Source organism: Thermaurantiacus sp., from assembly GCF_053487655.1.
The window spans coordinates 1-41,803 of sequence record NZ_JBRCLD010000088.1 but is presented as its reverse complement, the minus strand read 5'-3'; the positions used below and the strand labels follow the sequence as shown (position 1 = coordinate 41,803).

At 67.3% G+C, this 41,803-nt stretch carries 40 protein-coding genes; 25 read left to right on the top strand and 15 right to left on the bottom strand.

Going from position 1 to position 41,803, the window contains the following annotated elements; translation table 11 throughout:
- Together ACWIQA_RS08935 and map are read right to left on the bottom strand one after the other, a co-directional pair.
- The coding region (locus ACWIQA_RS08935; RefSeq protein WP_448582724.1) for a JAB domain-containing protein at positions 1–591 on the bottom strand (591 nt) is incomplete at its 3' end.
- Between the two features lie 37 nt (positions 592–628).
- Positions 629–1,435, bottom strand: a complete 807-nt coding sequence (map, locus tag ACWIQA_RS08930) for a type I methionyl aminopeptidase (RefSeq protein WP_448582723.1) — start codon at positions 1,433–1,435, stop codon at positions 629–631.
- Positions 1,436–1,474: 39 nt separating this feature from the next.
- Between map and ACWIQA_RS08925 the strand changes: the two genes are divergently transcribed.
- From ACWIQA_RS08925 to ACWIQA_RS08890, 8 genes are read left to right on the top strand one after another with little or no spacing between them, the layout of a single operon-like run.
- Positions 1,475–2,251, top strand: a complete 777-nt coding sequence (locus ACWIQA_RS08925) for a competence/damage-inducible protein A (RefSeq protein WP_448582722.1) — start codon at positions 1,475–1,477, stop codon at positions 2,249–2,251.
- Positions 2,248–2,742: a hypothetical protein gene (locus tag ACWIQA_RS08920; protein ID WP_448582721.1), complete on the top strand. Its 495-nt coding sequence runs from the start codon at positions 2,248–2,250 to the stop codon at positions 2,740–2,742. The genes ACWIQA_RS08925 and ACWIQA_RS08920 overlap by 4 nt, the downstream gene beginning before the upstream one ends.
- Positions 2,739–3,434: an orotidine-5'-phosphate decarboxylase gene (gene pyrF / locus ACWIQA_RS08915; protein WP_448582720.1), complete on the top strand. Its 696-nt coding sequence runs from the start codon at positions 2,739–2,741 to the stop codon at positions 3,432–3,434. Before ACWIQA_RS08920 ends, pyrF begins: the two co-directional genes overlap by 4 nt.
- The gene (locus ACWIQA_RS08910; protein ID WP_448582719.1) at positions 3,431–4,051 is read left to right on the top strand and encodes a phosphoribosylanthranilate isomerase; all 621 of its coding nucleotides are present in this window, start codon (positions 3,431–3,433) and stop codon (positions 4,049–4,051) included. The genes pyrF and ACWIQA_RS08910 overlap by 4 nt, the downstream gene beginning before the upstream one ends.
- Positions 4,044–5,261: a tryptophan synthase subunit beta gene (gene trpB / locus ACWIQA_RS08905; RefSeq protein WP_448582718.1), complete on the top strand. Its 1,218-nt coding sequence runs from the start codon at positions 4,044–4,046 to the stop codon at positions 5,259–5,261. The genes ACWIQA_RS08910 and trpB overlap by 8 nt, the downstream gene beginning before the upstream one ends.
- The gene (gene trpA, locus ACWIQA_RS08900; protein ID WP_448582717.1) at positions 5,258–6,082 is read left to right on the top strand and encodes a tryptophan synthase subunit alpha; all 825 of its coding nucleotides are present in this window, start codon (positions 5,258–5,260) and stop codon (positions 6,080–6,082) included. Before trpB ends, trpA begins: the two co-directional genes overlap by 4 nt.
- Positions 6,079–6,930, top strand: coding sequence for an acetyl-CoA carboxylase, carboxyltransferase subunit beta (gene accD, locus ACWIQA_RS08895; RefSeq protein ID WP_448582716.1), 852 nt, complete (start codon positions 6,079–6,081; stop codon positions 6,928–6,930). Before trpA ends, accD begins: the two co-directional genes overlap by 4 nt.
- Positions 6,931–6,935: 5 nt before the next feature.
- A complete protein-coding gene (locus ACWIQA_RS08890; RefSeq protein ID WP_448582715.1) occupies positions 6,936–8,213 on the top strand; it encodes a bifunctional folylpolyglutamate synthase/dihydrofolate synthase in 1,278 nt (425 codons plus the stop codon).
- 133 nt (positions 8,214–8,346) lie between these two features.
- Here ACWIQA_RS08890 and gyrB read toward each other — a convergent pair whose 3' ends face one another.
- Entirely contained in the window at positions 8,347–10,755 is a 2,409-nt protein-coding gene (gene gyrB, locus ACWIQA_RS08885) for a DNA topoisomerase (ATP-hydrolyzing) subunit B (RefSeq protein ID WP_448582714.1), read from the bottom strand.
- 158 nt (positions 10,756–10,913) lie between these two features.
- Positions 10,914–11,999: a DNA replication/repair protein RecF gene (recF, locus tag ACWIQA_RS08880; protein WP_448582713.1), complete on the bottom strand. Its 1,086-nt coding sequence runs from the start codon at positions 11,997–11,999 to the stop codon at positions 10,914–10,916.
- Positions 12,000–12,080: 81 nt separating this feature from the next.
- Between recF and ACWIQA_RS08875 the strand changes: the two genes are divergently transcribed.
- Genes ACWIQA_RS08875 through ACWIQA_RS08865 form a run of 3 tightly spaced genes read left to right on the top strand, consistent with a single transcriptional unit; the run spans position 12,081 to position 13,872 of the window.
- Positions 12,081–12,383 carry a YggT family protein gene (locus tag ACWIQA_RS08875; RefSeq protein WP_448582712.1) on the top strand — a complete coding sequence of 101 codons (303 nt, stop codon included), beginning with the start codon at positions 12,081–12,083 and terminating at the stop codon, positions 12,381–12,383.
- Between the two features lie 14 nt (positions 12,384–12,397).
- The gene (gene folD / locus ACWIQA_RS08870) at positions 12,398–13,246 is read left to right on the top strand and encodes a bifunctional methylenetetrahydrofolate dehydrogenase/methenyltetrahydrofolate cyclohydrolase FolD (RefSeq protein WP_448582711.1); all 849 of its coding nucleotides are present in this window, start codon (positions 12,398–12,400) and stop codon (positions 13,244–13,246) included.
- Positions 13,243–13,872, top strand: coding sequence for a MarC family protein (locus tag ACWIQA_RS08865; protein ID WP_448582710.1), 630 nt, complete (start codon positions 13,243–13,245; stop codon positions 13,870–13,872). Before folD ends, ACWIQA_RS08865 begins: the two co-directional genes overlap by 4 nt.
- On the opposite strand, the gene ACWIQA_RS08860 is transcribed toward ACWIQA_RS08865, so the two are convergent.
- The 3 genes from ACWIQA_RS08860 to ACWIQA_RS08850 are packed head-to-tail and all read right to left on the bottom strand — an operon-like array spanning position 13,869 to position 15,948.
- Positions 13,869–14,549, bottom strand: a complete 681-nt coding sequence (locus ACWIQA_RS08860; protein ID WP_448582709.1) for a TPM domain-containing protein — start codon at positions 14,547–14,549, stop codon at positions 13,869–13,871. The genes ACWIQA_RS08865 and ACWIQA_RS08860 overlap by 4 nt on opposite strands.
- Positions 14,550–14,564: 15 nt before the next feature.
- Positions 14,565–15,329, bottom strand: coding sequence for a TPM domain-containing protein (locus ACWIQA_RS08855; protein ID WP_448582708.1), 765 nt, complete (start codon positions 15,327–15,329; stop codon positions 14,565–14,567).
- A 16-nt stretch (positions 15,330–15,345) separates the two neighbouring features.
- Positions 15,346–15,948 carry a LemA family protein gene (locus ACWIQA_RS08850; protein WP_448582707.1) on the bottom strand — a complete coding sequence of 201 codons (603 nt, stop codon included), beginning with the start codon at positions 15,946–15,948 and terminating at the stop codon, positions 15,346–15,348.
- Positions 15,949–16,045: 97 nt separating this feature from the next.
- On the opposite strand from ACWIQA_RS08850, the gene mscL reads away from it, so the two are divergent.
- Both mscL and ACWIQA_RS08840 read left to right on the top strand, forming a co-directional pair.
- Entirely contained in the window at positions 16,046–16,477 is a 432-nt protein-coding gene (gene mscL, locus ACWIQA_RS08845) for a large conductance mechanosensitive channel protein MscL (protein ID WP_448582706.1), read from the top strand.
- Entirely contained in the window at positions 16,474–16,944 is a 471-nt protein-coding gene (locus ACWIQA_RS08840; protein WP_448582705.1) for an META domain-containing protein, read from the top strand. The genes mscL and ACWIQA_RS08840 overlap by 4 nt, the downstream gene beginning before the upstream one ends.
- Here the strand turns inward: ACWIQA_RS08840 and ACWIQA_RS08835 are convergent.
- On the bottom strand, positions 16,941–17,420 hold the full coding sequence (locus tag ACWIQA_RS08835; RefSeq protein WP_448582704.1) for a peptidylprolyl isomerase: 480 nt from the start codon (positions 17,418–17,420) through the stop codon (positions 16,941–16,943). The genes ACWIQA_RS08840 and ACWIQA_RS08835 overlap by 4 nt on opposite strands.
- A gap of 93 nt (positions 17,421–17,513) precedes the next feature.
- On the opposite strand from ACWIQA_RS08835, the gene ACWIQA_RS08830 reads away from it, so the two are divergent.
- Positions 17,514–19,412: an autotransporter assembly complex protein TamA gene (locus tag ACWIQA_RS08830; protein ID WP_448582703.1), complete on the top strand. Its 1,899-nt coding sequence runs from the start codon at positions 17,514–17,516 to the stop codon at positions 19,410–19,412.
- Positions 19,412–23,590 carry a translocation/assembly module TamB domain-containing protein gene (locus ACWIQA_RS08825; RefSeq protein WP_448582702.1) on the top strand — a complete coding sequence of 1,393 codons (4,179 nt, stop codon included), beginning with the start codon at positions 19,412–19,414 and terminating at the stop codon, positions 23,588–23,590. Before ACWIQA_RS08830 ends, ACWIQA_RS08825 begins: the two co-directional genes overlap by 1 nt.
- Positions 23,591–23,729: 139 nt before the next feature.
- Here the strand turns inward: ACWIQA_RS08825 and ACWIQA_RS08820 are convergent, their stop codons facing one another.
- Entirely contained in the window at positions 23,730–24,143 is a 414-nt protein-coding gene (locus ACWIQA_RS08820) for a hypothetical protein (RefSeq protein WP_448582701.1), read from the bottom strand.
- Positions 24,144–24,154: 11 nt separating this feature from the next.
- Positions 24,155–24,874 (bottom strand): GntR family transcriptional regulator, encoded by a 720-nt coding sequence (locus ACWIQA_RS08815; protein WP_448582700.1) that lies wholly within the window; start codon positions 24,872–24,874, stop codon positions 24,155–24,157.
- Between the two features lie 39 nt (positions 24,875–24,913).
- Between ACWIQA_RS08815 and ACWIQA_RS08810 the strand changes: the two genes are divergently transcribed.
- The 6 genes from ACWIQA_RS08810 to ACWIQA_RS08785 are packed head-to-tail and all read left to right on the top strand — an operon-like array spanning position 24,914 to position 31,235.
- Entirely contained in the window at positions 24,914–26,182 is a 1,269-nt protein-coding gene (locus ACWIQA_RS08810) for an MmgE/PrpD family protein (protein ID WP_448582699.1), read from the top strand.
- Positions 26,179–27,402, top strand: coding sequence for an MmgE/PrpD family protein (locus ACWIQA_RS08805; RefSeq protein WP_448582698.1), 1,224 nt, complete (start codon positions 26,179–26,181; stop codon positions 27,400–27,402). Before ACWIQA_RS08810 ends, ACWIQA_RS08805 begins: the two co-directional genes overlap by 4 nt.
- Positions 27,399–28,763, top strand: coding sequence for a phenylacetate--CoA ligase family protein (locus ACWIQA_RS08800; protein WP_448582697.1), 1,365 nt, complete (start codon positions 27,399–27,401; stop codon positions 28,761–28,763). The genes ACWIQA_RS08805 and ACWIQA_RS08800 overlap by 4 nt, the downstream gene beginning before the upstream one ends.
- A complete protein-coding gene (locus ACWIQA_RS08795; protein WP_448582696.1) occupies positions 28,760–30,085 on the top strand; it encodes an amidase in 1,326 nt (441 codons plus the stop codon). Before ACWIQA_RS08800 ends, ACWIQA_RS08795 begins: the two co-directional genes overlap by 4 nt.
- Before the next feature lie 11 nt (positions 30,086–30,096).
- On the top strand, positions 30,097–30,402 hold the full coding sequence (locus ACWIQA_RS08790) for an REDY-like protein HapK (protein ID WP_448582695.1): 306 nt from the start codon (positions 30,097–30,099) through the stop codon (positions 30,400–30,402).
- The gene (locus ACWIQA_RS08785; protein WP_448582694.1) at positions 30,402–31,235 is read left to right on the top strand and encodes an SDR family NAD(P)-dependent oxidoreductase; all 834 of its coding nucleotides are present in this window, start codon (positions 30,402–30,404) and stop codon (positions 31,233–31,235) included. Before ACWIQA_RS08790 ends, ACWIQA_RS08785 begins: the two co-directional genes overlap by 1 nt.
- A 28-nt stretch (positions 31,236–31,263) precedes the next feature.
- On the opposite strand, the gene ACWIQA_RS08780 is transcribed toward ACWIQA_RS08785, so the two are convergent.
- The 3 genes from ACWIQA_RS08780 to ypfJ form a co-directional block, all read right to left on the bottom strand.
- Positions 31,264–31,743, bottom strand: a complete 480-nt coding sequence (locus tag ACWIQA_RS08780; RefSeq protein ID WP_448582693.1) for a PEPxxWA-CTERM sorting domain-containing protein — start codon at positions 31,741–31,743, stop codon at positions 31,264–31,266.
- 86 nt (positions 31,744–31,829) lie between these two features.
- Entirely contained in the window at positions 31,830–32,759 is a 930-nt protein-coding gene (locus tag ACWIQA_RS08775; protein ID WP_448582692.1) for a cupin-like domain-containing protein, read from the bottom strand.
- Positions 32,759–33,688 (bottom strand): KPN_02809 family neutral zinc metallopeptidase, encoded by a 930-nt coding sequence (gene ypfJ / locus ACWIQA_RS08770; protein ID WP_448582691.1) that lies wholly within the window; start codon positions 33,686–33,688, stop codon positions 32,759–32,761. Before ypfJ ends, ACWIQA_RS08775 begins: the two co-directional genes overlap by 1 nt.
- A gap of 90 nt (positions 33,689–33,778) precedes the next feature.
- Between ypfJ and ACWIQA_RS08765 the strand changes: the two genes are divergently transcribed.
- Positions 33,779–34,924 carry a PQQ-dependent sugar dehydrogenase gene (locus tag ACWIQA_RS08765; protein WP_448582690.1) on the top strand — a complete coding sequence of 382 codons (1,146 nt, stop codon included), beginning with the start codon at positions 33,779–33,781 and terminating at the stop codon, positions 34,922–34,924.
- A 64-nt stretch (positions 34,925–34,988) separates the two neighbouring features.
- A complete protein-coding gene (locus ACWIQA_RS08760) occupies positions 34,989–36,167 on the top strand; it encodes an ATP-binding protein (protein ID WP_448582689.1) in 1,179 nt (392 codons plus the stop codon).
- Here the strand turns inward: ACWIQA_RS08760 and ACWIQA_RS08755 are convergent.
- Both ACWIQA_RS08755 and ACWIQA_RS08750 read right to left on the bottom strand, forming a co-directional pair.
- The gene (locus tag ACWIQA_RS08755; RefSeq protein ID WP_448582688.1) at positions 36,148–37,845 is read right to left on the bottom strand and encodes an ATP-binding cassette domain-containing protein; all 1,698 of its coding nucleotides are present in this window, start codon (positions 37,843–37,845) and stop codon (positions 36,148–36,150) included. The genes ACWIQA_RS08760 and ACWIQA_RS08755 overlap by 20 nt on opposite strands.
- Positions 37,842–39,458 carry an ABC transporter ATP-binding protein/permease gene (locus ACWIQA_RS08750; RefSeq protein WP_448582687.1) on the bottom strand — a complete coding sequence of 539 codons (1,617 nt, stop codon included), beginning with the start codon at positions 39,456–39,458 and terminating at the stop codon, positions 37,842–37,844. Before ACWIQA_RS08750 ends, ACWIQA_RS08755 begins: the two co-directional genes overlap by 4 nt.
- Before the next feature lie 85 nt (positions 39,459–39,543).
- Here ACWIQA_RS08750 and ACWIQA_RS08745 point away from each other — a divergent pair, with 85 nt between their 5' ends.
- Positions 39,544–41,136, top strand: a complete 1,593-nt coding sequence (locus tag ACWIQA_RS08745) for a cytochrome ubiquinol oxidase subunit I (protein WP_448582725.1) — start codon at positions 39,544–39,546, stop codon at positions 41,134–41,136.
- Positions 41,137–41,141: 5 nt separating this feature from the next.
- Positions 41,142–41,803: cytochrome d ubiquinol oxidase subunit II (gene cydB / locus ACWIQA_RS08740; protein ID WP_448582686.1), on the top strand; the 662-nt coding region annotated here is incomplete at its 3' end.

The window sequence follows — 41,803 nt, the reverse complement described above, 5'->3', positions numbered from 1 at the left end:
GGCGCCGAGTTCGAGCGCGCGGCGGACGATTTCGCGCGGGTAGGCTGGTGCGTGGTTGACTGTTCCCTCCTGCGCTTCGTCGGCAAGCAGGTGGTTGCGGGCATTGAGGTAGAGGACCCGGAATTCCTCATGGATGAGGGCGCCCTGGCGCGCAGCAAGATAGGCGAGGACCGTCTCCATGCTGGAGAGCGGTGTGCCCGGCGCGCGCAGGTCCTCGTCCCAAGCGGCCTTGGTGCGGACGGCAGTGCGGCGCGCATCAGGCAAGGCCCGCCCACGGTGCATCCGTTGCGCAGCCGTCCCAACGAAGCGCAGCGCCACTGCCGCCGAGAGGCCGACTCCCTCCACTTGCGCAAGCTCCTCCGGCCGGGCCGAGAGCACCCCGGCAAGCCCGCCGAAGCGCGCGAGAAGCGCCTTCGCCCGCTCCTTGGTGTCCTGCCGGGGGATGGCAAGCGCAAGCAGATATTCGAGGATCTCATGGTCGAGAAAGCCGTCTGGCCCGCCCTTGAGCATCCGCTCCCGCATCCGGCCGCGGTGGCCGCCAAGGTCGTCGGCTGGGGTTGGCCGGCCCGCCGGGGCAAGGCCCAGCGGCAAGTCGCTTGCTCCGTGCCGCTGGCGGGTAGGCATCGAGTCAGCTTGGGTAGGGTGGCCGGTCGAGGCCGGCTGGGGAGAGGGTGAAGACTTCCACACCCTCCTCCGTGATTCCGACCGAATGTTCAAACTGGGCGGAAAGCGACCGGTCTCTCGTGACTGCCGTCCACCCATCCTCCAGGATCTTCGAGTCCGGCCGGCCCAAGTTCAGCATGGGCTCGATGGTGAAGAACATGCCCGGCACGAGCTCCGGCCCGGTTCCCGCCCGGCCGGCGTGGACGACATTGGGAGGCATATGGAAACGCCGCCCAAGCCCGTGGCCGCAGAAATCGCGCACGACCGAGCAGCGGTGCTTTTCGGCATGAGTCTGAATGGCTTCGCCAATGTCGCCAAGGTGGCCGCCAGGCCGTGCCGCCTTGATGCCGCGCCAGAGGCACTCAAAGGTGATATCCACAAGGCGGCGGGCCTTGAGCGAGGGTTCGCCAACGAAATACATGCGGCTGGTATCCCCGTGCCAGCCGTCGAGGACGACGGTCACATCGATGTTGACGATGTCGCCGTCGCGCAGCGCCTTGGCAGACGGGATGCCATGGCAGATGACGTGGTTCACCGAAGTGCAGAGCGAATGGGAGTAGCCGCGGTAGAAGATGGTGGCGGGCACAGCGCCGCGCTCCAGAATGAAGTCATGGGCGAGCTGGTCGAGCGCCAGGGTGGTCACACCGGGGACGACATGCGGGACGAGCATGTCGAGCACTTCGGCGGCGAGACGCCCGGCGCGGCGCATGCCAGCGAAACCCTCGGCATCGTGAATGACGATGGTGCGCTCGTCGAGGTCAGCCGCAGTCACCCCCTCGATTTAGGCGCTTGCCATTGATAGGGCAATGGCATGGCGGCGGGCGCGGAGGCAGAGGGCCAGGCGGAGCGGGTGTGGACCGCCGCCCTCATCATCATCGGCGACGAAATCCTTTCGGGCCGGACGCAGGATGCCAACCTCGCCTATCTCGCCCGCTGGCTCAACATCCAGGGCATTCGCTTGCGGGAAGCCCGAGTCGTGCCCGACGAGATGGCAGCGATCGGGGCAGCAGTCACGGCCTGCCTTGCCACCCATGACTATGTGTTCACAACCGGTGGCATCGGCCCGACCCACGATGACATCACTGTCGATGCCATCGCAGCAGCCCTTGGCCTGCCGGTGGTCTTGCATCCTGAGGCCGAGGCGGCCTTGCGGGCCTATTATGGGGACCGGCTGAACGAGACGCGCCTCAGAATGGCCCGCGTGCCAGAAGGTGCCGAGCTCATCCCCAATCCCGAGACTGGCGCGCCGGGGATCCGGCTTGATCGCCTCTTCATCCTGGCGGGTGTTCCCAAGATCACGCAGGGCATGTTGCGCGGGCTTGACGGCAAGCTTGCCGGGGGGCGGCCGGTGCTTTCCGCAGCCGTTGGGGCATGGACGGCCGAGAGCCGGGTCGCCGGAATTCTCGCTGACGTGCAGAAGGGCTTTGACAGCGTGCAGATCGGCTCCTACCCGTTCTGGCGCGAGGGCCGGACGGGGGCCAATTTCGTGCTCCGTTCGGTTGACCCGCAGGCGCTTGCGCAGGCAGTCGCACAGCTGGTGGAAGCGCTGAGGGCGGATGGTCTTGAGCCAGTGGAGGGCGAGATTTGACGAATCTGCGCTGGTTCCTGCTCCTCTTGCTGGCAGTCGGCCTCGTCCTGTTCGCGGTCGCCAACTGGCGCTTTTCCGTCATGAGCGAGGCGGGGTTCCTCTCGCCCATGACCAAGGTGCTGCCCGATGCCGAGAAGATCGGCGTGACCGTGTGGCCGAATACGACCGTCTATCTGCGGCTTCCCGTGCTCATCCTCTTGATGCTGGGGGTCGTCTACATTCCAATGTCGCTGTGGACTCGCACCCAGAAGCTTCTGCTCCGCCGCCAGATCGGCAGGCTGGAGAAGGAGGTGGGAAGCCTGCGGAGCGAGCTTGAGCGGGCGCGAGTTGAGCTGCTGCGGCCGCCGGCCATGCCAGAGACTCCCGCGCCCGAGACCCCTGCCCCCGAGACCCTTGCCCCCGAGACCCTTGCGCCCAAGGCTCCTGCGCCGGCTGCGCCGTCCGTCCCGCCCCAGGCCATTCCGCAGGCGCCGCCACCGCCAGGCACTTGAGCAACTTGCCTCCGGTCTTCCTCGCGGTCGATACGACCGAGGCAAGCCGCGCCCGCGCGCTCATCCGGGCAGCGCAGCCGCATATTGCCGGCGTAAAGCTTGGGCTCGAATGGTTCTGCGCCAACGGCCTCTCAAGCACAGGGTCCCTGATGGCGGAATGCGGCCTGCCACTCTTCCTTGATTTGAAGTTCCACGACATCCCAAATACGGTTGCAGCCGCAGTAAAGGCGGTTGCGCCACTGCAGCCTGCCCTCTTGACGGTCCATGCCGCCGGTGGGCTTGCGATGCTGGCGGCAGCGCGCGACGCAGCGCCAGCAGCAACGCAACTGGTCGCAGTGACCGTGCTGACCAGCCTTGACGCAGCCGACCTCGGGGCCACTGGTGTCACGGAAGACACGGCTGCACAAGCTGTGCGGCTGGCGGATCTTGCGCGTGCAGCCGGGCTTGATGGCGTCGTCACCTCCGCACGGGAAGTCTCTTCCTTGCGCGCGCGCTGGCCCGAGGGGCTGCTGGTGGTGCCTGGCGTGCGGCCGGCGGGCGCCGACGCCGGCGACCAGAAACGGGTGATGACGCCGCGTGAGGCCATGGCCGCCGGCGCCTCGGTGCTGGTGGTTGGGCGGCCGATCAGTGCTGCCGATGACCCGGCCCAAGCCGCCGCCTCAATTGCAGCGGAGCTTGCCGCCTGGGCGTGAAGGTCAAGATCTGCGGCGTGCGCACGCCAGAGGCCGTCGATGCCGCAGCTCGGGCCGATGCGCTCGGGTTCAACTTCGTTTCGGCAAGCCCGCGCCATGTCACGCCGGGGGAGGCGGCGGCGCTCATTGCCCGGGCGCGGCCTCTGGCGGTCGGGGTGTTCCAGGATGCGCAAGATGCACTCATCGAAGCAGCAGTTGCCGCCGGCATCCAGGCAATCCAGCTGCATGGGAGGGAGAGCCCGGCACGGCTTTCCCATCTGAAAGCCCGCTTTGGTCTTCCGGTATGGAAGGCGGCGGGGGTTCAAACTGCCGCCGACGTCCAGGCCCTGGTGCGGGACTTCGGCCATGCCGATGCGCTTGTGCTCGATGCCCGCGCGCCCGAACACGCAGGCGCGGCCGGCGGGCATGGGCTTGCCTTTGATTGGCGGATCCTCGCTGAAGCGCGGCCGCGAGGCCCCTGGATCCTGGCGGGCGGCCTTCGGGTCGAAACGGTTGCGGAGGCCGTTCGCCTGACTGGGGCGGCGTTTGTCGATGTCGCCTCCGGTGTCGAGGAGGCCCCCGGAGTGAAGTCCCTTGCGAAGATCGCCGCCTTCCTTAGAGAGGCCGGTCGTGGCTGATCGCGATCCCCGTCCCTCGCTGCGCACCGGGCCTGATGCGCGCGGCCATTTCGGCGCCTTCGGCGGCCGCTATGTGGCGGAAACGCTGATGCCGCTCCTCCTCGAGCTCGAGGCGGCCTACCGCGAGGCGAAGGCGGATGCCGCGTTCCAGGCCGAGTTCGACCATTTGCTTTCCCACTATGTCGGCCGGCCGAGCCCGCTCTATTTCGCCGAGAAGCTGACCGCCCATCTCGGTGGCGCCAAAATCTACTTGAAGCGCGATGAACTGAACCACACGGGCGCGCACAAGATCAACAATTGCCTGGGCCAGATCCTGCTTGCCAAGCGGATGGGCAAGACCCGGATTATCGCGGAGACTGGCGCTGGCCAGCATGGTGTGGCAACGGCGACGGTTGCCGCCCGCTTCGGCCTGCCCTGCGTTATCTACATGGGCGAGCGCGACATGGCCCGCCAGGCGCCCAACCTGTTCCGGATGCGCCTGCTCGGTGCAGAGGTGCGGGCAGTCACCAGCGGGTCGCGCACCTTGAAGGATGCGATGAACGAGGCGCTCAGGGACTGGGTCACCAACGTTGCCGACACTTTCTACATCATCGGGACTGCAGCCGGCCCGCACCCCTATCCGGAGCTGGTGCGCGACTTCCAGTCTGTCATCGGCACGGAAGCGCGCGCGCAGATCCTCGAAGCCGAAGGCCGGCTGCCAGACGTGTGCGTGGCAGCCGTCGGCGGGGGCTCGAATGCGATCGGTCTCTTCCATCCCTTCCTCGATGACCCCGTTGCACTCGTCGGAGTGGAGGCCGCCGGCCTTGGCCTTGCAAGCGGTGTGCATGCGGCCTCGATCGCTGGCGGGCGGCCAGGTGTGCTTCATGGCAACAAGACCTATCTCCTGCAGGATGAGGATGGGCAGATCCGCGATGCCCACTCAATTTCGGCCGGCCTCGACTATCCTGGCATCGGGCCTGAGCATGCCTGGCTGCATGCAATCGGGCGCGTGCGCTATGAGAGCGTCACCGATGCCGAAGCGCTGGAGGCGTTTGCACTGCTGGCGCGGGTGGAGGGGATCATCCCCGCGCTCGAGCCGGCCCATGCGCTCGCCTATGTGGCGCGGGTGGCGCCGGGGATGGCGGCCGACCAGATCCTCCTCATGAATCTCTGCGGCCGGGGCGACAAGGACATCTTCACCGCGGCCGAGGCGCTGGGCGTCTCGCTGTGAGCGATCGGCTGGGGAGGACCTTCGCCCGCGTTTCGCCGCGGGCAGCGCTTGTCACGTTCGTGTGCGGCGGCGATCCGACGCTTGAGCTTGCTCCTGCCATTCTCGATGCGCTGGTTGCCGGCGGGGCGGACATCGTCGAGCTTGGCATGCCCTTCTCCGACCCGATGGCCGATGGGCCGTCGATCCAGGCCGGCAATCTTCGCGCGCTCCGCGCTGGCGTGACTTTGGCAAAGCTCTTGCCAATCGCAGCGGACTTCCGCCGCCGCCATGCCGAAACACCGGTCATCCTCATGGGCTATGTGAACCCAGTGCTTGCCTATGGCGTTGCGCGCTTCGCAGCTGACGCAGCAGCAAGCGGGATCGATGGTGTCATCCTGGTCGACCTGCCACCGGAGGAGGCGGGCGAAGTGGCCCCAGCGCTCGAGGCGCACGGGCTCCACCTCATCCGGCTTGCGGCGCCGACGACCGATGCCGAGCGGCTGCCAGTGGTGCTCGATGGCGCTTCCGGCTTTCTCTACCATGTGGCAGTCGCCGGGATTACGGGGGCGAACAGCGCAGCCGAAGCCGAGATTGCAGCAGCAGTGGAGCGCCTGAAGGCCGCAACCCGGCTTCCGGTTGCTGTCGGGTTCGGAGTCCGGAGTCCAGCGCAGGCGGCCATGGTGGCAGCCCATGCTGATGCCGTGGTGGTGGGATCCGCAATCGTCGATCTCATCGGTGCGAGTGCAGAGCGGCAGTCGAACAATATTCCCGGCGAAGTCGAAGCCTTTGTCGCAACGCTTGCGGCAGCGGTGCGAAGCGCCCCCCGGCGGCTTGCTGCATGAGCTGGCTCACGCGCGGGCGGGCGCGGATTAAGCAGATCCTCGCCAAGCGCGACACGCCCGACAATTTGTGGACCAAGTGCCGCAACTGTGGCGCGATGCTCTACACACGGGAGTTCGAGGCCAATCTCTCGGTCTGCCCCGATTGCGGCCACCATGAGCGGATCGGGCCGGCGGCGCGCTTTGCGCTCCTGTTCGATGGCGGCCAGTATGAGCGCATTCAGGTGGAGATGCCAGCGGATGATCCGCTCAAGTTCCGCGACCAGAAGCGCTATCCTGACCGGCTCAAGGCAGCGCGGACGACAACGGGGGAGGCAGATGCGCTGGTGCTGGCGAAAGGCACAATCGGGCGGGTGCCGAGCATCGTTGGAGTGCAGGATTTCGCCTTCATGGGCGGCTCGATGGGGATCGGCGTGGGTGCGGCTTTCGTGAAAGGCGCAGATGTCGCGCTTGCCGAGCGGCGGCCGTTGGTGATTGTAACAGCGGCTGGGGGTGCCCGTATGCAGGAAGGCATTCTCTCGCTCATGCAGATGCCGCGCACGACGGTGATGGTTGCGCGGATGCGCGAAGCTGGCATTCCCTATGTGGTGGTGCTGACTGATCCGACCACGGGCGGAGTGACGGCGAGCTATGCCATGCTCGGCGATGTCCACATTGCCGAGCCAGGCGCGCTCATCGGCTTTGCCGGGGCGCGGGTCATCGAATCGACCATCCGGGAGAAGCTGCCAGAAGGGTTCCAGCGTGCCGAATATCTGCTCGAGCATGGCATGGTCGACATGGTGGTGCGCCGGCACGAGCTTGCCGAAACGCTCGGCCGGCTGCTCCGGCACCTGACCCGTGCGCCTGCCTGACCGAAATGGCGACCGACTTCGCCTCGTCCGACGACCCGGTGCTCGACCGGCTGCTGAAGGCAGCCGGCAGCCAGCGCATCCGCGGGGTCGATCTCTCGCTCGACCGGATCAACCGCCTGCTTGCCCGCATGGGATCCCCGCACCGGAAGCTGCCGCCGGTCTTTCACGTCGCTGGCACCAATGGCAAGGGTTCAACATGCGCCTTCCTGCGCGCGGCGCTTGAGGCGGCGGGCTTGCGAGTCCATGTCTACACTTCGCCGCATCTCGTGCGCGTGAACGAGCGGATCCGGCTTGCTGGGACCTTGGTTTCCGATGCCGAGTTTGCTGCCGCACTTGGTGATGTGCTGCGCGTGAACGCTGGCCAGCCGCTCTCCTTCTTCGAGAGCCTGACGGCTGCTGCCTTCCTGCTGTTCGCCGCAACCCCGGCAGATGCAACCGTGCTCGAAGTCGGTCTCGGCGGGCGGCTTGATGCGACCAATGTGGTGCCCGACCCGCTGGTCACCGGGATTGCCGAGCTCTCGATGGACCATGTGGCGATCCTTGGGCCGACCATCCGCCATATCGCCGCCGAGAAGGCCGGTATCGCCAAGCCTGGCGTGCCGCTTGTTACCCAGCGCTACCCGCCGGCAGTTGCCGCACGCGTTGCAGAAGTGGCAGCACTCAACGGCGGCCGGCTGATGGCGCGCGGCGAGGCGTGGGAGGCGAGGCTTGCCGGTGGGCGGCTTGCTGTCACCATGGGCGAGCACGCGCCCATCGTCCTGCCAGCGCCCAGGCTTTTTGGCACGCACCAGGCTGACAATGCCGCCCTCGCCGTTGCCATGCTGCTCGCCCAGAAAGAGCTTGCCGTCCCCACGGTTGCCCTTGCCGGCGCCATGCAATGGGCGCAGTGGCCAGCCAGGCTGCAGCGGATTGCCGAAGGTCCGCTCTTCGCCCGCCTTCCCGAAGGCACCAGCCTGTTCGTGGACGGCGGCCACAATCCCTCAGCCGGGCGGGCTCTCGCACGGTTTCTCGAGCGTGCCGAAGGGCCAGTCACCGTGATCCTCGGCATGCTCAGAACCAAGGATCATGCCGCCTTCGTGAAGGCCCTGCCGGAGGGCGCGCGGCGGATCGGCGTGCCAGTGACAGGCCATGCCCATGTCGCCCCCGAGCTGCTGGCCAGCGAGACGGCGCCCGACCTTGCGCAAGCCCTTGCCATGGTCGACCAGCCTGGCACGGTGCTCATCTGTGGCTCGCTCCATCTTGCTGGCGAATTTCTGCGCCTGAACGGCCCGCTTCCCTCGTGATCGCGCCTGCAGCTCTGCCACAGGGCAGTAGCAGGAAAGGGCGCAGGCGCCTGTCAGCATCTGCTGCCATCAGCGTCCTTCGCCTCCCGAGCTTGCGTCTGCGGCGCGCGACCAGGCAGAGCAGGCCCGCAGGCTAGATGTCGAGATTGGCAACCGACAGCGCGTTGGCCTGGATGAATTCCCGGCGGGGCTCGACCACATCGCCCATGAGCTGGCTGAAGGTCTCATCCGCCTGGGCGGCATCCCCGATTTCGACCCGAAGCAGAGTCCGCGCCGCAGGGTCGAGCGTGGTTTCCCAAAGCTGCTCGGCGTTCATTTCGCCAAGCCCCTTGTAGCGCTGCACCGTCAGGCCCTTGCGGCCAGCCTCGAGGACGGCATCGAGAAGCTCGGTCGGGCGCCGGACAGGGGTTGGGGACGGGCTGGTGGCGAGCAGCGCTGGCCCGGCCCAGACTGCGCTCTGCTCCGCAGCAAGGGTATCAAGCTTCAGCGCTTCCGCGCTCTGGAGGAAGGCGCGGTCAATGACATGGGCGTCGGTCACGCCGCGGTCGAGGCGGGAGACGAGGAAACCGCCTTCCGCTGCCGGAGCGACGGTCCAGCCCGAGCTGCCGCGGTTGAGCCAATTGGCAAGGTGCTGCGGCGCGGCCGCCGTGCCGGGGGCAAAGGCGCCAGCGAGCGCGAGCGCTTCAATGAGCGCAGCTGGGTAGCGGCGAGGCACATAGCGCATGAGCCGGCGCATGCGCCTTGCATGGTCGATGAGAAGAGCAAGGTCCGCACCAGAGATGGTCTCGCCCGTATGGAGGGTGAGTGCGAGCCCCTCGATCCCGGCGTCGGCCAAGTATTGGTCGAGCGCGGCCTCGTCCTTCAAATAGGCTTCCGAGCGGCCGCGAGTCACTTTGAACAGCGGCGGCTGGGCGATGAAGAGATGGCCGGCGCGGATGAGCTCGGGCATCTGCCGGTAGAAGAAGGTCAAAAGAAGGGTGCGGATATGGGCGCCGTCGACGTCGGCGTCGGTCATGATGACGATCTTGTGGTACCTGAGCTTCTCGAGGCTGAACTCATCGCGGCCGATGCCGGTGCCGAGCGCCTGGATGAGGGTGCCGATTTCCTTGGACGATAGCATCCGGTCGAACCGGGCGCGCTCGACGTTCAGGATCTTGCCACGCAGCGGGAGGATGGCCTGGAATTGGCGGTTGCGGCCCTGCTTGGCAGAACCGCCGGCGGAATCGCCCTCGACAATGAAGAGCTCAGACTTCGCTGGGTCCTTCTCCTGACAGTCGGCGAGCTTGCCGGGAAGCGAGGCGACGCTGAGTGCCGACTTGCGGCTGGCCTCGCGGGCCTTGCGCGCGGCCTCGCGGGCAATCGCGGCCTCGATGATCTTGGCAACGATAGCCCGCGCTTGCGGCGGATTCTCCTCCAGCCAGTCGGCCAGGCGATCGGCCATGAGCGACTCCAGGGGCTGGCGCACTTCCGAGGAGACCAGCTTGTCCTTGGTCTGCGAGCTGAACTTGGGGTCGGGGAGCTTGACAGAGACAACGGCCGTCAGGCCCTCGCGCATGTCGTCTCCGGTCAGGGAGACCTTCTCTTTCTTCAGAAGCCCCGACTTCTCGGCATAGGCGTTGAGCGTTCGCGTCAGCGCTGCGCGGAAAGCTGCCATGTGCGTGCCGCCGTCGCGCTGGGGAATGTTGTTGGTAAAGGCGAGCACCTGCTCGTAATAACTGTCGTTCCACTGCAGCGCGACGTCGATCCCGATGCCGTCGCGCTGGCCGCTGATGGCAATCGGCTCGGGCATGAGTGGAGTCTTGGTGCGGTCGAGCCATTTGACGAAGGCGACAAGGCCGCCCTCGTAGAAGAATTCGGTCGTACGATGTTCGGCGTGGCGTGCGTCGGTCAGGATCAAGCGCACACCGGAATTGAGGAAGGCGAGCTCGCGATAGCGATGCTCCAGCCGCTCATAGTCAAAGTCGATGCCGGTGCGGAAGGTCGCAAGGGAGGGCAGGAAGGTCACTTCGGTGCCGCGCCGGTCCCCCTGCGGCCCGACCGTCTTCAGCGGCTCTTCGGGCACGCCATGGCGGTAGCGCTGCACATGCTCGAAGCCGTCGCGCCAGATCCGCAAGACGAGCCAGTCGGAGAGCGCATTCACAACCGAAACGCCCACGCCGTGGAGCCCGCCGGAGACCTTGTAACTGCCGCCCTCTTCGTTTTGGAACTTGCCACCGGCGTGGAGCTGGGTCATCACCAGCTCCGCGGCCGAGACTCCTTCCTCGGGATGGATGCCAGTCGGGATGCCACGGCCGTTGTCGGCAACCGTGACCGAGCCATCCGGATTGAGGCGGATCTCGATCCGGTCGCAATAGCCAGCGAGCGCCTCGTCGATCGCATTGTCCGAGACTTCGAACACCATGTGGTGGAGGCCCGAACCGTCGTCGGTGTCGCCGATGTACATGCCCGGCCGCTTGCGGACCGCCTCGAGGCCTTTGAGGACCTGGATCTGCTCTGCGCCGTAGCTCTCTTCCCGGCCTGCGGGCCGCTGTGCCGTTGCCATGTGCCAACCCTAGGGAAATGCCGCGCGATGCGCCACGGAAAAGCGTCCTTTGCCGCAGTGCAGGGACGATGATTGTCGCTGCGCGTTCGGCCCGTCGGCCGGCGCGCTGTCGCGCTTGCTGCGTCCCGTTGACCGGTTCTCGTCACCAGAACGCGGGATCAGGCCGGTCGGACCTGGCCGTTCCGCACTTCGAAGCGGGCAGCCTCAAGGCCCGCGAACGGCGCCATGTCGGTGCCAGAAAGCCAGGCCTGGCCGCCGAGGCGGGCGATGCGCGAAAAAAGGGCCTCGCGCCGGTCCGGGTCGAGATGGGCAATCGCCTCATCGAGAAGGAGGAGGGGCGGCATTCCCCGCGTGTCGGCAACGAGGCCGGCCTGGGCGAGCAGGATGCCAAGGAGAAGCGCCTTCTGCTCCCCCGTCGAGGCGTGCGCAGCCGGCAGGCCCGTTGCCGCCAGCCGGACTTCGAGATCATCAAGATGGGGCCCTGTGCGCGTGCGGCCAGCAGCGCGGTCGGCGGCGCGGGAAGCGGCAAGGGCAAGTGCGAGGTCATCGTGGCGGGGCGGGGGAGTGAGCAAGGCGCGCGGGAAGTCGGCGCCAGCCTCAGCGGCAAGGCGGGCGGCAAGGCGAGAGACAGTGTCGGCGCGCGCGGCCGCAAGCGCTCTGCCATGGGCGCCCATCTGGGCTTCGAGCGCCTGGAGCCAGGCCGGGTCTGGTGGCTCGGGGGCGGCGAGCAGGCGGTTGCGCTGGCGAAGTGCCGCCTCGTAGCGCGTTGCATGGCCGGCATGGCCGGGGTGGAGGGCATGCGCAAGGCGGTCGAGAAAGCGCCGGCGTGCCGCCGCCCCTTCCAAGAACAGCCGGTCCATCAGAGGGGTGAGCCAGAGGATCGACAGCCACTCGGACAGGCGGGCGAGCGGTGCAGCTGCGCCTTCGGCTCGCAGCAAGCGCCTCTCGGGGGCCTCGGGGAGCGTGAAAGTCTCCAGGCTGATCGGGGGGAGGGCAGGCTCAGGTGCGAGGGTCGTGCGGATCCGGAAGCCGCCGCTGCCGCTGCTGCGAGCCATGTCGGCAAGGGTTGCACCGCGCAGGCCGCGGCCGACTGCGAACAGCGACACAGCTTCAAGGAGTGCGGTCTTCCCTGCGCCATTTGGTCCGGCAAGCAGGATGACAGCAGCCCCCCCGGTGTCCATGCGGGTTGCAGCGTGGTTGCGGAAGTCGGCAAGGGCAAGCGAGAGAAGCGCCGGGTGAGCCATGTCCTGTCGGCTCTAGCCGCGCCTGTTGCAAGCAGCTACAGCCGACCCGTCCCGAAAGCGCTGGATGGACTGCCACCCCCCATGAACACGCTCGCCGGCCTTATCAACTTCCTCGTCTATGTGCTCCAGCTCCTCATCTGGGTGATCATCATCCAAGCGGTCTTGAGCTGGCTCATTGCCTTCAACGTCGTGAACATGCGCAACCGCTTCGTCGCTGCCGTCTACGATGGGCTCGACCGCGTCCTCGCCCCCATTTTGCAGCCGATCCGTCGCCGCCTGCCGGATCTGGGCGGGATCGATGTCTCCCCACTCGTCGTCATTCTGGCGATCGTGCTTGCGCAGCAGCTGCTCCAGGGGCTGCGGCTGGATCTTCTCGCCAACTGACAGCCGGGGTGGCGATGCGACTGATCGACGGCAAGGCGGTTGCTGCCGAGCTCCGCGCTGAAGTCGCGGGTGCCGTGGCCAAGCGGGTGGCAGCAGGCTGCCGGCCGCCAGCGCTCGCCGTCGTGCTGGTCGGCGAAGACCCGGCTTCCCAAGTCTATGTGCGGAACAAGGTGCAGGCGTGCCAAGAGGCCGGCATCCGCTCACGCACGCATCGCTTGCCTGCAGATGTCGCCGAGGCCGCACTCCTCGACCTCGTCCAAGAGCTCAACACCGACCCGGAAATCGATGGAATCCTCGTGCAGCTGCCGCTGCCGCCACAGTGCAATGCCGCCCGTGTCATCGAGGCCATCCATCCAGGCAAGGACGTCGACGGCTTCCACCCCGTCAATGCCGGGCGCCTTGCCTTGGGGCTTCCCGGCTTTGTTCCCTGCACGCCGGCCGGCTGCCTGCGGTTGCTGAAGACCGTGCATGCCGAGCTTGCCGGGCTGGAAGCACTCGTCATCGGGCGCTCGACCATCGTCGGCCGGCCGATGGCCGCGCTCCTCGTAAGCGAATCAGCGACAGTGACGGTTGCGCATTCCAAAAGCCGTGATCTTCCTGCCCTCGTCAGCCGCGCTGACATCGTCGTCGCGGCCGTCGGTCAGGCGGAGATGGTGCGGGGTGGCTGGCTGAAACCGGGTGCGACCGTCATTGATGTCGGGATCAACCGGGTAACCGGTGCCAACGGCAAGGCGCGCCTTGTCGGCGATGTCGCCTTCGCGGAGGCAGCGGAGGTTGCAGGTGCAATTACGCCCGTCCCAGGTGGGGTGGGGCCAATGACGATTGCTTGCCTGCTTTTGAACACGCTCCGGGCTGCGGCATGAGCCTTCCGCTTGACGTCTTTGTCTCGGCGCTGGTGACCTTGCTCGTCATCGTCGACCCCCCTGGCTGTGCACCCATCTTTGCGAGCTTGACCGGCCAGGCAAGCCCGGCGCAGCGGCAGTCCATGGCCATCCGGGCAGTGCTGATTGCCGCTGGAATCCTCCTCTTCTTCGCACTCCTCGGCCAGCCCTTCTTGGGCGCACTCGGGATCGGCCTTCCCGCGTTTTCGATCGCAGGCGGAATCCTTCTCTTTCTGTTTGCAACCGACATGATCTTCGAGAAGCGCACCGAACGCCGCGAGGCCCGCGCCCGGGACTTGGCAGCGCGCGAAGTCGAGGATGTGTCCGTGTTTCCGATGGCCATCCCGATGATCGCAGGACCCGGCTCGATTGCAACCATCATGCTGCTTGTCGCCCGCGCTGACACGCCGGCAGAGCAGGCGGCCGTCTATCTGGCGCTTGCGCTCGTCCTCATGCTCACCCTTGCTGCACTTCTTGCAGCGCGGCCGCTCATGGCCCTGCTGGGAGCCAAGGTCGAGGCGATGATCACAAGGCTCCTTGGCGTGGTGCTGGCGGCGCTTGCGGCCCAGATTGTCGTAGACGGGCTCAAGGGCGCCTTCGACCTCTAGAGCTCGATCAAGCGATTGGGGAGCTCGTCGCGGTTGCGCGGGGCAGGCGGGAAATGTTCAGCGAGGATGGCGCCGACAATGCCGACGGCGCGGACGAACCCTTGAGCAAGGTTGCCGCGCCGCGCCTCCGCCAGCAGGGCAGCATCGGCTTCGCCCCAGACATCGGGTGAGACCTTGGCGTAGATGCCTTCGTCGGCGACGATTTCGGCCATCTGGTCATGGAGGCTTGCGAAGATGAGCACACCAGTGCGCTCGGCAGTCAGGTGGATGCCGCGGGCAAGGAACTGCTTCAAGGCCAGTTCATGGACTCGGGCGCGGCGCAAGGCTGCAGGGGCATAGCGCTGGGCAATCGGCGTGACCCGCAGCAGCAGGAAAGCAGCAAGGAAGACGAGGACCTGGGCTGCGGCATGGAGTTCGACGGTGGCGATGTCGGGAAGCGGTTGTCCTGCCGCCTGCCAGGCGGGGAAGAGCGTATCGCGCCAGGCCGTGGGGCCGAAGCCCGCAAGCGTCAAGAGGAGGGGCACAGTGAAGGCGAGTGCTGCCGCAAGGGCGAGCACCCATTCGAGGTAGATATGGCGGTCCGTGTCGAGGACACAGACGATTTCGCCCGACGTGGTCGCCTCCGCCGCGGCGATCGCAGCAGCCACGCGTTCATGATCGGTGTCAGGCACCTGCATCGCCACCCTCCGCGCCTACCAGCCGCCGCTCGCGCCGCCGCCCCCGAAGCTGCCGCCACCGCCAGAGAAGCCGCCACCAAAGCCGCCAGAGAAACCGCCGCCGAAGCCACCCATCCCCGGGCCCCAGATGATGATGGGACCAGCCGGACCCCGGCGCCGGCCGCCGCCACTGCCGCCGCCGCTGCTGCGGATGACGAGCCAGATGGCAAAGAGCAGGATCACGAAAAAGAGAATGGTGCTAAAGCTGATCTCGCCATCCTCGCTGGCACGCGCTGCGCGCGCGGCAGCCGCACGGCGCTCGGCTTCCTCGGGCGGCAGTTGCAGCTGTTCGATGAGGGCGTCGGCACCGGCCTCGATACCGCCGGCAAAGTTCCCGGCGCGCAAGGCCGGGAGGATCCGCTCCTGGATGATGAGGGCGGAGAGCGCGTCGGTCAGTATGGGTTCGAGCCCGTAGCCCACTTCCACGCGCACCCTGCGCTCGTTGGGGGCGACGAGGAGGATGACACCATTGTTGGCACCCTTCTGGCCGATGCCCCAGTGGCGACCCAGCCGATAGCCATAGTCTGAGATCTCCAAGCCTTCGAGGTCGGGAATAGTCGCGACCACGAGCTGGGTGCCGCCAGTGGCCGTCTCGAGTGCGGCAAGCTTGGCCGTCAAGCGCGCTTCCGCCTCGGGGGGAAGCAGCTTGGCGGCATCGACCACCCTCCCGGTGAGCGCGGGAAAGCTCTGGCCGAACGCCGGGCCGGCCAGCAGCAGGAGGAGGGCGAGAAGCAGGCGCACGCGGCCCTGGCCGCGCTCAGCTGCCGAACTTCACTTGCGGCGCGCGCTCGGCGTTCGGGGCCGTCGCCTCGAACGGGGCCTTGGGCTCGGCACCATAGATGACCTTGGCGGCCACGATCGACGGGAAGGTGCGGATAGTGGTGTTATAGGCCTGGACCGCCTGGTTATAGTCTCGCCTGGCGACAGCGATGCGGTTCTCAGTGCCTTCGAGCTGGGACTGGAGGGCGAGGAAATTCTGGTTCGACTTGAGCTCAGGATAGCGTTCGACGACGAGGAGGAGCCGGCCAAGCGACTGGGAGAGCGCGCCCTGGGCGTCAGCGAACTGCTGGAGCGCGGCCGGATCCCCAAGCTGATCAGGCGAGACATTGACTTGCGTTGCCCGCGCCCGGGCATTCGTCACTTCCACCAGGACATCCTTCTCCTGCTTGGCGAAACCCTCGACAGTTGCAACGAGGTTGGGGATGAGATCCGCCCGGCGCTGATACTGGTTCTGCACTTCGCCCCAGGCCGCCTTGACGGCCTCTTCCCGGGTCGGGACGGTATTGATGCCGCACGCTGACAGCGTGAGAAGGAGGCTGGCGGGAAGAAGCACATGCAAGATGGTGCGCAAGGTCGGCATCGACGTCCTCCGTTATCACCGGGTGGCCCCGGCTGCGATTTCGCGCTAGCACATCGCGGAATTCGTCTCTAGCCAAGAGACGCTGCGGGAGGGGCGCATGCTTCAGGAGTTCAAGGCGTTCATCAGCAAGGGGAATGTGCTCGATCTTGCCGTTGCCGTCCTGATCGGGTCAGCCTTCGGTGCGATTGTCACGTCGGTCACCGAGGATCTCTTGATGCCGCTCCTTGCTGCCCTGACGGGCAATCCGGACTTCTCGAACCTCTTCCTGCGCCTGGGCCCGATCCCGCCCGGCTATGCTGGTGCAACCGATGACTATGCGGCGCTCAAGGCTGCTGGTGTGCCGGTGCTGGGCTATGGCGCCTTTTTGACCGCGCTTGTCAACTTCCTCATCATCGCCTTTGCTGTGTTCCTGCTGGTCCGGCAGGCCAATCGCCTGCTGCCAAGGCGCGATGCGGCACCACCTGCTGATCCCCCCGATGTCGTCGTTTTGCGGGAGATCCGCGACCTTTTGAAGGAGAGCCGTCCATGATCTGCCATCCCCTGCTGCGCTCCCTTGCCCTGGCGGCCTTGGGCGCCGTTGGTGCCTGTGCGCCGATGAGCGACGATGTCGCGCGCGCTGCACCTGCTGCGACATCGCCTCCGGCTGCACCGGTTCCGGCTGCGCTTGCCGGGGAGTGGGCAGTCTTTGAGCTGGCCGGCGCGCCAGTCACGGGCCGGGTTCCGACCATCGGGTTTCGCGAGGGCCGGGTGTTTGGCTTTGGCGGCTGCAATCGCTACATGGGGCCGGTCAGCTTCACGGGCGCAGACGGCATCAAGGTGGGCGCGGCTGCGATGACCATGATGGCCTGCCCCGCCCCGCAGATGGAACTGGAGCGGCGTTTTACCGCTGCCCTCGAGGGCGTTGCGCGCTGGCAGGTGGCCGATGACGTGCTCACCTTGCTGAGTGCCGACGGGAGCATCATCGCGCGGGCCCGGCCAGCTCCAAAGGCGACCTAGCTTCTGCCCTGGCCTGCTGCCAAGACCACCCGCATCGCCCGGATGACACCGGGGTTGCGGGGCGGCTCGCCCACGGGCAGGGCATCGACATGTTCCATTCCGGAGACGACCTCTCCCCAGACCGTGTACTGGTTGTCGAGGAAGCGGGCATCGCCATAGCAGATGAAGAACTGGCTGTTGGCGCTGTGCGGTGCCGACGTGCGCCCCATCGAGCAAACGCCCCGAACGTGGGGCGCGTCCGAGAATTCGGCCTTGAGGTCAGGCAGCGACGAGCCGCCAGTGCCGCGCCCGTGCGGGCAGCCGGCCTGGGCCATGAAGCCCGGGATGACGCGGTGGAAGACGATGCCGTCGTAGAAGCCGGAGTGAGCCAGTGCCGTAATGCGCTCGCAATGGGCGGGCGCGAGATCGCGTCGCAGGCGGATCAAGACCGGGCCGCTGTCGAGGATCATTTCAATATGGTCGGCAATCTCGGTCATCGTTCGCGCTCCTTCGTCTTCTCGGCTGTCCTGTGGCAGCGCGGGCAGCGCACGTCAAAATGTGCCGCCCTTGCCTTGCTGTGCCTGGCGCCAGTGGCAGCGCAACCCGCGCCACCGCCCGGGCCGCCTGAGCCAGTTGTGGTTGCGCCCTTTCCCGAGCCAGCCCCGGCCGACCCAACGCTTTTTGCGCCCCTTGTCCCGCTCGAGAGCCTCGCCGACATCGACGCGGGCGAGATGGTCGGCAGTGCTCTGCCCGACCTGCCGCGCAGCTACCGGCTGGAGGTCTCGGGGCTTCGCCCGACTGGGATCGAGGATTCCTATCGCGCGGCCTCGACTCTCTGGCGTGGCCAGTCCGAAACGCTCACTGCACTCGAGCTTGCCAACCGGCTGCGGACGGATGAGCGCTTGCTCCGCGATCTCTTGAAGAACGAGGGCTGGTTTTCGCCCACCTTCGACATCGGCCTCAAGACGCTGGAGGGCCGCCGCGAGGTTGTCATCAAGGTCGACCCCGGTCCACGCTATGTCTGGCGCGAGATCGCGCTCGATGCCCTGCCCGAAGGCCGGCCAGAGCTTGCTGCCGACTTCGGTCTCATGCCGGGCCTGCCGATCCGGCTCGCCGAAGTGGAGGAGGCGGAGGCGCGCTACAAGCTGCAGCTTGCGGAAGCTGGCTTCCCCTTTGCCGAACTTGGGCCCCGCGACATCGTCATCGACGACGAAGGCCGGACCGGCGACTATCTCCTGACTGGCAACCTCGGAGCTCCTGCCGTGTTCGGGCGCATCCGGCTCGTCGGCCACCGGCCGTTTGACGAGCGCCACGCCGCGCGCATCGCCCGCTTTGCCGAAGGGCAGCCCTGGTCGGGTGTGCTGGTTGATGATTTCCGCCGCGCCGTCGTTGCCACCCGGCTTCTTGCAGGCGTGGCGGTCACGCCCGTTGAGACCGGCCGCTTCGACTCCGAAGGCCGGGCGATCGCTGACATCGAAGTCGCTGGCGAGCCGTCACCGCGGCGCAGCCTCACGGGCCAGGCTGGCTACTCGACCAACGAGGGCGTCCGCATCGAGGCCCGCTGGCAAAACCGCAACTTGTGGAAGCCCGAAGGCAATCTGACGCTGCGCGGCGTCGTCGGAACCCAGGAGCAGCGCGTGTCCGCCGATGTGCGCAAGGCGAACTTCGGCCGGCGCGACCGCTTCCTGCTCCTTGGCGCCGAATTCGTGAACGAGAACCGCCCGGCTTTTGATGCCCGCACGGCGCGCGTGGGCGGGTCGATCGGGCGGGAGTCGACGCCGATCTGGCAGAAGCGCTGGGTGTGGGAGACTGGCGCCGAGTTTCTCTTCACGCGCGAGCGGGACAAGGCCGAGGCCCTCCGCGATGACAGCCGCGATCAGTACAGCATCCTCGCCGTCTATGGCAGCGGCGGCTATGACGGGACCAACGATCTCCTCGACCCAACGCGCGGCTTCCGCGTCAGCCTCCGGATGGCGCCCGAAGGAGCGGTCCGTGCTGGCAGCATCGATGCCTATGCCCGGATGCAGGGCGATGCCAGCGCCTATCTCCGGGCAGCGGAACCGCTGGTTCTTGCCGCGCGGTTACGGCTTGGCAGCATTGTCGGTGCTGAGCGGGCAAGCATTGCACCGTCGCGGCGGCTCTATGCTGGCGGGGGAGGCTCGGTGCGCGGCTATTCCTTCCAGGGGGTGGGGCCACAGACTCGCGATGCTGCAGGCGAGCTTCGCCCCATCGGCGGCCGCGGCCTGTTCGAGGCAAGCTTCGAGGCGCGGTACCGGATTGGCGACTGGGGCATCGTCGGCTTCCTCGATTTGGGCCAGCTTGAGGAGGGGCCTCGGCCGCAGCTCGATGCGCTGCGCTACGGCGCCGGGCTTGGAGTCCGCTACTTCACAAGCTTCGGGCCACTGCGACTTGATCTTGCCCGGGCCATCAACCGCCGGCCGCAAGACCCGCAGGTCGTGCTCTATATCTCGATCGGACAGGCCTTCTGATGGCCGACCCGCCGCCTGGCGACCCTCCGCCGCGCCGGCCGCGCTGGCCCTTGATGGTCACGCTCCTGGCGCTGGCCGGGCTCCTGCTCTTGGCGCTTGCCGGCGCTGGCCTTTGGGCCTTGTCCGAGACGGCGAAAGGCCGCGCCTTTGTTGTCCGGACGCTGCTGCCGCATCTTGTCCTTGAGAATGGCGTGGCTGTTGCCGTCGGCCGAATCGATGGCAGCCTGCTCCGCGCCCCCAGGCTCCGCGATGTGGTGGTGACCGATCAGGACGGCGTGTTCGCAACCGCGCCGGCCCTCGCCATCGACTGGTCGGCACGGGCGCTTCTCGGCGGGCGAATCCATCTGCGCTGGCTCGAAGCCGAGGAAGTCCGGCTCTGGCGCCGGCCTCGGCTCATCCCGCCGCCACCAGATGCGCCGCTCCTTCCTGATATCACCGTGGCGATCGACCGGTTCGACGTCGCGCGGCTTGTCGTTGACGATGAGGTTGCCGGCGTTGCCGAAACCGTCGCGCTTGCCGGCCGGATCGCGCTCGCCGACCGGATTGCTTTCGTCGCGCTCGAGGCCGCTGCCACGAAGGGCGACCGGCTGCGGCTTCTCGTTGATGCTGCACCCGATTCCGACCGTCTCGACCTCGAAGGGCAGTTGGTCGGGATGCCGGGGGGGCTGGTGACGGCTGCCCTGGGTCTTGCCGAGCCCGTGCGGCTCGACCTCTCCGGTGTCGGCGGCTGGACGCGCTGGCGCGGCGTCTTGAACACAAGGATCGGCGAAGTGCCAGCAGCAACGCTCGGCATTTCGGCCGACGATGGCCGCTTCGCCCTGTCTGGCACCATCCGCCCGGGCCCCGTGCTCCCGGACATCCTTGCCGGGCGGCTTGGCCAAGCCTTCGAAGTGGAGGCCCGCGCCGTGCCCGAAGGCCGGCAAACTCGGATTGCCCTTGATCTTCGCGGGGACGGGCTTTCGCTCGTTGCCGGCGGCCTTCTTGACCGCCAGAGCGAGCGGATTGCCGATGGCCGCCTGCGGCTTGATGTCGTTGACCCCGGCCGGCTCCAGCTTGGTCTTGCTGGCGCGCCAGTCCGGCTCGACGTTCGGCTTGCAGGCCCGCTGCGCGCGCCCGAAGGCAGCTGGTCCGTGCGCGCGGCGCGGCTGGTGCAGGGCGCAGGCGACGAAGCCGTCGGCGCCGAGGGCCTCGAGGCTGAAGGGAAGCTGGCCTGGACGGGCAGGCGGTTGAAGGCTCCGTTCACTGCCCGTGCCCGGCGGCTGACCGGCCTCCCGCCCGAAATCGCGGACCTTCTTGCCCGCCCGGAACTCACCGGCACGCTGCAGCAGACGGCCGGCGGCTACGCTGCCGACGACCTTCGGCTGCGTGCAGCAGGTGCAACTGGCGCAGGTGTGGCAAGCTTTGCGCGTCAGATCGGCCGCTGGCAGCTGGAGGCCACAGCCACTGTCCCCCGGCTGGCGCTCGGGGCCGACGTCCGCGTCGCTGCAGTGGCGCGGGCGCGCCTTGCCCCGGATAGCAAGGGTGCCCTTGCCGCGCGCGGGCTCCTTGAGCTTCGCGCGGTTGCGCTTGGTGATGGCCTGCGCCGCCAGCTCGGCGGCCTGCCGACAGCACGCCTTCCCTTCACCTTTTCAGGCGGTCAGCTCCGGGTGCAAGATGGGAGCTTCGCAGCACCTGACCTCAGCCTGGGGGCAGTCGGGCTCCAGCTTGACTCCGGCTCGGGCCGCTTCGCGCTTGCCGGGGCCGGCACCAGCCGCTTCGGCCCGCTTGCGCTGCGTGCCAATGGCACGCTTGCCGCCCCAAGGCTGCAAGTGCAGCTGGCCGCACCGGGCTTTGGGCTTGGACTTGCCGAGCTTCGGCTCGAAGCTGTGCCGGTGGCCGGCGGCTTTGCCATCACGGCCTCGGGCCGCACGCCACAGGGCCCGCTCGCAATTGCCGGAAGAGTCGAACTGGCAGCTGCTGGGCCACTTGCAATCGATGTCGCAGACGCGTCGCTTTCGGGCATCCGGGCGTCGGGGCGGCTGGTCCAGACAGCAGCCGGGCCGTTCGCTGGCCGGCTTGGCGTGACGGGCTCCGGGCTTGACGGCACGCTCGATTTCTCGGCTGTGGGTGCTGCGCAGCGCATAACCGCCACGGGCACGGCTGCACAGGCGCGGCTCCCGCTTGCCGAGCCGGTCATCATCGGTGCCGGGACTGTTGAAGCGACGCTCCTTCTGACGGCCGATGGCCCCCGGCTTTCGGGCACGATTGCAGCCCGCAATCTCGTGCGCGCTGGCCTCAGGCTCAGCGAATTCTCCGCCCAAGGTGTGGCAAGCGAGGCCGGCGGCGAGGGGCGCGTTTCCGGCTCCGGACTGTGGCGGGGGCGGATGCTGCGCGGTCAAGCCACAATCCGTCAGGATTCACTGGGCCTCCTCGTCGGGCTTGACGGTCGCTATGGCGCGCTGCCGTTCCGGCTTTTGGAGCCAGCCCGCATCCGTCGCCTGCCCAAGGGGTGGGAGCTGGTCCGGGCCCGCCTGGCGCTGCCGACGGGCAGCATTGATCTCGCCGGCCAATTCGGGGCAGGCGGGCGGCTTCGCGTTGCTGTTGACGGTGTGGACCTTGATGCCACGCGGCTTGCCGATTCGCGCCTTGCTGTGCGCGGCCGGGTGGATGGCTATGTCGATCTTGCGCTTGGCCCGGGCGAGACCTGGCCGGCAGGGCGCGTGCAGCTGCGGCTGCGCGGCTTCTCCCGGCCATCTGCCGTCAGCGATGTGCCGCGGATCGATGTCGATCTCGAGGCAAGCAGCACGAGGGAAGGCCTCGTTGCCGGTGCCCGTCTGACTGGCAGTCGCGGCTCCTCTGGCCGGTTGCTGCTGCGGCTGGTGCCTGGCGGTGGCAAGAGCTTTGCCGACCGGCTGCTTGCGGGCGCGATCAGCGGCGGGCTGCGCTATGCCGGCCCTGCCGAGACCGTGTGGTCCTTCCTCGACATTCCCGACCAGGAGCTGAGCGGACCTGTCGGGCTTGCGCTTGATGTCACAGGAACCGTTGCCGCCCCCCGCATCGAGGGCGGTGTGCGCGGGAAGGGCCTTGCCTATCGCAACCTGGGCTTTGGCACACGGCTCACCAACCTCGACATCGAAGGCACGTTCGAAGGGTCGCGGCTTGTCATCTCGCGCATCAGCGCCGATGCCAATGGCGGCAACATCCGCGGGCAGGGCAGCATCCGGCTGGAAGCAGAAGGCGGCGGTCAACTCGACCTTGCCTTCAGGCTCGAGAAGGCGTTGCTGGCGGACAGCCCGACAATCCGGATCATCGCCTCAGGGCCGCTTGCGCTCAAGGGCACGCTTGCGCGGTCCACGCTTTCCGGAGTGCTTGAAGTCACGCAGGGGCGGTTCCGGCTGGGCCAGACCCAGGCGACAGCAGCAGCGAATGTGCCGGTGCGCCGCAAGAGCGAGAGCGCAGCACCTGCACTGGCGCGTGAAGCGGGGTCGCTCGTGCGCTTCGATGTCGAGGTCCTCGCGCGTGACAGCGTGAAGGTCGATGGGCTTGGTCTCGAGAGCTTCTGGGGTTCAAGGGTCCGGATCGGAGGCGATGCTCGCAATCCCCGCCTCTCGGGCGAGGCCGTGCTGGCGCGCGGCAGCTATGATTTCGCTGGGCGCACGTTCGAGATCGGCCGGGGCCGGATTGGCTTTACTGGCGCTCCGCTTGACTCCACCCTCGATATCCAAGCGAAATCGCGCGCAGAGGGGTTCGAGGCCGGAGTCCGGATCAGCGGTACGGCACGGCGGCCAGAGATCGGCTTCACCTCCTCACCCCCGCTGCCTGAGGACGAGGTGCTCGCGCGCCTGCTATTCGGCACTTCCGTTGCTGATCTTTCTGTGACCGAGGCCGTGCAGCTTGCGACTGCGCTTGCGGCGCTGCGCGGGGGGAGCGGCGGGTTCGATCCCGTCGGTCAGCTGCAGCGCGCTTCAGGGATTGACCGCATCCGCCTCCAGGGCAGTGACACAGCAACCGGGCTTGGCACGGCCATTGCATTCGGCGAGCGGATCGGCCGCAACCTCTATGTGGAAGTCGCAACTGATACCAGCGGCAATGCCTTGACCACGCTCGAGTTCGCCATCAACAGGGTGTTGGGCCTCTTGGCGCAGGTGACAACATTAGGGAACGCCAGCGTCAACCTGCGCTACAGCCGGGACTATTGACCCGCGCGTGCTGCCGGGAAAGGCGGGCCGCCTGTTACCGCGTCCCGGCGACCGGAACCGGTCACCGGGCGCGCAAGCGCGACCGCGCGCCGGCCGTCAGGCCGAAGGCTCGATGACGACGGGTCATCGAGCGCAGATATCAGTCGTCGGTCGGCTCGGTTGCCGTGCGGGCAGCGTCGCGGATGGTGCGGGCAGCGCCGACGAGGTCGATCCCTTGCGTGCAGCCCGTGACACCACCCGGGCCTACGGCCGAGCAGCTGCCTGTGCCAGTTGCAGCATCGCGGCCGCTTGCAAGCTGGGCGCGGTTGGCCCCGACCTGGTCCTCCCGCGCGATGGTCGAGGCGCGCTCGGCCTCGCGCAGTTCGCGCGGGATCCGGTAGCGCTCTTCCTCCGGGCGACGGGCACAGACGATGATCTCGTCAGGATTTTCGGACTTGGGGCAGGGGTCATCCCCGTAGACGAGGACCGTGCGAGTCCGGTAGGTGCCCTCCTGCGCGAGCGCAGCGGCGGCAAACGCGGCGAGTGCGATGCCCGCCACCAGAAACCGGTCCATGTGTCCATCCTTCAGCTCGAGGTCTCGACCATGTAGCTGAAACGCGTTCCCGGGTGAACCGAGCATGACATTTCGACGAGATCAGACGCCTGGTCGAAATAATGGCGGATAATCCTGAGACAGGCTGCGCCTTTGGGAATCGCGAGCACACGGGCTTCGGCAGCCGTTGCATTGACGGCCTGGATCTCCTGCGTCACGCGGCCGATCCGCAAACCGGCAAGCCGTTCGAGCTGGGCGAACAGCGCTTCATGTCCTGAGGTGAGCGCAGCCGCAACGGATTGAAACCGGGGATGCAGGAACGCATCGGTCACGGCAACGGGCTCGGCAGCCCCGTCCATCACGCGGATCCCGCGGATATGCAGCCAGGGCTCGCCTGCTGGCCGCTGCAACATCGCTGCCTGCGCCGGGCGCAGCCTCGTAAGGACGGCAGGCGCGATACAGAAGCTCGAGGCTTGCGCATATTGGAGCAGCGCCTGCGTATCCGAAAGCGCCTGGCGGAGCGCCGGCCGCGTTGCTGCCACAACCGTGCCCGAGCCGCGCTTGCGCACAATGAGCCCTTCGCTTGCCAGCGTGCGCAGCGCCTCGCGCACGGTAAAGCGCGAAACGCCGAAGCGGGCCGTCAGCTGCGCCTCGGTCGGCAGCGGGTCACCCGGCCGCATCCGGGCAGCACGGATGTCGGCACGCAGCGCATCCGCAAGTGCAGCATAGCGGGGCTGGGCACGTTCCGACATGGCTTGCCCTAGCCCGTCCGCTGCCACTAGGGCAAGCAGATGTCCGGACAACTCGCGACCGCCTCGGAAGTGCTCGCGACTGCCAGCCTGCGACCAGTGGGCGCAGACGCCCGGGCCCGGGCCCGGCTGCATCTTCTCGACTGGCTTGCTTGTGTCGCCGGAGCGCGGGAGAGCGAAGTGGCCGCAATGGCGCGCGCTGCAGAGCCAGATCCGATCATGCGGGCAGCGCTTCTTGGCAATCTGCTCGAGATGGACGATGTCGACCGAATGGGGCGGCTTCACCCGGGGCCAGTGCTGTGGCCTGCAGCACTTGCAGCCGCACGCGCCATCGAGGCGCCGATGGGGGTGTTGCTGGACGGGTTTGTCGCGGGCGTGGAAGCGATGGTCGGGCTCGGCCGGACCCTTGATGACCATCACTACGCTTTCTGGCATCCAACCTCGACGGCGGGGACGGCCGGTGCAGCTGTCGCAGCCGCACGCGTCTTCGGGCTCGACCAGGAGCAGGTGGCTGACGCCATTGGCCATGCGGTGTCGCTCGCCGGCGGGCTCTGGCAGCTGCGGCATGAGCCCGGAGTCCACACCAAGGCCATCCATGTCGCACACGCGGCGCGTGCCGGGCTGTGGCACGCGCGCCTCGCCAGCAAGGGTTTCCGCGCTCCGCGCGCCATCCTCGAGGGGCCGCAGGGGCTCTGGGCGGCAATGACGCGCTCGCCGCGCCCGCTGGCGCTGGCGGAAGGCTGGCGGCTGTTCGCGCTTTCACTGAAGCCCTGGCCGGCCTGCCGCCATGCCCATCCCGCAATCGATGCCGCACTTGCCCTGCCGCCGGCTGTGCTTGCCGCAGGGCCCATCCTCGTTGAGACCTATGGCGATGCACTTGCCTTCTGTGACCGGCCCCAACCCCTGACGCCGGGTGAGGCCAGATTCTCGCTGCAGCATGCGGTCGCTGTCGTTGCCGTGCGCGGCCGGCCCTGTCTTGCCGATTTCGAGCTCGAAGCCCTTTCAGACCTAGCGCTTGCAGCTGTGCGGGCGCGGGTTTCCTGCACTGTGGCCGAGCCGTTCGCTTCGGCCTATCCAGCGCACTATGGCGCGCGGGTTTCTGCCGGCGGGGCGGTTTCTGAAGTGGCCGATGCTTGGGGCGATCCGGAGCGGCCGCTTGGCGTTGCGGATGTCGAGGCCAAGCTCCGCGCACTTGCCCAGTGGGGCGGCCTTGGGCGAGACGCAGCGGAGGCAGCGTTGCAATGCTGTGCGGCCGAGGATGGAGCGCCGATCGCCCCGCTGCTCGATCTCCTCGGCCAGTGGCTCCAATGACGGCTCTTGCAGCCATTGCCGCGTTCGTCTGCCGCCACCGGCCCGAAGGCGCCGCGCGGGCAGCAGCCGAACGGCTCATCCGCGATACGCTTGCCGTCCGGCTCGCGGGGCTTGCGACACCAGCAGCCCGCCAAGTGGCACAGGCGGGCGGCGCAGCCATGGAAGACGGGTTTGCCATCCACTGCCTCGAATGGGATGCCGTGCACGAGGGGGCAGTGGTGCATGCCCTCTCAGCAGTCACAGCCGCTGCGCGCACGATTGCCCACCGGCAAGCGCTGACCAACCCGGAAGCTGTGCTCGACGCCATAGCCGCGGGCGTTGAAGTCGCCTGCTTGCTTGGTGTCGCAGCAACAAGCCCGCTCAGCTTCTTCCGCCCGGCAACCGCGGGCGCGGTCGGTGCGGCGGCAGCAGCCGGGCGGCTGCTGGGGCTCGGGCCGGACCGGATGGCCCATGCCTTGGCACTCGGCGTTGCCCAGGCGTGTGGCACCATGCAGGCGCATCTGGAAGGCTCGATTGCACTTCCCCTGCAAGTGGGGTTTGCAGCGCGCGCCGGCGTGCTTGCAGCCGATCTTGCGGCTGCTGGCCTCTCCGGGCCGGCGGGTGCGCTCGACGGGCCCTTTGGCTATTTCCCTCTGTTCGACAGGGGCGCGCTTGCCGCGCATCTTGGCCGGCTGGGAAGCCTCCTTGCTGAGGTCAGCATCAAGCCCTGGCCATGCGGGCGGGCGAGCCACGGCGTGCTCGATGCGATCGCCCGGGTGCAGGCCGCCCATCCGGGCGCAGAGATCCTCGCGATCGAAGCGCGGGTGCCGCCGCTGGTACTGCGGCTCGTCGGCCGGCCGTGGGAAGCGGACATGGCGCCAGCGCGGGCGCGGCTGTGCCTGCCATTGCTTACTGCGCTGATTCTGCGGGACGGTCGTATCGACCCACGGGCCTTCACGCCTGCCACCTTCGCTGATCCGGAGCTGATGGCGCTTGGTGCTCGCCTGCAACTTGCAGACGATGGCAACCCGGATCCCAATGCGCTCACGCCGCAGCGGGTGGTGGTCGAGCTCGCTGGCGGCCAGCGCAAGGAGATGGCGCTTGCTGCTGTTCTCGGCAGCCCAGAGGCCCCCATGTCGCCTGCCCAGCTTGCCGCAAAACTTGCCTTCGCGCTCGAGCTCGGCGGCATGCCGCCCGACCATGACCCCTTGTCTGACCTTCTTCCCCGATTAAGCCCATGAGCAGCTGGTACGACCACATCGACTCCCGCGCCCTTTTTGAGGCCTATCCCATCGGTGAGGCCTTCACGGCCCGCTATACGAAAATGTCGCGCGACGAGCTGCGCGCGCGCCAGGAGGCAGATTTCCAAAAACTCATGGCGCGCGGCTGGGAGGTGCCCTTCTACCGCCGGCTCTGGGGTTCAAAGGGCATCGAGCCCGGCGATATCCAGAGCCTCGATGATCTCCCGAAACTTCCCAGCTTCGACAAGTCGGACCTCATGGCCTCGATTGCTGCCCACCCGCCGCTCGGCGATTTCCATGGCCGCAGCGGCGGGCCGGTCGTGCTCCACACCACCTCGGGCACCACCGGCAAACCGCAAGTGCTGCTGTTCGGTCCCTGGGGGCGCGAAGTGGGGAACCTGCTCGTCGCCCGCATGGCGCTCTGGCAGGGCTTGCGCTCTGACGATGTGGTCCACTCGGTCTACGGCCACGGCATGATCAACGGCGGCCACTATATCCGCGAAGCCTATACCCGTTTCACTGAGGCACTGTTCCTCTCCGCCGGCACAGGTATTGAGACTCGCTCGGCAACCCAGGTCCAGCTGATGGCGGACTTTGGCGCAACCGTGCTCGTTGGTTTTGTGGACTATGTGCGAAAGCTCGCCGAGGTGGCGCGCGAAGCGGGGCTCGCGCCAGGGCGGGACATTCCGGTCCGGATGATCATCGGCCATCTCGGCACCGAGGACCGCGCTGCAACCGAGGCCGCTTGGGGGGGTGCGAAGGCCTATGACTGGTATGGCGTGGGCGATACCGGCAGCATCGCCGGCGAAGGTCCTGATCGCGATGGCCTCTACGTCTGGGAGGATGCCCAGCTGGTCGAGATCTGCGATGTCGAGACGGGGGCCCCCCTGCCACGCGGCCAGAAGGGCGACATGGTGGTCACCTGCCTCTACAAGCGGGACGTGGCCCCCGTCATCCGATTCAATACTCATGATGTCTCAGCCTTCCGCACCGACAGAAACGCAACCGGCATGGTGTTCGATCGCATCGAAGGCTTTCTCGGCCGCTCCGACAACATGGTGAAGCTCAAGGGCATCAATGTCTTTCCCCATGCTATCGGGGCAATCATCGAAAACCGGCCAGAGCTGACTGGGGAATATGTCTGCCGCCTTGCGCGCGCCGGCGGCCAGGACCGGATGACGGTCATCCTCGAGCATCGCAATGCGGCCGCAGCAGACTCGAAGCCCTATGCTGCGCTCCTCAAACAGGGGCTCGGGGTCGAGGTGGAAGTCAAGCTGGTCGCGCCGGGCGAAACCGCGCCAATGACGCAAATCGATGTCCGCCAGAAGGCGCTCCGGCTCATCGACGAGCGCCGGGCGTGAGCGCGGCGATCCATCAGCTCGGCGTCGTCGCGCTCGGGGCCGCGTTCGCATCCGGTCATGTCTCGGTCGTAGACGCAACCGACCATTATCTCGACCGGATCGCCCGCTTCGATCCTGCACTCAACGCCTTCACGGCAGTCGACGAGGCCGGCGCGCGTGCTGCTGCGAGGGCGAGCGCAGCTCGCCTTGCGGCAGGGCAAGCCCGGCTGCTCGAAGGCGTGCCAATCGCAGTCAAGGGGAATATCGCAGTCCAAGGCCTTGCCTGCCACGGCGGCTTTGGCGCCTTCCGGAACCGGGTTGCCGAGCGCGACGCCGAGGTCGTGGCGCGGTTGCGCGCGGCCGGCGCGGTCATTCTCGGCACCCTCAACCTGCACGAGGGTGCGCTGGGAGCGACGACGGCCAACCCGCATTTCGGTGCCACCCACAATCCCCACCGCCATGGCTTCACCCCTGGGGGCTCATCAGGCGGGTCGGGCGCAGCAGTGGCAGCTGGCCTGTGTGCAGCGGCACTTGGCACGGACACGCTGGGCTCCATCCGCATTCCGGCGGCCTATTGCGGAGTCGTGGGCCTGAAGCCGACCAACGGGCTCGTGCCCGATGAAGGCCTGCTGCTGCTGGTGGCGCGCTGGGACACGATCGGCCCCTTGGCGCGCTCGGTCGCGGACGCGGGCGCGGTGATGGCAGCGCTTGCGCCCCCTGGCAACAAGCGGCCAGTCCGGCGGGTTGCAACGCTTTCCTCGGTTGCGAGCGTTCCCATGCACGCTGCAGTCGAGGATGCCTATCGGCTTGCCCGCGATCTCCTCGAAGGGCTTGGCATCGAAGTCACAGAGCGGCTGGCTGCAATCGATCATCATCGGGTGCGGCTGGCCGGCTTCGTCGAGGCCGCACGCGAGGCAGACGCACGCTTCGGCCATGCGATGGCAGAGGATCCGGCAGGCTTTTCGGAAGCGTTTCGCGCCAGCCTTGCCTTCGGCCGCGCCTTTGCCGACCCTGCCCTCGCGGAGGGCGCAAAGGCGCTCGATGCAGCAGGGGCGGAGCTGCGGGCGGTCCTCCAGGTGGATGATGCAATCCTGTTGCCGACGACTCCGCAGCCAGCCTTCCCGCTTTCTGCCGAGGCACCCGTGAGCCAGGCCGATTTCACGGCGCTTGCCAATATCGCTGGCCTGCCCGCGCTCGCCATTCCCGCTGGCTGGACTGCAGACGGGCTCCCAGTCGGAGTCCAGCTCGTCGGCCGGGCTGGTGAGGATTCGACCTTGCTCGCACTCGGTGAGGCGCTGGAGCGCGCGCTCAACGCCCATCGCTGGCCCATGGATTTCGCCTGAGAGGAACCCCCATGCGCATATTGGTCCTGTTCAACCTGAAGCCTGGTGTTGACCCAAGCGCCTATGAAACCTGGGCGCGCACCACCGACGTGCCTGGCGTTCGTGCGCTCGGCTCAGTCACGGATTTCCGCGTCCATCGCGTCACCGGGCTCCTCGGCTCGGATGCGCCTTCGCCCTATGCCTATGCCGAGACCATCGACATAGCGGAGCTGGACTCGTTCCTCGCGGATGTCGGTTCTGAGAGTGTCCAGAAGATGGCGGCCGAGTTCCAGGCCTTCGCCGACAATCCGCTGTTCCTTCTGACCGAGGATCTCTGATGCGCCGGTTCGAGGGACGCGTGGTAGCAGTGACCGGCTCGGGCCGGGCCGGGGGGCTGGGGGCGGCGATCCTCCGCCGCTTTGCCGCGGAAGGCGCGGCCTGTGTCGTCTCCGATCTCGGCACGCCCAGGGAGCGGATGGGCGAAGGCGACATCGGGACCACCGCCGAGATGGAACGGGTGGCAGAAGGGCTGCGCGCCATGGGGACGAAGGCCATGGCTTTTCCATGCGACGTGCGGGTGGAGGCGGACTGCCGGGCGCTGGTGGAGGCGGCTGTCGGCGCCTTCGGCCGGCTCGACGTGATGGTGGCGAACGCCGGGATCGGCTATCTCATGAAGCCCTTTCTTGAAACGGAGGAAGCCGACTGGGACGCGGTGCTCGACGTCAACCTGAAAGGCGCCTTCCTTGCCGCCAAACATGCCGCCCAACACATGGTCGCGCGCGGCGGCGGCGGGCGGATCCTGATGATCGCCTCGCAGGCGGCGAAATCGGGCTTTCCGCACATGGCGCCCTATTGCGCCTCGAAGCACGGGATGGTGGGTCTTGTGCGCTCGATGGCAGTCGAGCTCGGCCGCCACGCGATCACCGTCAACGCCGTCTGCCCCAACCATGTGACGACCGGGCTGGGGGCGAAGCAGAATGCCTATTTCGCCGCGCTTCTCGGCTTTGACAGCGTTGAGGCCTATCTCGCCAACATGAAGGCGAAAAATCCGCTCGGCCGGCCGGGTTTGCCGGAGGACACGGCAGCCCTGTGCGCCTTCCTTGCCTCGGACGATGCGGCCTATGTAACCGGCGAGGCGTGGAACGTCTCAGGGGGCGAGGAGGTCCACTGACCTCCCCTTGCCCCGCATCCCTGGGGCCTTAGGCCGGAACCGGCGCCCGCCGCCGGAGCGCCGATCCCACAAGGCCAAAGCCTGCGATCAGCATTGCCCAGCTCGCCGGCTCGGGGATGGGCGCGATGGTGAGCCGCGCCGCCGGCGTGCCGAAGGGGTCGTTCAGTCCGAAGCTGCCGCGAAGGAAGGTGGGTGCGGCCGGCGTGCCAGAGTAGAGCTGCGGCCTATAGAGATCGAGAAGGGTGCAGAAGACGCCGATGCAGACGCCACCCCCCTCGGAAGCTTCGTAGAATTGCATGCGGTCAGTGAAGGGCGCGCCCCTGAGCGTGCCGCTTACAGAATTGAGGCGGAAGCCAATGAGGAACACGACATCAGGCACCGGGCTCGCCGGCAGCTTCCACGAGCCGGTCGGGCCGCCGGAGAGGGTGAAGACATAGGTTGTAGCCGAAGTGGGCGCCGCTGTCGCGGCAAGCGCGGCAGACACCAGGAGCGTGCGCGCGAGCGTCATGGGCAATGTCTCGTTCCGTTGCGGAGACTGCCCCTCGCAGGCTCCCGCGCAGAGAGTGCCAGAAAGCGTCGGCGATACACCTCCCCTCAGAGCCGGTCGCGCGCGGCGAGCGTCTTCTCGAAGTCATTGGGCCAGACGAAGTTGGTAAAGCTCATCCCGATCGTCATCGAGAGGGCCTCGACATGGTGCCACCAGCCGACCGGCAGGAACAGCATATCGCCCGGGCCGATCTCGCATACGAGGGTGTGGGGTGCATCGGGCTCGTCGACAAAATCAGTGCGCGTGCCGAAGCGGCTGAAGCAGTGGAGGTGGTTCTGCATCCGGGGCGTTTCCTCCGGTGCAGCGAGAGTCACGCGTTTCCTGCCGCGGATCTGGAGCAGGAAATTCTGCGTCAAGTCATGGTGCCAGGGCGTGATGGTGCCCCTGGGGCCCATCCAGAAGAACCCGTCGCCCATGCGGTTCTTCGCAAGATAGCCGGGGATGGGCCCGATCTCCTCCCACAGCGCTGCGAGTGCCGTCCGGTTTACCGTGCCGTTGTTGGCCGTCATATAGAAATCGTTCGTGGTCGGGTCGGCGGCCAGCCGGTCGAGCAGAGCATGCCAGCGCATCCGCGTCTTGTGGGCAGGGGAATTGCTCTCGAACTCGGGGTCGCTCTCGCGCCCGGACTGGACTTCGACTTCCGGATTGCCGAGCGACCGGAAATGGTCGAGGCTCCAGCGCGTCATCGCCGGCCAATGGTCAACAAGGCCTTCAAGGATGACCGGCCGAAGCGTGCACCAGTGCTCCCGGAAGAAGGTCTGGGGCGCCATGCCCCGCACCCGCGGCACCTCGTGCCAGAGTTCGCGCTCCAGGCGGGCGCGGATGCCAAGCAGCCAGTCCCGCTTGGCGAGCCGGGCCTTGAGCCGCGCAAGCTCCCGGATCTGGGCTTCGTCCGCATGAGGGATTGCTGGACGCAGCCCGAGCGCGCGTGCGGGGTCGTTGGGGCGAAAGCCGGAGCGGACTTCGGGTTTCAGCATCAGAGCTGGCCGTAGGGGACAGAGAAGGTGTCACAGGCATCCGGGTTGCCGGCCTTGAAGCCCCTGGTCAGCCAGCGCACCCGTTGCTCGGAAGTGCCGTGGGTGAAGGCATCGGGCACGACCCGGCGGCCCGCTGCGGTCATCAGCGTGTCGTCGCCGATCGACTGGGCTGCCCGCACGCCTTCAGCAAAATCGCCCTCATCCAGGATGTCGCGGTTGTGCGACGCCCACACTCCGGCATAGCAATCGGCCTGCAACTCCATCCGGACCTGCAATTGGTTTGCCTCGACCTTGCTGGCGCGGCTCTGGGCACGGGCAACCTGCTCGGAAATGCCCGTAACAGTCTGGACATGGTGGCCGACTTCATGGGCGATCACATAGGCGGCGGCGAAATCGCCAGGTGCGCCAAACTGGCGGGCGAGCTGGTCGAAGAAGGCCGTGTCGAGATAGACCTTCTGGTCCGCAGGGCAGTAGAAGGGCCCCGAAGCGGAGGAGGCACCACCACAGGCCGAGCGCACGCCGCCCTCGAACAAGACGAGCGTGGGCTGGGGATAGCGCGCTCCGCGCTCGGCAAAGATCTTGCCCCAAGTGTCTTCAGTTGTCGCCAGCACCTTGGCGACGAACTGGTCAGCAGGCTGCACATTCTTGGCTGCAGGCGCGGGAGCCTGGCCCAAGGGTGTGCTCTGCCGCGGAGCAAGCCCCATGCCGCCACCCTGGCCAAAGAAGTTGAACGCCAAGAAGAGGGCGCCGGCAACAAGGAGGCCGCCGACTCCGAACTTGGAGAGAATGAGGGGCAGGAAGGCGCCAAGGAGCCCGCCCATGCCGCTGCTCCCCCCACCGCCAAAGCCGAGGCCGCTGCCACGGCCGAAGCCACGCTCGCTGCGGCGGTTCTCGATGTTGCCACTTTCGCGCTGGTTGTCGAGCCGCATTCCACCCTCTCCCGCAGGCGGCTGGCCCCGAGCGGCTGGACCAAGACCCCGTGCCCACCTATGCCGCCGGGCATGCCACCTGGATACAAGATGCGCTGCCTGCTTGCCAGCCTTTCCCTCCTTGCTTGGCCTGCGCTGGCAGGGCCGCCCATTGTGCCATTTGAGGTGCCAGCCGAGCCCGGCATCCGCGTGGAGACAGTGGCAAGCGGCCTCGAACACCCCTGGGCGCTCGCCTTCCTGCCCGATGGCCGCATGCTGGTCTCCGAGCGGCCAGGCCGGCTCCGGTTCGTGGGCCGGGATGGGCGGATCTCGGCCCCAGTCCGGGGCGTGCCCTCTGTTGCGGCCTTCGGGCAGGGTGGCCTTCTCGATGTCGCGCTTGCCCCCGATTTCGCGACCAGCGGCACCCTCTACTTCACCCATTCGGTCGGTACCGAGCAGGCGAACATGATCGCGCTCTCGCGGGCGCGGCTTGCTGGCAATGCGCTCTTGCGCGTGACCGAGATCGCCCGCAACCCGGTGGCCAAGAGTGGCGGCGCCCATTTCGGCTCGCGTCTCCTCTTCCTGCCCGATGGCTCGCTCCTCATGAGCGTCGGCGATGGCGGCAACCCCAATGTGAAGCTCGCCGGCGCCAACATCCGCAACCAAGCGCAGAACCCACGCACTTGGTTTGGCAAGACTCTGCGCCTGACAGCCGATGGAAAGCCGGCTGCAGGCAACCCGGGCACAAGCGCTCCTGGCTGGGACCCGCATGTCTGGACCATCGGCCACCGCAACATCCAGGGCCTCGCACGCGACCCGAAGACGGGCGCCATCTATGCCACCGAACATGGCGCCCAAGGGGGGGACGAGCTCAATCGCCTTTTGGCCGGCAGCAACTACGGCTGGCCGCTTGTGACGTACAGCATCGAATATTCCGGAAAGTCCATCACTTCGGAACGCACGCGCCCCGGCATGGTTGATCCCCTCTCGGTCTGGACTCCCTCGATTGCTGCCTCAGGCCTTGCCGTCTACCGTGGCACGGCCATGCCCGGGCTCGACGGCGCCCTCCTCGCTGGCGGGCTCATGAGCCAGGATGTGCGCATCATCCGCCTCGGTCGCGATGGCCAGCCACAGCGGGAGACCCGAATCGAGGTGGGCGCGCGCGTGCGCGACGTCCGCGTCGGCCCCGACGGCTTCGTCTATGTCCTGACCGACGATACGGAAGGAAAGCTCTTGCGGCTGCGACCAGCACGCTAGGACAGCCTCGCCTGCCCCTCATAAGGGACTTACAAGGTTTATCGCTTGAAGATAAGACTCGGGCATGGATCCGCGCCGCAACCCCTTTGCCCCCGGCGCCGGGACCCAGCCTCCCGAGCTTGCCGGCCGGGACGAGCTCATCGAGAGGGCCGAGATCGCGCTCGACCGCATTGCCGCCGGCCGCCCGGCCCGAAGCCTCATCCTCTATGGTCTTCGCGGCGTCGGAAAGACGGTGCTCTTGGGCAAGATCCGCGCCGATGCCGAGGCGCGCGGGCTGGTGCCAGTGCGGATTGAGGCGCCGGAGAACCGTTCGCTCCCCGCCCTTCTTGCTGCCCCCTTGCGTACAGCGCTCCTGAAGCTTGATCGGCTGGAGGCGGCAAAATCGGGTGCCAAGCGCGCGCTCGCTGCCCTTGCAAGCTTTGCCAAGCTCAAGCTGCGCTATGCCGATATCGAAGTCAGCCTCGATTTCGAGCCGCTCATGGGCATCGCCGACTCGGGCGATCTTGAAGCCGATTTGGCCGCGCTTCTGATTGCCGTCGGCGAGGCCGCGCGCGAGCGCGGAACGGCCGTTGTGCTCGTCATCGATGAGGTCCAGTATGTCGAGGAGGAGCAGCTTTCCGCCCTCATTTCAGCCTTGCACGCCGTCGCCCAGGAGCGGCTGCCAGTCACAATGGTGGCAGCAGGCCTTCCTCAGCTCCTTTCCCGCATGGGCCGGGCCAAGTCCTATTCCGAGCGATTATTTGAATATGTGCCAGTGGGCGCGCTTGATTCCGGTGCAGCGCGGGTCGCCATCACCCTTCCCATCGAGCGCGAGGGGGCTGAGATCGAGCCCCAGGCGGTTGCTGCCATCATCGCTGCAACCGAGGGCTATCCCTATTTCCTGCAGGAGTGGGGCAAGCACAGCTGGGACATCGCGTTTGATGAGACCATCACCCTCCAGGATGTCGAGAATGCCGGCGTGATGGCGCTTGCCGAACTGGATTCGAGCTTCTTCCGCGTCCGCTTCGACCGCCTCACCCCGACCGAGAAGCGCTATATGCGCGCCATGGCCGCGCTCGGGCCGGGGCCGCACCGCTCCGGCGACATTGCAGACGCCATGGGCAAGCAAGTCACCCAGCTTGCGCCCATCCGGAACGCGCTCATCAGGAAGGGGATGCTCTTCTCCCCAGCACACGGCGACACGGCCTTCACGGTCCCGATGTTCGATGCCTTTATGCGCCGGATCATGCCTGACTGGCCGTGACCGGGCCCGGGCAGCTGCGCTGTTGCAGCGGGAGGCTTTTCTCCTGCCGCAGCGCAAGCAGGCCAGGCGCCAGATGCAGCACGGAACCCCTGACCAGCGCGCGCGGCGCTGGCCGGTGCGAGACCAGCACGAGGCCGGTTTCCGTGCTGCCAAGCCAGGTGTCGAGCCGCGCGACGACCTCGGCCTCGGTCTCGGCATCGAGGCCCTCGGTCGGCTCGTCGAGGAGGAGCCACGGCCGCCGGGCAAGGAGCGCGCGAGCAAGCGCGAGCCGCTTGGCCTCGCCACCTGAAAGTCCGCGCCCGCCATCACCGAGCAGTGCCCCGAGGCCTCCGGGCCGGGCGCGCACCACGTCTGCAAGCCCGGCGATCTCGAGCGCCTCCCACATCTCCGCCTCGGTCACACCGGGCCGCGCGAGCGCGAGATTCTCGGCAATGGTGCCCGCCATCAGCATCGGCGCTTGCGGCGCGAGCGCGAACAGGCGCCTGCGATCCATTTCCGAAAGGCGGGCAAGCGGCACGCCGCCCAACGTTGCCTCGGCACTGTTGGCCGGGCCGAGGCCGGCCAGCGCGAGGAGAAGGCGGGTCTTGCCACTGCCGCTTGGGCCTGCGACCAGCAGCCGTCCGCCGGCCTCGACTTCGACCTCCTGCCCGGCGACCCGGATCCAGAGCGGGCCGGGAGCCAGCGTGGCGATGGCAGCAGGAGGAGAAGGCTTGGGCCCGGCGGTCGCCTCCAGCCGGGCGAGGCCGGCGGCCACCCGGGCGCGTTCGATGGCAGTGCGCACCAGCCCGCCCTGCGCTTCGACTGCCGCCTGCGCAGCAAGCGCCGCCGCCACCACCAGCGCAACCGGGGCACCAGCTGCCAGGAGCAGCACCATCCCGGCCGCGAGCCCGGCGAACAGTGTGACAAGAGCCGCAATCCCCGCTTCGGCGCGGACATAGCGCGAGCGCGCGGCATCGAGCCGCGCTGCCTCGTCTGCGAGCAGGGCAGCCGTCTTCGTCTCAAGGCCCATCAGCCGGATCTCGGCTGCAGCGTCGATTGCCGAGACGACTGCCGCCTTGAGTGCCCCCAGTGCTGCCTGCGTGTCTTCCGCAGCAGGCTCAAGGAAGCGGGTGCGCAGCGCATTGGAAAGCGGCACAAGCGCAAGAAGGAGCGCAGCAACACCAACTCCGGCGCGCGGTGCAGCAAGCCAGGCCACCACCACTGCGAGCACGCCTGCCGCCACACCGGCTGGCGCCGACGGTGCCCGGACGAGCCGGTTCTCGATTGCGTCCACATCTTCAACCAGGCGGCTCGCGGCCTCTCCGCCCGAAAGCGCGAGCGCCTGCGCGGCCGGCTGTGCTGCGAGCAGGCGGAACAGGTCCGCGCGCAGGCCGGCAAGCGCGAACAAGGCGGCGCGGTGGGCGAACAGCCGCTCGAAATAGCGGGCACCCGTGCGGAAGATGGCGGCCTGGCGGATGAGCGCGCTTGGGAGCAGATAATTGAAGGCGAGCGCTGCCCCTGCTGCGGCCGCAAGGCCTGCACCAGCGAGGAACCAGCCCGAGAGCCCAGCCAGCCCGACGGCGGAAAGCGCACCCGTTACAGCTGCAAGAATGGCAAGCCGCATGGCGGCGCGCTGTTCGCGGGCGCGGGCGGCAAGACGCTCTTCCACCTCGCCATTCTGGTCCCGAAGGCGTCTCATCCGAGCGCCACCACCTGTTCGGCTGCTGCGATGAGATGCGGATCATGCGTTGCAACAATGACGGCGCGCTGCTGGGCTTCGGCGCGGAGCCGGGTGATGACGGCGGTGGCGGCGTCGCGGTCGAGGTCGGCGGTGGGCTCGTCGAGCAGCAGCACAGGCGCATCCGTCAGAAGGGCGCGCGCAAGCCCGATGCGCCGTCGCTCGCCGCCGGAGAGGCCCGAGCCGCGGGCGTCGATAACGAGATCCCCGCCCCGGCGGGCAAGAAGCGGCCCGAGCCCAGCAGCTTCGGCGGCTGCACGCACCTCGCCTTCGGTCGCGCCGTCGCGGCCAGCGGCGATATTGGACGCAAGCGTTCCCGGAAACAGCTGGACGGCCTGCCCGGCCCAGGCAGCGCGGCCGAGAAGACCGGCCTCGGGCCAGTCACCGCCGTCAAGCGCAAGCGCCCCCGCAGCTGGCGGCAAGAGGCCAGCGAGCGCGAAGAGAATGCTCGACTTGCCAGCACCCGTCGGGCCGGTCAGCGCGACAAGGCCGGTCCGGCCGATTTCGAGATCGACCGGGCCCACCCGCGCACCCGGCGCCGGCGCAACTTCGAGCTTGCGCGCGACAAGCCCGCCGAAGTCCCTCTGTGGCGCAAACTTGACTGGCGGTGGCCCTTCAAGGCGGGCGGCGATCGCCGCTTCGGCCGCCTCACCGACCTGGCGGTCATGATAGGCCGCTGCCAGCCGGCGGAAGGGGAGATAGAATTCGCCCGCAAGTGCGAGCGCAAAGAAAGCCTCGGGCAGCGTGAGCGTCTCGGGGACATGGAAGGGCAGGATGCCGAGCAGCTGGAAGCCACAATAGACGGCAACCATGGCAACGGACAGTGCTGCGAAAAACTCGATAATCCCGCCCGAGACAAAGGCGATCCGAAGCGTCGAGAGCGTCCGCTCGGCGACTTCGCGGGTGGCAGCTTCGAGCTGGGTGGCGAGGCGCGGTGCCGCACCGAAATGGAGGATCACCGGCAGCGCCCGCACGCGGTCGACGAAGAGGCCGGTCAGCATGGAAAGGCTTTCGAGCTGGCGTTCGGCTGCAACCCGCGCCGCCGTGCCGGCAAGCGCCATGCCGATCGCAAAGGGCACCAGCGTTGCGACAAGAATGAGGGCTGCAACCGGGCTCGCCAACGCCACCACTGCCGCAATCAGCAAGGGCGCGATGGCGGCGGTGGTCCGCAAGGGGCGATAGCGCGCTTCCAGCCCTTCCAGCGCCTCGACTTGGGATACAGCGGTTGCCGCTTCCGCGCCTGCCAGCCGGCCTTGCGCCCAGCCTGTGGCAAGAAGTCGCGGGTAAAGCTGGGCGCGGGTGCGGGCCTTCGTCTTGCTCGCAAGCGCCACGCCGGCGGCTGCTGCCCTGGCCTGAACGGTGGCCCGAAGTGGCCCCGAAAGCGCCACCAAAAGCGCCCCAAGGAAAATGCCATCCCATTGTTCTGAGATGAGATTTTGAACGGCTAGGGCAAGGCCAAGGGCAAAGGGGAGGGCAGCTGCGGCATCGGCCAGGAAGAGCAATGTTGCGGCATTGCGCAGCAGCCATAAGGCCTTGCGGCGCTCGGGCCTTGCAGGAGGGGAAATGGCAGGCATGCGCGCGGCCCGGTAGCAAGGTCCCGAGCGAGCGGCTAGACTGGCCATGGCTCGGAAAATTCCGGGCCTGTTGGGGTGTCCAATGATCGACCTTGCCGTCCTCGAGATGTCGCGCCTGCAGTTCGCGCTGACAGCGATGTATCATTTCCTGTTCGTGCCATTGACGCTCGGCCTCTCCTTCATTCTCGTCATTATGGAGAGCATCTATGTGATGACGGGCCGCACCGTGTGGCGCGACATCACCCGCTTCTGGGGCAAGCTGTTTGGGATCAATTTCGTCCTCGGTGTCTCGACGGGCATCACCATGGAGTTCCAGTTCGGAACCAATTGGTCCTATTATTCGCATTTCGTCGGTGATGTGTTCGGCGCGCCGCTCGCCATCGAGGGCCTGATGGCCTTCTTCCTCGAGGCGACCTTTGTTGGCCTCATGTTTTTCGGCTGGGATCGGCTGTCGAAGCTCGGCCACCTGTTCGTCACGTTCATGGTCGCGCTCGGCACCAACTTGTCGGCGCTGTGGATCTTGATTGCCAATGGCTGGATGCAGAACCCGGTCGGCGCGGCCTTCAACCCCGATACCATGCGGATGGAAGTGACGAGCTTCTGGGAGGTTCTCATGAACCCGGTCGCCCAGGCCAAGTTCGTCCACACCGTCTCGGCCGGCTATGTGACGGCCTCGGTCTTCGTGCTCGGAGTTTCGGCCTGGTATCTCCTGAAGGGCCGGCATCTCCAGCTTGCCCGCCGCTCCTTTGCCGTTGCTGCTGCCTTCGGGCTTGCCTCGTCGCTCTCGGTCGTCGTGCTCGGCGACGAATCCGGCTATGTGCTGACCGACAACCAGCGCATGAAGCTCGCGGCAATTGAAGCGATGTGGCACACCGAGAAGGCCCCTGCTGGCTTCACCGCCGTCGGCATCCCTGATGTGGAGGAGCGGAAGACGCACTATGGCGTCCATGTGCCCTATGTGCTGGGCATCATCGCAACCCGCAGCCTGACGGGCGAAGTCAAGGGCATTTCCGAGCTCGTGGAAACGGCGGAGACTCGTATCCGTTTGGGCATCCTCGCCTATGATGCGCTCGAGCGGGTGAAGGCGGATCGCACCGACATGGCAGCGCGTGCCCAGTTCGCCGAGCACCAGGCCCATCTCGGCTATGGCTATCTCCTGAAGCGCTTCGTTGCCGACCCGCGCACCGCCGACGAGGCGACCATCCGGAAAGCGGCGCAGTCGGTCGTGCCCAATGTGCCGGTCCTTTTCTGGACCTTCCGGCTGATGGCAGGCTCGGGCTTCTTCTTCATCGCCTTCTTCGCCTTCGCCTTCTTCCTCGCGACCCGCCATGACTTCGGCCGGCGCTGGTTCCTCAAGCTCGCGGTTGCCGTGATCCCGCTGCCCTGGATTGCCTCGCAGGCCGGCTGGCTCGTCGCCGAGCTCGGCCGCCAGCCCTGGGTGGTGGAAGGCCAGCTGCCGACCTTCCTCGCCGTCTCCTCGATCACGCTCGCGCAGGTGTGGACCACGATCATCGGCTTCACCCTCCTCTACGGGATCCTCGCCGTCATCATGGTCCGCCTGATGCTCGCTGCCATCCGGAAAGGTCCGGAGCCCGACCCGCGCTGGACGGTTCCTGATCGCCCCCGCGCCGTTGCCGGGCAAGATGCACCGGCGTGGCAGCCGCTGCCAGCGGAGTAAGATCGATGCCCATCCCGCTTGACTATGAGACTCTGCGCGTCATCTGGTGGCTTCTGCTCGGCGTCCTTCTCATCGGCTTTGCGCTGACCGACGGGTTCGACATGGGAGTGGCGGCCCTTCTCCCCTTCGTCGCCCGAGACGATGTTGAGCGGCGCCTTGTCATCAACTCCATCGGCCCGACTTGGGAGGGCAACCAGGTCTGGTTCATCCTCGGCGGCGGCGCCATCTTTGCTGCCTGGCCGCATGTCTATGCGATCAGCTTCTCGGGCTTCTACCTCGCCATGTTCGTGGTGCTGGCGGCGCTCATCCTGCGCCCGGTCGGCTTCAAGTATCGCTCGAAGAACGCGGACCCGGCGTGGCGCAGCATGTGGGATTGGGCGCTCTTCATCGGTGGCTTCGTGCCGGCGCTGGTCTTCGGCGTGGCCGTCGGCAATGTGCTCCTGGGCGTGCCCTTCCGGCTGGATGACAATCTGCGCTCCGTCTATGAGGGGGGCCTCCTTGATCTCTTCTCGCCGTTCGCCCTTGTTGCCGGCCTTGTTTCGGTTGCCATGCTGGTTCTCCACGGCGCGGGCTGGCTTTCCATCAAGATCGAGGACGGCCCGGTGCTCGCCCGCGCGCGCCGCATCGGCACAATTGCCGCCCTCCTTGCTGTCGGGCTGTTCCTCGC

Coding starts and splice junctions, on each gene's coding strand:
- ACWIQA_RS08925 (WP_448582722.1), top strand. CDS start 1,475: ATGGCGGCGGGCGCGGAGGCAGAGGGCCAGGCGGAGCGGGTGTGGACC.
- accD (WP_448582716.1), top strand. CDS start 6,079: ATGAGCTGGCTCACGCGCGGGCGGGCGCGGATTAAGCAGATCCTCGCC.
- ACWIQA_RS08890 (WP_448582715.1), top strand. CDS start 6,936: ATGGCGACCGACTTCGCCTCGTCCGACGACCCGGTGCTCGACCGGCTG.
- gyrB (WP_448582714.1), bottom strand. CDS start 10,755: ATGGCAACGGCACAGCGGCCCGCAGGCCGGGAAGAGAGCTACGGCGCA.
- recF (WP_448582713.1), bottom strand. CDS start 11,999: ATGGCTCACCCGGCGCTTCTCTCGCTTGCCCTTGCCGACTTCCGCAAC.
- ACWIQA_RS08875 (WP_448582712.1), top strand. CDS start 12,081: ATGAACACGCTCGCCGGCCTTATCAACTTCCTCGTCTATGTGCTCCAG.
- folD (WP_448582711.1), top strand. CDS start 12,398: ATGCGACTGATCGACGGCAAGGCGGTTGCTGCCGAGCTCCGCGCTGAA.
- ACWIQA_RS08865 (WP_448582710.1), top strand. CDS start 13,243: ATGAGCCTTCCGCTTGACGTCTTTGTCTCGGCGCTGGTGACCTTGCTC.
- ACWIQA_RS08860 (WP_448582709.1), bottom strand. CDS start 14,549: ATGCAGGTGCCTGACACCGATCATGAACGCGTGGCTGCTGCGATCGCC.
- ACWIQA_RS08850 (WP_448582707.1), bottom strand. CDS start 15,948: ATGCCGACCTTGCGCACCATCTTGCATGTGCTTCTTCCCGCCAGCCTC.
- mscL (WP_448582706.1), top strand. CDS start 16,046: ATGCTTCAGGAGTTCAAGGCGTTCATCAGCAAGGGGAATGTGCTCGAT.
- ACWIQA_RS08840 (WP_448582705.1), top strand. CDS start 16,474: ATGATCTGCCATCCCCTGCTGCGCTCCCTTGCCCTGGCGGCCTTGGGC.
- ACWIQA_RS08835 (WP_448582704.1), bottom strand. CDS start 17,420: ATGACCGAGATTGCCGACCATATTGAAATGATCCTCGACAGCGGCCCG.
- ACWIQA_RS08825 (WP_448582702.1), top strand. CDS start 19,412: ATGGCCGACCCGCCGCCTGGCGACCCTCCGCCGCGCCGGCCGCGCTGG.
- ACWIQA_RS08820 (WP_448582701.1), bottom strand. CDS start 24,143: ATGGACCGGTTTCTGGTGGCGGGCATCGCACTCGCCGCGTTTGCCGCC.
- ACWIQA_RS08815 (WP_448582700.1), bottom strand. CDS start 24,874: ATGTCGGAACGTGCCCAGCCCCGCTATGCTGCACTTGCGGATGCGCTG.
- ACWIQA_RS08810 (WP_448582699.1), top strand. CDS start 24,914: ATGTCCGGACAACTCGCGACCGCCTCGGAAGTGCTCGCGACTGCCAGC.
- ACWIQA_RS08805 (WP_448582698.1), top strand. CDS start 26,179: ATGACGGCTCTTGCAGCCATTGCCGCGTTCGTCTGCCGCCACCGGCCC.
- ACWIQA_RS08800 (WP_448582697.1), top strand. CDS start 27,399: ATGAGCAGCTGGTACGACCACATCGACTCCCGCGCCCTTTTTGAGGCC.
- ACWIQA_RS08790 (WP_448582695.1), top strand. CDS start 30,097: ATGCGCATATTGGTCCTGTTCAACCTGAAGCCTGGTGTTGACCCAAGC.
- ACWIQA_RS08785 (WP_448582694.1), top strand. CDS start 30,402: ATGCGCCGGTTCGAGGGACGCGTGGTAGCAGTGACCGGCTCGGGCCGG.
- ACWIQA_RS08780 (WP_448582693.1), bottom strand. CDS start 31,743: ATGACGCTCGCGCGCACGCTCCTGGTGTCTGCCGCGCTTGCCGCGACA.
- ACWIQA_RS08775 (WP_448582692.1), bottom strand. CDS start 32,759: ATGCTGAAACCCGAAGTCCGCTCCGGCTTTCGCCCCAACGACCCCGCA.
- ypfJ (WP_448582691.1), bottom strand. CDS start 33,688: ATGCGGCTCGACAACCAGCGCGAAAGTGGCAACATCGAGAACCGCCGC.
- ACWIQA_RS08765 (WP_448582690.1), top strand. CDS start 33,779: ATGCGCTGCCTGCTTGCCAGCCTTTCCCTCCTTGCTTGGCCTGCGCTG.
- ACWIQA_RS08760 (WP_448582689.1), top strand. CDS start 34,989: ATGGATCCGCGCCGCAACCCCTTTGCCCCCGGCGCCGGGACCCAGCCT.
- ACWIQA_RS08755 (WP_448582688.1), bottom strand. CDS start 37,845: ATGAGACGCCTTCGGGACCAGAATGGCGAGGTGGAAGAGCGTCTTGCC.
- ACWIQA_RS08750 (WP_448582687.1), bottom strand. CDS start 39,458: ATGCCTGCCATTTCCCCTCCTGCAAGGCCCGAGCGCCGCAAGGCCTTA.